Below are 55,001 nucleotides of genomic sequence, written 5' to 3' on the forward strand. Positions count from 1 at the left end.
TGTGCGCCGCGCTCGAAGCGCTCTCGGACCAACTCGTCAGCCATCTGGCCACCGAGGACGCCGATATCTATCCGCAACTGATGCTGAGCGCCGACGAGGGCGCCGCGGCTGCGGCGCGCGAGGCGATCGCTGCCTTCGAGACGCTGGCGGCGGATTGGCGCGACTATGCCGCGCACTGGACGTCGGGCGCGATCGAAGCGGATTGCGAAGGCTTTGCCGAAGCGACGGCAGCGATCCTCGATCGACTCGATGCACGCGTGCGCAGCGAGAACGAACTGCTGTACCCGATGGCGCTGCGCGCCGCGCATATCCGGCTGCGCGACGCCGCCTGACGATCAGCGCGTCGGCACCGGCGTCTCGCCCGAATAGTCGTAGAAGCCGCGCTTGGTCTTGCGGCCGAGCCAGCCGGCCTCGACATATTTGACGAGCAGCGGCGCGGGGCGGAACTTGGGATCGCCGGTGCCGTCGTGCAGCACGCGCGTGATCTCGAGACAGGTATCGAGGCCGATGAAATCGGCGAGCGTCAGCGGCCCCATCGGGTGATTGAGACCGAGGCGGCAGGCGGTGTCGATATCGGCGACAGTCGCCACGCCTTCACCGAGCGCGAAACAGGCCTCGTTGAGCATCGGCATCAGCACGCGATTGACGATGAACCCCGGCGCGTCGTTGGCGTGGACGATCTCCTTGCCCAGCCGGCGGCCATAAGCGGTGACGGCATCGACCGTGACATCGGCAGTGGCGAGGCCACGAATGAGTTCGATCAGTCCCATCACCGGCACGGGATTGAAGAAATGCACGCCCATGAAACGCGCGGGATCATGCGCCGTCTGCGCCAGCCGCGTGATGGGGATCGACGAGGTGTTGGTCGCGAGGATGGCGCTGTCGGACAGATGCCGAGCGACGCTCTCGAAGATCGCGCGCTTGACCGTCTCGCGCTCGGTCGCGGCCTCGATCACCAGATCGGCAGGCGCGACGGCGGCGTGATCGCCGATGCAGGAGATACGATCGAGCGCGGCATCGCGATCGGCGGGCGCGATCTTCTCCTTCGTCACGAGCCGCTCGAGCGCCTTGGCGATGCCAGCCTTGCCCGCCTCGGCGCGCGCCAGATCGACATCGGCGAGCAGCACGCGATAGCCGGCCTGCGCCGATACCTGCGCGATGCCCGCGCCCATTTGCCCCGCGCCGATGACTCCGATGACGTCCATGTTCTTCTCCCGATCGCTTGCGCGCCTGCTATCGCGTTGCGCGGTCGCGCGCTATGCCGGCGGCATGAAACTGTTCGCGCCGCTGCTACTGACGCTCGCCGCCTGTTCGCCGGCGCCCGATGCGACGACCAACCTTGCCGAGAAAGCGCCCGATACGACGCCCGGCAGCCCTCTGCCGTCGCAGGACGACGCAGCGACCGCCGCCGCCGCGCCGCGCATCGGCGAGCTACGCACCTTTCGCGACTGGACGGTGGGTTGCGACAATATCGGCAACTGCAAGGCGGTAGCGCTGGCGCCCGAGGACGATGCAGGCAACTGGCCGGCGTTCCTGCCTTCGATCGAGCGCGATGCGGGCACGCCGGGGGCGATGCGGATCGCCTTTGCCGGCGAAAGCGAGATCGCCGCGCCTATCGTGCTGCGCATCGACGGCGCCGAAGTGGCGCGCGGCGGCACGCGCGAGGGGCAGTTCGAAGGCAGCGAGGCGCGCCGCATCGCCGAGGCGATGGCCAATGCGCAGGCCGCCGAGATCGAGAGCGCCGGGCAGCGCGCACAGGTATCGCTTGCGGGCGTGTCGGCAGCGCTGCGCTATATCGACGCGCAGCAGGGCCGCGCGGGGACCGGCGGCGCGATCGTGGCGAAGGGCGGGCGGATCGACAATGCCGCCGCCTCGCCGATGCCGGTCATCCGCGCGCTCGCGCCCTCGGGGACTGCGGAGACGCTCGACGCGGCGGCGATCACGCGGCTGCAGGAGGAAGCGGGTTGCGAGATATTCGAAGGCGCGTACCAGCCCGATCCGCAATTCCACGCGCTGGGCGGGGGCGTGACGCTCGCGCTCGTGCCGTGCGGGGCAGGGGCTTATAACGCCATTCATGCCGCCTTCGTAATCGAGCGCGGCGCAACGCGCGCGGCACCGTTTGACGCGGTGCCCAACGGCTTCGGCGAAGATGGCGCGCCGACGCTCATCAACGCCGGCTTCGAGGATGGCGAGCTCGCCGCCTTCGCCAAAGGCCGCGGGCTGGGCGATTGCGGCGTCATCCAGCGCTATGTGTGGGACGGCACGCGGTTCCGCATCGTCGAGCAGTCCGAAATGGGCGAGTGTCGCGGCAGCACCGACTATATCACGACGTACCGCGCCCGCATCGAACGCTAGGGGCTGTTTAAGCAAAGCTGAAACAGCGCGGCACCGGCCCGCTCCCCCACCCGGCCACCCATGAGGATAGCCTGGCTGGGTGGCCGGGTGGGGGAGCGGGCCGGTACCGCTTCAGCGTGGCTAAAAAGCAGCCTAGGGGGCGGCGGGCCGCGACTGCGCTTCGGCGAGGATGAGCGCGAACCAGTCGTCGGGATCGGTCCATTCAGCGATCGGCGTCCAGCCGCCCGCGCGCAGCAGCACGCGAGCATCGCGCGGCCCGTATTTGTGGCTGTTCTCGGTATGGATCGTCTCGCCGGCACGCATCGCGAAATCGCGGCCATCGACTCCGAACGCGACGTCGCGCTGGGCTTCCAGATGCATCTCGATGCGCGCGGCCGCGTCATTCCAGATCGCGCGGTGCGCGAACGCCTCGACGGGGATGGTGCCCGCCAGCTCGCGATTGATGCGCTCAAGCAGATTGAGGTTGAATGCGGCGGTGACGCCGGCGGCATCGTCATAGGCAGGCACGAGCACCGCTTCGTCCTTGATGCGATCGATGCCGATCAAGAGCATCGCGCCTTCGCCGAGCGACTCGCGCATCGTGCGCAGCAAATCGGTCGCGGCGAGCGGCGTCAGGTTGCCGACGGTCGATCCGGGGAAGAAGCCGAGCTTGGGCGCTCCCGCCACGGCATCGGGCAGGGGCACGGGCCGCATGAAATTGGCCTCGACGGGATGGATCGCAAGGTCGGGAAAATCGTCGACCAGAGCTGCCGCCGAATGCCGCAGGAATTCGCCCGAAATGTCGATCGGCACATAGGCGGCGGGTGCGATGCTGCGCAGCAGGCGCGGCGTCTTCATCGAAGAGCCCGAGCCGAACTCGATGACCGCACGCCCGGTGCCGACCGCCGCCCCGATTTGCTCGCCCGCCATATCGAGCAGCGAGACTTCGGTGCGGGTGGGATAATATTCGGGAAGATCGGTGATCGCCTCGAACAGCTCGGAGCCGCGACGATCGTAGAACCAGCGCGCGGGGATCGCGCGAGGCCGCGTCGCCAGACCGGCCAGCACGTCCGCACGGAACTCGGGGTCGGCCAGGCTGACCTCGCCATCCTCGACTTCGGGCTTGAGCATCAGACGTCCTTTGCGAGCCGCACGCCGGTGAACTGCCAGCGCTGGTGCGGGTAGAAGAAGTTGCGATAGCTGGCGCGCACATGGCCGCGCGGCGTGGCGCACGAGCCGCCGCGCAGCACGAACTGCCCGCTCATGAACTTGCCGTTATATTCGCCGACCGCGCCTTCGGCGGCGCGGAAGCCCGGATGCGGGCGATAGGCGCTGCCCGTCCATTCCCACACATCGCCGAAAAAGGCGGGGCCGCCGGTCGAGGGTCGCGGCTCGACCGGACCGGCAGCGTCGAGGAAGTTGCCGGCGGCCGGATCATGCGCGGCGGCGGCGCATTCCCATTCGCTTTCGGTCGGCAGCCGCGCGCCTGCCCAGCTGGCATAGGCGTCGGCCTCGTAGAAGCTGACATGCGTGACGGGAGCGGCGGGATCGATCGCGCGGCGCCCGTCGAGCCCGAAGCGCGTCCACCCCGCCTCGCCGCGCTGCCAGTAGAGTGGGGCTTCGATCGCTTCGGCCTTCACCCAGGCCCAGCCATCGGCGAGCCAGTGGCGCGGATCGGTATAGCCGCCATCGGCGATGAACTGCATCCACTCGCCATTGGTCACGGTGCGATCGGCGATCGCGTGCGGATGGAGCAGCGCCGCGTGGCGTGGCGACTCGCAGTCGAAAGCAAATCCGTCGCCCTCATGGCCGATCTCGCAGACCTCCGCCGTGCCTTCGATCCACGCGACGGGGCCGGGCATCGGCACAGGCATCTTGCGCGCGCCGGGCCATATCGCGGGTTCGACCGGATTCTGCGCGAACAGGTGCAGGATGTCGGTAAGCAGTAGCTCCTGATGCTGCTGCTCGTGATGGCAGCCCAGTTCGATCAGCGCGCGCGCATCGCGCGGCAGGTCGTCGAAGGCGTCGTCCACGGCGGCGTCGACATACGCGCGATAGGCCAGCACCTCCTCGAGTGAGGGGCGCGTAATCATCCCGCGCCGGTCACGCGCATGCCGCGCGCCCTCGGCTTCGTAATAGCTGTTGAACAGAAAGGGGAAGCGCTCGTCGTGCAGCGTGTAGCCGGGCACATTGTCGCGCAGCACGAACGTCTCGAAGAACCAGCTGGTATGCGCCAGATGCCATTTGGCGGGCGACGCATCGGGCATCGATTGAACGGTCGCGTCGGCATCGCCGAGCGGCGCGACGAGCGCGACGCTCAGATCGCGCACCTGATGGAAATGAAGCAGCGCGGGCGTGCTGCTTGATATCGGATTGGGCCGCATGTCGTCTCTCCACTCGCCGATGGCAGAACGCCACGCGCGCCCGATCGAAGATCAGCGCGATGCCCCCGGTTTCCACAGAACGTCGCCCGGCCCGTTTTTGTTCACATATCGAGCAAGAATAAAAAGCAGGTCAGACAGGCGGTTGATATAGGTTAGCGCGGCGGGATTGAGCGTGTTGCCGGCACCGGCCGAAACCATCGCCCGCTCGGCGCGTCGGACGATCGCGCGCGCAAGGTGCATCGACGCCGCTACGGGCGATCCGCCGGGGAGAATGAAGCTCGACAGCGGCTCGAGTTCGCCATTCAACCGATCGATATCGGCTTCGAGCGCCGCGACTTGATGCGGGGTGACGCGCAACGCAGCGTCGGGATGAGCGTCGGGGTTCCAGGGTGTGGCGAGATCGGCACCGAGATCGAACATCTCGTTCTGGATGCGGCCGAGCATTACGCCGATCGCGGCATCGTCGATGCCGGCGAGCGCCACGCCGATCGCCGAATTGGCCTCGTCAACGTCGCCGATCGCGGCGATCAGCGGATCGGCTTTCGAAACGCGCGAACCGTCGACCAGGCCGGTCGTGCCGGTATCGCCGGTGCGCGTGTAGATGCGGTTGAGCTTGACCAGCGGCTCAGCCCCGCCCGGCAGCGAGCATGATGACGACGGCAATCAGCACCGCGATCGCCTGGAAGAAGATGCGCGCCTGCATCATCTTGTTCGATTTGACCGCAGCCGCGCTGGCACCGTCGCCTTTGAGATCGGCTTCGGTGACCTTGATGAAGGTGACGATGCCGCGAATCAGCGCCACCAGCGTGGCGATCATGGCGGCGACGAGCAGGATGACCAGGAATGTCGTCATGCGCTCAATCTAGGCGCTTGCCCGCGCAAAACCAAGCGGCAGCGCACCCGACCTTAGGGCGGTAGCGAGTGCGACGCCGTCTTCGCCTGCCAAGCGCATGTCGGCGAGCGCCGGCGCGCCGTGCCGCTTGGCGAGGCGCGTGCCGTCGGCGCCGAGCAGCAGCGCGTGGTGATGGTAGCGCGGCGTCGGCAGGCCGAGCAGCGCCTGCAACAGCCGATGCACGTGCGTGGCGGCGAACAGGTCGGCCCCGCGCACGATATCGGTCACGCGCTGCGCGGCATCATCGACGGTGACGGCGAGGTGATAGCTGGCGGGCGCATCCTTGCGTGCGAGCACCACGTCGCCGAGCGAAAGCGGGTCGGCGGCGATGCTGCCGGCGGTGGCGTCATGCCATGCGAGCGGCCCGGTACGCCGCACGGCCGCGGCCATGTCGATCCGCCAGGCATGCGGCTGCGCGGGATCGCCAGCGCGACCGCGACAGGTGCCGGGATACAGCGCGCCCTCGGGTCCGTGCGGCGCCGATGCGCTGGCGGCGATATCGGCGCGCGTGCACCAGCAGCGATAGACGAGGCCCGCGGCGCGCAGCCGGTCGAGCGCGGCCTCGTACAGCGGCAGGCGCTGCGACTGGAAGACGACGGGGCCGTCCCATTCGAGGCCGAGCCAGCGCAGATCATCGAGGATCGTCGCGACATGTTCGGGCCGGCTGCGCGTCCCGTCGATATCCTCGATGCGCAGCAGGAAACGCCCGCCAGCCGCCCGCGCGAGATCGTGCGCAAGGATCGCCGACATGGCATGGCCGGCGTGCAGACGACCAGTGGGGCTGGGGGCGAAGCGCGTGGTAGGGGCCATCGCCATGCTTGACCCGGCCTTCGCGCCCATGCTGTCATTCACCGGTTGTCATTCGGATGTCATCGTCCTTGGCGAGAGGCAGGCAGGTGAACGGGGAGCTGCGAGCTGCATGTACCATCCCGATCTGATCCGGCACCCCGATAGTTGCCCGGCGCTGGTATTGAACGCCGACTTCAAGCCGTTGAGCTATTATCCGCTGAGCGTGTGGCCGTGGCAGACGGCGATCAAGGCGGTGTTTCTCGATCGGGTGAACATCGTTTCGCATTATGAGCGCGAGATCTGCAGCCCGAGCGCGCGAATCAAGCTGCCTTCGGTCATCGCGCTCAGGCAATATGTGCGGCCTTCGCAATTCCCGGCGTTCACGCGTTTCAACCTGTTCCTGCGCGACCGCTTCACCTGCCAATATTGCGGATCGCCGAGCGACCTGACGTTCGATCATGTGATTCCGCGCGCGCAGGGCGGGCGGACGACGTGGGAAAATGTGTGCACTGCGTGCGCACCCTGCAACCTGAAGAAGGGCGGGCGGACGCCGCGCGAGGCGGGCATGCCGCTATACGTGCAGCCGATCCGGCCGACGAGCTGGCATCTGCAGGAGAATGGCCGGCGCTTTCCGCCCAACTACCTGCACGAGACGTGGCACGACTGGCTCTATTGGGACGTCGAGCTCGAAGCCTGACGCGCTTTGGCGCTGCTGATCCGGAAGTGCAGGCGCGGCGGCTGGCGCACGGGCAACGCGCATCGCACTCCCGGAAACCCGGATATCAGGCGGCGCGCGCCTGCGTGGTCGAAAGCCAGGCGCGTGCGGCCTTTTGCGCTTCGGCGATCTCGCGTGCGGTCATGTCCTCGGCGATGTCGGCGCGGCACTGCTGCGCGTCGCGACGGCCGGTCATCGCGGCGATGTTGAACCATTTGTGCGCTTCGATCAGGTCGACCGACATGCCCTCGGCCCCGCTCGAGAACACCATGCCGAGATCATATGCGGCATTGGCATCGCCGCGCACGGCATCCATCAATCGGCTCTCGACGAGGAAACGCGCGCTTTTCAGACTGCTTCCCATGAAACCAAACCCCCATTTGCCCTTTTGGCATGACTGGGTTCTGCCGGCTTGGTTTCAACAAATGGTTAACGCGATTAACCCTGTTGGTCGGGTGCTACCGCGACATTGTCGATCAGCCGCGTCTGCCCGATTCGTGCGGCTGCGAGCAGGCGGCGCGGGCGGCCGGGCAGCGGATCGCCCAGCGTCTCGGCATCGACCAGCGCGACATAGTCGACGCTGAAGCCGGCGTTGGCTAGCGCCTCGCGCGCGGTGGCCAGCGCTTCCTCGACAGTTATGCCCGATTCGATGCTGCGCGTGGCGACGCCCAGCGCGCGCGGCAGGGCGACCGCCGCGGCGCGTTCGGCAGGGTTGAGATAGATGTTGCGCGACGACAGTGCGAGGCCATCGTCGTCGCGCTGTGTCGGCACGCTAACAATCTCGATCGCAAGATCGAGATCGGTGACGAGTCGGCGGATGACGGCGAGCTGCTGGAAATCCTTCTCGCCGAACAGCGCGACGTGCGGTCGCACCTGGCCGAACAGCTTGGTGACGACGGTGGCTACGCCATCGAAATGCCCCGGCCGCGCCGCACCGTCGAACCGTTCGCTTACTCCCGATACCGAGATCACGCTGGCGAACCCCGGCGGATACATCGCCTCGGGCGAGGGCAGCCAGAGAATGTCGACACCCGCGTCGGCGAGCATCCGCGAATCGGCCTGCTCGCGCCGCGGATAGCGCGCCAGATCCTCGCCCGCGCCGAACTGCATGGGATTGACGAAGATCGACACGACGACGCGGTCGGCATGGCGGCGTGCCGCCTCGACCAGCGCCATGTGCCCGTCGTGCAGCGCGCCCATCGTCGGCACAAGCGCAACGCGCTCTCCCGCTGCCGTGAACGTGCCGATGGCAGCACGCAGCGATGCGATGTCCCGGATGGTTTGCACGACGAACACCTTGATAGACGGGCCGCTGCGGCGATACAGACCGGCATGGCGGGGGCGCTCCTATGAGCGCGCTGCTCCGCGTTCGACAAGGGAAAAGCGCATCTTGGCCAGCATCGCCGACGGTCTGCACGTCATCGTCTTCGCCAACGAGAAGGGCGGGACGGGCAAGTCCACGACCGCGGTGCACACTGCGATCGCGCTGGCGGCGCGCGGGGCGCGCGTCGCGTGCCTCGATCTCGATCATCGCCAGCGCACGCTGGGCCGCTATCTCGACAATCGCGCGCAAACGGTGCGGCGCACGGGGCGTGAGCTGCCGATGCCGCGCCACGAAACGCATGACGGCGAGAGCATGGAGCGATTTGCGCAGCTCATGGCGAGCCTCGCCAAGGGCAGCGACTATCTGGTGATCGACACGCCGGGCCGCGACGATCCGTTCGCGCGGATCGCGGTGCAGCAGGCCGATACGCTGGTGACGCCGATGAACGACAGCTTCGTCGATTTTGACCTGATCGGCCAGGTCGACCCCGACAGCTTCAAGGTAACGCGCCCGAGCTTCTATTCCGAACTGATCTGGGAATCGCGCAAGCGCCGCGCACGCGAGGACGGCTCGACGATCGACTGGGTGGTGCTGCGCAATCGGCTCCAGCATATCGAGGCCAAGAACATGCGGCGCGTCGCCGAGGCGATGACGCAGCTTGCCAAGCGCGTGGGCTTCCGTGTGATTCCGGGACTTTCCGAGCGCGTCATCTACCGCGAGCTGTTTCCGCAGGGGCTGACGATGCTCGATTCGCGCGAATTCGGCGAAATGGGGCTGAGCCACGTCGCCGCGCGTCAGGAGCTGCGCGAGATGATGGCGGGGCTGCAACTGCCCGAGCGCAGCGCACAGCCCGCGTTCGCCTGATGGGCAAGCTCATTTTTGCGCTGGTGCTGATGGCGCTGGTCGCATGGTTCGTGTTCGGCAAGAAGCGCCGTCCTGGGCTTTCGGAGCGCGAGGCGCGCGACGTACTGGGCGTCGGCGCCGACGCCGATGCAGACGCCATCCGTGCCGCGCATCGCCGGCTGGCGAACGCGGTGCACCCCGACAAGGGCGGATCGGGCGACCTCACGCGCCGCATCAACGCCGCGCGCGACGTTTTGTTGAAGCGGGTCCGCTGACGACGGGGTTGCATCGCCCGGCCCGCCATTGAACTTTTCTGGCGCCCGAACGATGGAGCGCCGACATCACTTCCGGGAGGGAACCACATGACGCACCGTTTCGACCCCACTTCGCTGCGCGAATACGACATCCGCGGGATCGTGGGGAAGACGCTGGGGGCCGACGATGCCCGCGCGATCGGTCGCGGGTTCGGCAGCCGGGTGCGCCGCGCGGGCGGCACGCGCGTGGCGGTGGGGCGTGACGGGCGCCATTCGTCGCGCGAGATGGAAGCCGCGCTGGTCGAAGGACTGACGGCGAGCGGCATCGACGTAGTGCGGATCGGCCTCGGGCCGACGCCGATGCTCTATTATGCCGAGGCGACGCTAGAGGTGGACGGCGGCATCCAGATAACCGGCAGCCACAATCCCGCCGAGTATAACGGCTTCAAGATGGTGCTTCAGCACAAGCCCTTCTTCGGCGAGGACATTCGCGATCTGGGCCGGCTGGCCGAGAATGGCGACTGGGAGGAAGGCGAGGGGACCGTTTCGGACCACGACATCGTCGACGATTATGTCGGGCGTCTGATGGCGGGCTATGCGGGCGGCGCCTATCGCATCGGCTGGGACGCCGGCAACGGCGCCGCCGGCCCGGTGATCGAGAAGCTCGTCAAGCTGCTGCCGGGTGAGCATCATCTGCTCTTCACCGACGTGGACGGCGATTTTCCCAACCATCATCCCGATCCTACCGAGGAGAAGAACCTCACCGATCTGAAGCGCCTCGTCGCCGAGAAGCAGCTCGATTTCGGACTGGCCTTCGATGGCGACGGCGACCGGATCGGCGCGATCGACGGCGAGGGCCGCGTGATCTGGGGCGACCAGCTTCTGTCCATATTGGCCGAGCCCGTGCTGCGGGAGGAGCCGGGCGCCACGATCATCGCCGATGTGAAGGCGAGCCAGGCGCTCTACGACCGGATCGCCGAGCTGGGCGGCGAGCCGCTGATGTGGAAGACCGGCCACAGCCTCATCAAGACCAAGATGAAGGAAACGGGCGCGCCGCTTGCCGGCGAGATGAGCGGCCACATCTTCTTCGCGCACGACTATTACGGGTTCGACGACGCGCAATATGCCGCCGTCCGGCTGATCCGCGCGGTCCACATGATCGGCAAGTCGATGACCGAATTGCGCAGCGCGATGCCCGCGATGGTCAACACGCCCGAAATGCGCTTCCAGGTCGACGAAAGCCGCAAGTTCGCGGTGATCGATGAGGTGCTCGATCGGCTCGAGGCCGAGGGCGCCGACGTCAACCGCACCGATGGTGCGCGCGTCAACACGCCCGACGGCTGGTGGCTGCTGCGCGCATCGAACACGCAGGACGTGCTGGTGGCGCGCGCCGAAGCCAAGGATCAGGCTTCGCTCGATCGGCTGCTGGCGATGATCGACGCGCAGCTGGCGGCGAGTGGTCTGGAGCGGGGGCCGCAGGCGGCGCATTAACATCGGCTCGCAATCGGGCGCCGGAATTGCCATGTACCGGTCAATGGCTTCCGAACGCGACCTGCAGATCATCCGTGTCATCGATCTAGAGACGACGGGCAATGCGCCACCGGCGCATGCCGTGTGCGAAATCGGCTGGCAGGACGTGGCACTGGGCCCCGACGGGCGGTGGGACCTGCATGGCGAGGGCGGCGCGCGGCTGGTCAACCCCGGCCGGCCGATCCCGCCGATCACCCAGGCAGTGCACCACATCCTCGACGAGCAAGTGGCCGATGCGCCGTGGTTCCATGATGTTGCCCGGCCGATCCTCGATCCATGGCCGCGCCGGGTGGCGCTGGCGGCGCATCGCGCGACCTTCGAGCAACAGTTCTGCACGCCGGCGATGACACGTGGGGCGGAGTGGATCTGCACCTGGAAATGCGCCCTGCGGCTATGGCCCGACAGCCCGAGCTTTTCGAACCAGGTGCTGCGCTACTGGCGCAAGCCCGCGGGGCTCGACCATGCGCGCGGCCTGCCGATCCATCGCGCATTCCCCGATTCCTACGTTACCGCGCATCACCTGCGCGACATGTTGAACGAAGCGAGCGTCGCGCAGCTCATCGCTTGGTCGAACGAGCCGGGGCTGCTCCCGCGCGTGCGCTACGGCCCCGATCGCGGCAAGGAATGGCGCGAAATCGACAATGAATCGCTCGCGCGCTTCCTGGGCGATCGCGACGAGGACGTGCGCCACACCGCGCGTACCGAGCTCAAGCGGCGGCAGGGCGGCGGCGCGGTGGGCCATGACACCGCCGACTGGCTGCTGCTCTAGTCATTTCGCCGGGGCTGACCTAGAGCGCGCGCCATGTCCGAACGCTACACCATCACCACCGCGATCCATTATCCCAATGGTCGCCCGCATATCGGCCACGCCTATGAGATGATCGCGGCCGACGCGATCGCGCGCTTCCAGCGGCAGGCGGGGCGCGAGGTGTTCTTCCAGACGGGAACCGACGAGCATGGGCTGAAGATGGTGCAGACCGCGCGCGACAAGGGCGTATCGGTACGCGCGCTGGCCGACGAGATGTCTAGCTATTTCAGCCAGATGGCCGACGGCCTGAACATCTCGTGCGATCGTTTCATTCGCACCGTCGAGCCTCAGCACTATCGCGCGAGCCAGGCGATCTGGGAAGCGATGGCGGCGGCGGGCGACCTCTATCTCGATCGCTACGAAGGCTGGTATTCGGTCCGCGACGAAGCATTCTACGAAGAAAAGGAACTGACCGAGGGGGAAGGGGGCGCCAGGCTTTCGCCGCAAGGCACGCCCGTTACCTGGACCGCCGAGGAAACCTGGTTCTTCCGCCTGTCTAAATACCAGCAGCCGCTGCTCGATCATTATGCCGCCAACCCCGATTTCATACGTCCTGAAAGCCGGCGCAACGAAGTGCTGCGCTTCGTCGAGGGCGGGCTGGTCGATCTGTCGGTCAGCCGCACCAGTTTCGACTGGGGCGTGCCGGTGCCGGGCAGCGACGGGCATGTTATGTATGTGTGGGTCGACGCGCTCACCAATTACCTGACCGGCGCGGGCTATCCCGACGATCACGAGCGGATGGCGCGCTACTGGCCCGCCGATTGCCATGTGATCGGCAAGGATATCGTGCGCTTCCACGCGGTCTACTGGCCGGCATTCCTGATGTCGGCGGGCATCGAATTGCCGCGGCAGGTGTTCGGCCACGGCTTCGTGCTCAATCGCGGCGAGAAGATGTCGAAGTCGGTGGGCAATGTCGTTGATCCGATGGATCTGGCGAATGCCTTCGGTGTCGATGCGCTGCGCTATTTCCTGCTGCGCGACATCAACTGGGGGCAGGACGGCAGCTACAGCCCGCGCGCAATCGCGCTCCGGGCCAATGCAGATCTGTCGAACAGCTTCGGCAATCTGGCGCAGCGCACGCTGGCGTTCATCGCGAAGAATCTGGAGGGCGCGCTGCCCGAGGCGGGGCGCACCGAGCCCGCTGATGCGGCGCTGCTCGCGATGGTCGAAGCCGCTAACGCCGAGTTTCGCGCGCTGTTCGCCGATCAGGCGCTGACGCCGGCGATTGAGGCGTGGATGCGCGGCGTGTTCGCGTGCAACCAGTATATCGACGCGCAGGCACCTTGGGGGCTGCGCAAGACCGATCCCGAGCGAATGCACGCCGTGCTCGGCACGCTGGTGCGCGCGATACGGCTGCTGGCGATCACGATCCTGCCGGTCATCCCCGAGGCCGCAGGGCGCCTGCTCGATCAGATAGGCGCCGAAGCGCGCGACCATGCCGCACTGGCGGATGACGGCTGGTATGCGCGGCTGGCCGAGCAGGGCTTTCGCATCGCCGCGCCCGTACCCATCTTCCCGCGCATCGAAGTGCCTGACGAGGAGGACGCCGCCTGATGCTGGCCGACAGCCATTGTCACCTGAATTACAAGGGGTTGGCCGAGGATCAGCAGGCCGTGCTCGAACGCGCGCGCGCGCGCGGCGTCACCGCGATGCTCAACATCGCGACGCGCGAGAGCGAGTGGGACGCGGTGCTCGCCACTGCCGAGCGCGAGGCCGATGTGTGGGCGACGGTGGGCATCCACCCGCACGAGGCCGATCAGCACGCACATATCGATACCGCGAAGCTCGTCGAGCGCGCGGCGCATCCGCGCGTGGTCGGGCTCGGCGAATGCGGGCTCGACTATCATTACGACCATTCGGATCGCGACGCGCAGGCGCGCAGTTTTCGCGCGCATTGCGCAGCGGCGCGCGAGACCGGGCTGCCGATCATCGTGCATACGCGTGATGCCGAGGACGATACTGCCGCGATACTGGCAGACGAACTGGGGAAGGGGGCGTTCGGCGGGGTGATTCACTGCTTCACCGGTACGCGGGCCTTTGCCGAACAAGCACTTGCGATGGGTTTCTACATCTCGATCTCGGGGATCGTCACGTTCAAGAACGCGCGCGACCTTCAGGCGATCGCCGCGAACCTGCCGGCCGAGCGCCTGCTGATCGAAACCGACGCGCCGTTCCTCGCGCCGGTGCCGCATCGCGGAAAGACGGGCGAGCCCGCCTTCGTGGCGGACACCTGCGCATTCGTCGCGGGGCTGCGCGGCGAGGAGCCAGAAGTGCTCGCCGCCAAAACCGCCGACAACTTCCATCGCCTCTTCGCGAAAACAGGCAGGTGAAACTGCGCATCCTGGGCTGCGGCACGTCAAGCGGCGTGCCTCGGATCGGCAATGACTGGGGATCGTGCGATCCGGCCGATCCGCGCAATCGGCGGCTGCGCGCATCGGCGCTGATCGAGACCGCGCGCACGCGCATCCTGATTGATACCGGACCCGACATGCGCGAGCAGCTGCTGGCCGCCGGCGTCGGCGATGTCGATGCCATAATCTGGACGCACGATCATGGCGACCATACGCACGGCATCGACGATGTGCGCCAGCTGATGCAGAATCGGCGCGCGCCGGTCACGGGCTTTGCGCGACCCCTGACGCGCGCCGCGCTCGAAGCGCGGTTCGGCTATGTCTTCGCGGGCACCGAGTTCTATCGGCCGACGATACGCATCGCCGATCTGCCCGACCGGCTGACGATCGGCGACTTGTCGATCAGTGTGGTCGATCAGCCGCATGGCGCGATCACGAGCGCGGGACTCCGTTTCGGCCAAGGGAGCCGTTCGATCGTCTATTCGACCGATTTCCACGACTTGTCCGATGAAATGGCCAGCATGTTCGAAGGCACCGATATATGGGTACTCGATGCGTTACGGCGTGAGCCGCACCCGTCGCATGCGCATCTTTCGGCCGCGCTGGCGTTCATCGAGCGTGTCGCGCCGCGGCGGGCGGTCCTGACGCACATGGACAACAGCATGGATTACCGCACGCTGTGCGACACGCTGCCGCCAGTCGTTGAGCCGGGATATGACGGCATGGAGCTGACGCCATGAGCGGCGACGACATGGTGCGCCTGTTGATGGGTGTTGGCGTGCTCGTGCTGGCGCTGAGCGCGCTCAGCCTGCGGCGCATGTCGTTCGGCATGATCGTCCGATCGGTACTCGGCTGGGTGGCGATCATCGCCATCGTCTATGCGGCGGTGCTGCACCGCGACGCGATCGAAGCCGTGCTGACCGATCTGGGCGATCGTGCGGGCCTGTCGGATCAGGAAATGGTCGGCGATACGGTGCGGATCCGCCAGTCGCCCAACGGGCATTTCTACGCGCGCGTCACGATCAACGGCGTCGAGCAGCGCATGTTGGTCGACAGCGGCGCGACGATCACCGCCTTGTCCGAGGCGACGGCCCGGGCGGCGGGGATCGACACCAGCGGCGGCTTTCCGGTGTTGCTGACGACGGCGAACGGGACGATCGCAGCGCAACGCGGCATCGCCGAGCGCGTGACCGTGGGGTCGCTGGCGACCGAGGACTTGCCAGTGGTGGTGTCGGCCAATTTTGGCGACGTGAACGTGATCGGCATGAACTTCCTGTCGCGGCTGGGGTCGTGGCGGGTCGAGGGGCGAACGCTCATCCTTGAACCGCCTACCGCGAGATAACGCGTCATTTAACATAATATATATTATCGACTTGGAGTTTGTCAGGATGGTGGATCGGCTGGTGGCGATCATGGCGAGGCTGCGCGACCCCGAACATGGCTGCGAATGGGATCGCGCGCAGGATTTCGCCTCGATCGCGCCGTACACGATCGAGGAAGCCTATGAGGTCGCAGACGCGATCGATCGTGGCGACCTGGACGACCTGAAGGACGAACTTGGCGACCTTCTGCTGCAGGTCGTGTTCCACAGCCGGATCGCCGAGGAAGCCGGCGCCTTCGCGTTCAGCGATGTGGTGGCGGCGATCAGCGATAAGATGGAACGGCGCCACCCGCATATCTTCGGCGATGCCGCCGCCTCTCCCGGTTGGGAACAAATCAAGGCCGCCGAGCGGGGCGCCATGGCGAAGCGCGGCGCGCTCGACGGCGTTGCGCTGGGATTGCCGGCGCTGCTGCGCGCCGAAAAGCTCCAGAAGCGTGCGGCGCGCACGGGGTTCGACTGGCCCGATGCCGATGGTCCGCGTGCCAAGATCAACGAGGAACTGGCCGAAGTCGAGCATGCCGGGCCCGATGCGATCGAGGAGGAGATCGGCGACCTGCTGTTCTCGGTGGTCAACTGGGCGCGCCACCTTGGCGTCGATGCCGAGGCCGCTCTGCGCGGCGCCAACGCCAAGTTCGAACGCCGCTTCAGCGTGATGGAGCAAATGGCGGGCAGTGCGTTCGAGGCGCTCTCGCTCGACGACAAGGAGAGCCTGTGGGCCGCCGCCAAGCGATCAGGCTGATCGCGTGACGAAGCGCTCATAGTCGCGCGGCGCCATGCGCGCGTCGTAGTGCGCGACGCCGTCCTCGACCCAGTGATCGAGCACTTCGCCATGCTGGTGGAGCCACGCGGCGCCCGCGCCATCGGCGGGATCGAGCGCGACATGGTAGCGGCGATGGCCCGAAGTGAGCAGCCGCGAGGCTGCGCCGATCAGGTCTGCGACCCCCTCCCAGCGCAACGCCGATACGAGTACGACATCGTCGCGCACCGCGACTTCCTCGGCCAGCACCGCGCGCGCATCGTCGTCGAGCAGATCGAGCTTGTTCCATGCCTCGATGCGCGGCGTCGCCTCGTCGACGCCGATCTCGGCGAGCACGGCCTCGACATCGTCGCGCTGCGCCTCGCTATCGGGGTGCGCGACATCGCGGACGTGGATGAGCAGATCGGCCGAGATGACTTCCTCAAGCGTCGCCTTGAACGCAGCAACGAGTTGCGTCGGCAGTTCGGAGACGAAACCCACGGTGTCCGACAGGATCGCCTTGTCGATGCCCGGTAGCGACACCTGACGGAGCGTGGGGTCGAGCGTGGCAAACAGCAGATTCTCCGCCATGACGTCAGCACCCGTCAGGCGGTTGAACAGCGTCGACTTGCCGGCATTGGTATAGCCGACCAGGGCGATGACCGGCCATGGCGCGCGCTGCCGCCGATCGCGGTGCAGCGTGCGCGTGCGGCTCACCTGATCGAGCTCGCGCCGCAGCCGCGCCATGCGATCGCGGATCATCCGCCGATCGGCCTCGATCTGCGTCTCGCCGGGGCCGCCGAGAAAGCCGAAGCCGCCGCGCTGGCGCTCGAGATGCGTCCAGCTGCGCACCAGCCGGCCCGCCTGATAATCGAGATGCGCGAGTTCGACCTGCAACCGGCCCTCGGCGGTGCGCGCGCGCTCGCCGAAGATCTCGAGGATCAGCCCGGTACGGTCGATCACCTTGCAGCCGAGCGCAGTCTCGAGATTGCGCTGCTGTACGGGCGTGAGGGCTGCGTCGAACACCGCAAGCCCGGCCTCCTCGGCGGCGACACGCTCGGCGATCGCCTCCACCTGCCCGCCGCCGATGAGCGTCGCCGGGCGCGGGGTGCGCACGCGCACCGCGATGCGATCGCGCACCTCGACGCCGATCGCGGCGGCAAGGCCGGCGGTTTCCTCAAGCCGAGCATCGGCGTCACGCGAAGCGCCGCCCTGATCGGGCAGCACGATCACCGCGCGCGCGCCGCGTGCGAACTCCTCGGCGTCGCGATCGAAGCCGGTGCTCAATCGGCGTCGCTCTGTGCCTGCTCGTCGGCGAGGTTGAGCGGGTTGGCGGGCTGGATCGTCGAGACGGCGTGCTTGTAGACGAGCTGCGACATGCCGTCGCGCTGGAGCAGCATGCAGAACAGGTCGAACGCCGCGATCTGGCCTTGCAGCATCACGCCGTTGACGAGGAACATCGTCACATGCTCATGCTGGCGACGCACGGCGCTGAGGAATATCTCCTGCAATCCCGGTGACTTCGACGCGCTTTCGGAAACGCTTTCGATGATCGGCGCGAGATCGATCTGTCCCGATGGCATGATCGTCGAGATCGCGTGCTTGTAGATCAGCTGCGACTGGCCGTCGCGGCGCAGCAGCACCGAGAAATTGTCGAACCAGGTGACGATTCCCTGGAGCTTGACACCTTTGACGAGGAACATCGTAACCGGCGTCTTCGAGCGTCGGAGCGCATTCAGGAACTGGTCCTGAAGCGATGTCTGCTTGTCGGCCATGCGTGCCTTTCCATATTCTTGGCGGCTTGCTGGCCGCGATGCGCCGGTCCCGGCGTCGGTCGCACCCCGAGGGATGCTTTCCGCAAGATAGGAAGCGGGCCGGCGCCCGTCCAGCCGCGCGGATCAGTCGTCGCGCGTTTCGGTGATGCCGAGGAGCTTGAGCTTGCGGTGCAGCGCCGAGCGTTCCATGCCGATGAAGCTGGCGGTACGGCTGATATTGCCCGAGAAGCGTCGGATCTGGACGCGCAGATATTCGCGCTCGAAGGTCTCGCGCGCTTCGCGAAGCGGCGTGCCCATGATCGCCCCCGCCCCCATCGCGCCGTCACTGCCGCCGCCGGTGCCGAGTACCTCGCGCGGCAGCAGGTCGATGTCGATGCGGCCGATGCGGTTGCCCGGCGTCAGGATGACGGTACGTTCGACGACGTTGCGCAGCTGGCGGACGTTGCCCGGCCAGTCATAGCTTTGCAGCGCGACCATCGCATCGCCGGCGATCTCGGGCGTCGGCACGCGGCGTTCGGCGGCGTAATGCGCGACATAATGTTCGACTAGCGGAGGGATGTCCTCGCGCCGCTCGGTAAGCGCGGGGATCGCGACGGGCACCACGTTGAGGCGATAATAGAGATCCTCGCGGAAGCGGCCCTCGGCAATCTCCTCGTTCAGGTCACGCGCGGTCGCCGAAACGACGCGCACATCGACTTTGACGGTGCGCGTGCCGCCGATGCGGCTGAAGCTCTGGTCGGTGAGCACGCGCAGGATGCGGGCCTGCGTCGCGATCGGCATGTCGGCGATCTCGTCGAGGAACAGCGTACCGCCATGCGCCTGCTCGAGGAGGCCGGGCCGCACGAGATCGCCGCCTTCCTCGACGCCGAACAGCTCCTCCTCGACGCGCTCGGGCGTCATCCGCGCGGCGCTGACGACGACGAACGGCGCCTCCGCCCGCTGGCTCCAGCCATGCAGCAGGCGCGCGGCGACTTCCTTGCCCACCCCTGCCCCGCCCGAGATGAGCACGCGGCTGCCGGTCGAGGCGACGCGCTTCAGCGTCGCGCGAACGGTGTTGATCGCACCCGAATTGCCCGTGAGGTCGGTATCGCGCCCGGCCGAGGCACGCAGTGCCGCGACTTCGCGCTTGAGACGCTCGGTCTCGGTCGCGCGCTGGACCATCAGCAGCAGGCGTTCGGCCTCGAACGGCTTTTCGATGAAATCGGCAGCCCCGCGGCGGATGGCGGCGACGGCGGTATCGATATTGCCATGGCCCGAAATCACCAGCACGGGCACCGAAGGATCACGGCGTTTGATCTCCTCAAGCAGTTCGAGCCCGTCGAGCCTCGATCCGTGCAGCCAGACGTCGAGCAGCACGAGGCTGGGGCGGCGCTGGGCGATCGCCTCGAGCGCCGAATCGCTGTCGGCAGCGGCGCGCGTGGCATAGCCCTCGTCCTCGAGGACGCCGGCGACCAGTTCGCGAATATCCTGCTCGTCGTCGACGACGAGAATGTCGAGGCTCATGCGGTTGGTGTCCGATTGCGAGTGAGAATGGGTGCGCGGTCTTCGGCGAGTGCGGCGCCGCCTTCGTCCTGCTGTCGCAGCGTCGAAAGGAGCTGCGCGTCGAAGCGCATAGTCACGCGCGTGCCGCCATCGGGACGGTCGGCGAAGGCGATGGTGCCGAAATGCTCCTCTACGATCTTCTTGACGATCGCGAGGCCCAGGCCAGTGCCGCGGCTGCGTGTCGTCATATAGGGCTCGACGATGCGATCGCGCTCGACGGGCAGGCCGATGCCGTTGTCCTCGATGCAGAGCGCCACATGGCGTTCGTCCTCGGCGTCGAGCGTCAGGATCACGCGCCCCTTGGTCAGAGCTTCGCCGCTACGCGCCTCGATCGCCTCGATCGCGTTCTTGAGCACGTTGGTAAGCGCCTGTCCCAGCTGGCGTCGATCGCACACCAGCGTCGGCACGTCCTCGCCGAACGCCAGCTCGAAGCCGATCTCGGGATGCGCGACTTCCTGAAGGAACAGCGCCTGCCGTGCGAGATCGACCAGCGACTCATTGCGGAACACGGGCTTGGGCATGCGCGCAAACGACGAGAATTCGTCGACCATGCGGCGCAGGTCGCCGACCTGCCGCACGATCGTTTCGGTCAGCCGCGCGAAGGTGCCGTCGGCGGGATCGACGGTCTTGCCGTAGCGGCGTTGCAGGCGCTCGGCGGCGAGCTGGATCGGCGTCAGCGGGTTCTTGATCTCGTGTGCGATGCGGCGCGCGACGTCGGACCAGGCGGCGCGGCGCTGGTCGATCAACTGCTGCGTGATGTCGTCGAAGGTGAGGATGTGCCCGCTATCGTCGCGCGCGATCTTCACCGCCAGCGTCTTGGCCTCGCCGCCGGGCGTGACCTGGACGATCGCCTCGCGCTCCTGCCCGTCGAGCAACGCATCGAGCTCGGGCGCGACGCTGGCGAGCGGGCGGCCGACGGGGCTCTGCTCTCCGGTCTTGAGCAGCTGGCCGGCACTGGCGTTGACCAGCCGCACCGAGCGGTCGCCACCGACCGAGATCACGCCCGCCGACACGCCCGACATCACTGCCTCGATCAGTGCGCGGCGGCTCTCGATCTGCGCGTTGGCGGTGACGAGCGCGTTGGTCTGTTCGGAAAGCTGCTCGGTCATGCGGTTGAACGCGCTGGCGAGCGTGCCGACCTCGTCCTCGGACTTGGGCTTCGCGACGCGCACGTCGAGGTCGCCGCCCGCTACGCGGCGCGCGGCATCGACCAGCTCGCCCACCGGCCGCACCAGCCGATCGGCCACCGCGAGCGCGACGAACACCGCAAGTGCCACGATCGCGAGTGAAATGCCGAGCAGCGCGAGGTTGAAGCGCAATTGCAGCGAACGCGACCGCTCGCGCAACGCGCGATAATCGGCGACGACCGACTGCGCGCGCTGCAACCGCTGCACCAGTTCGCGCGTGCCGACCACGCGGCTCGACGCGACGAAATACTCGGTGCCGGGCACCGCCGCGATCGACTGCACGCGATCGCCGCTGACGCTCACGATGCTGCGCTGCCCGGCACGCAGCTTGCGCACGTCGTCGAGGTTGATGTCGTCGACCAAGCCCGTCTCGTACGGATCGATCAGCGCGAAGGTGAGGATCTCCCCGTCAGGCGCGAGCTTGAAGACGATCGATTCCGCAAGGCTGCGGATGAGAATGCTTTCGGAATAGATGCTGATGAACTCGGGCGAGTCGAAATCATAGCCCGCCTCGAGCACGTTCGCGACGTCCTGCCCCACGGCTACATTGGACGAATCGATCCACTCGGTCGTCGCGGTGTAGGATTCATTGGCCAGCGTCGCCGCTCGCTCGATCATGTCGCGCGCGCGATCGGAGTACCAGAATTCGACGCCGTACTGGAACAGGAGAGAGGCCACGATGGTGACGAGGATCAGCGGCACGCTGGCGAGCACCGAGAAGATCGCCACCAGCCGAACGTGCAGCTGACCGTTGCCGCCGATCGGCGACTTGGCCGCGCGCGCGCGCGCGACCCGCCTGCCGATGAGCACCAGCAGCGCCATCGCCGGCACGAGGTTGGCGACGAGCAGCGTCGCGATCAGCGGCGGGCTTAGCGGCTGTACCTCGCCCGGATTGCTGGTGATGACGAAATAGGTGACGATGCCGATCGCGATCGCCGCGCCGAGCACCAGCAGCTCGATCAGCGCGCCCGGCGCCGGCAGCCGCCAGCGTCGCGGCGGCGTCTCGACCTCGGGCATGGACGTCACGCGGACCTGCATCGTTGCAGCGATACAACATCGGCGTTGCCCGCCAAACACATAATCGGGTGCGACCTGCCGCTACGGCAGCTCGCTCCGCCGCGCGGGATCGATCGCCAGCGTGTCGAGCCGCTTGCGCAGCGTGTTGCGGTTGATGCCGAGCACCGCCGCGGCGCGCAGCTGGTTGCCGCCGCAGCGTGCCAGCACCGCCTCGATCAGCGGGCGCTCGACCTCGGCGATGATGCGTTCGTAGAGGCTGCCATCGTCGAACGCGGCGGGCATCTCGCGTTCGAGGCGTTCGAGCCGGCGCAGCACCGCGGCGGCGAGATCGGGGTCGGGTTCGGGCGCGGTGCTGGCGGCGTGCCCGAGATTGGCGCGCACCTCGGCGGCGCCGATCGTCTCGTCGCGGCCGAGTGCGGCAAGGCGACGCATGAGGTTCTCGAGCTCGCGCACATTGCCGGGCCAGTCATGCGCCTCGAGCACCGCCACCGCAGCCTTGTCGAGCCCCTTGCGCGGCAGCCCGCGCTCGGCGGCGCGATCGAGGAAGTGGCGCGCAAGCAGCGCCACGTCCTGCCGGCGTTCGCGCAAGGGGGGAAGCGCGATCGGCACCACGTCGAGACGATAATAGAGATCTTCGCGGAACTGGCCCGCGGCTACCAGCGCCGTAAGCTCCTTGTTGGTGGCGGCGACGATGCGGACGTCGGCCCGGATGGTGCGCGCGCCGCCGACGGTGGTGAACTCGCCCGATTGCAGCACGCGCAGCAGCCGCGTCTGTGCGTCGAGCGGCATGTCGCCGATCTCGTCGAGGAACAGCGTGCCGCCTGCCGCCTGCTCGAACTTGCCCGCCATGCGCGCCTGTGCGCCGGTGAATGCACCACGTTCGTGACCGAACAGCTCGGCCTCGATCAGCTCGCGCGGGATCGCCGCCATGTTGAGCGCGATGAACGGCGCGTGGCGACGCGGCCCGAGATCGTGGATCGCGCGCGCCACAAGCTCCTTGCCCGTGCCCGATTCGCCCGAGATCAGCACCGTCAGGTCGTTGGCGACGACGCGCGCGATGACGCGGTACACGTCCTGCATCGCGGGCGAGCGGCCGATCAGCGGCACGCCTGCGTCCTCGACGTCGATCGTCGCGGCCGGGCCGGCACGACCGCGCATCAGCGCCGAGCGGACGCTGGCGGTGAGCGCATCGAGATCGAAGGGCTTGGGCAGATAGTCGAAGGCCCCCGCCTCGGTCGCGCGCACTGCGGTGGTGAGCGTGTTCTGCGCCGACAGCACGATCATCGGCAGGCGCGGGAAGTCGGCGGTGAGCGCGGTCGCCATGTCGAGGCCGTTGCCGTCGGGCAGGATGACGTCGGTCACGACGCAATCGGGCATGCCTTCGGACAGCTCGGTATGCAGCTGCGCCAGCGTCGACACCGCGATGACGCGGTGCCCGGCGCGCCGGAGCGCCTGCACGATGACGGTACGGATCGCGCTGTCGTCCTCGCAGACGAGGATCGTGCCGGCGGGGTTCATCCGCGCGCTCGCGGCAACATCAGGCGCAGCACGGTCCATGGCGGTTCCCCCTCACGCGAATAGCCGACGAGGCCGCCCATGTCGGTCATTAGCTTCTCGACGAGCGGCAGGCCGAGCCCCTGCCCTTCGGGCTTGCCTGAGACGAAGGGCTCGAAAAGATGCTGCGCGATATCCGCCGGCGCGCCGGGACCGTTGTCGAGCACGCAGATCTCGATCGGCAGCGGCTGGCGTGGGCGGCCGGGCGCGCTCGATGCCGACATGCCGTGGCGATAGGCGGTGGTGACGACGATGCGCGCATCGGCCCGGTCGCGCACCGCCTCGGCGGCGTTCTTTAGCAGGTTGACCACGATCTGGAGGAAGCGACCGCCGTCGATCAGCGCGGGCGGCAGCGAGGGATCGAAGCGTTCCTCGATCGGCAGCCCGCGCGCGAAGCCCGCCTCGGCAACGCGGCGGGCATGGCCGAGCAAGGGGTAGATGTTGGCGGGCGCGAGCGTGGCGGCGCGCGTATCGGTGAAGTCCTGCATCCGGTCGATCAACGCGGCGACGCGATCGACTTCGGTGGTGATGAGCGCGGTGAGCTCGCCATCGGCGCCGCTGTCACCCAAGAGCTGCGCGGCACCGCGGATGCCCGACAGCGGGTTCTTGATTTCGTGCGCGAGCATCGCCGCGGCGCCCATCGCTGCCCGCGCGCCGCCGCCGCGATCGCCGCCGCCATGCCGCCGTGCGCGATCGTGCAGCGCCACCACGCGCCAGCCGGGATGATCGACGAGCGTCGCCTCGCTCAGATCGACGCGCACGCGATGGCCGCGCTGCGTTGCAAGCTCGGTATCGAATAGCGTGACTCCGCCGCGCTCGCGCCGCTCGGCATAGTCGGCGGGCAGCTTGAAGACCTGATGGAAGCCCAGCCCGCGCATCGATCGCTCGGACTGGTTGAGCAGCAGTTCGCAAGCGCCATTGGCGAACACGATGCCGTCGCCGTCATCGAGCACGAGCACCGCCGCCGGCAGGGCGGCGAACAGCTCGGCCCAGCCGGGTACGCGCGCGTCGCCGGTGGCGGGGCCGTTCAGGCCGCCGCGCGGCTGCGCCACGGCGCGTAGAACTCGGCGAGCATGGCTTTCACCACGCGCGGATCGGCCTGCTGGTTCACCTTGTTGCGAAAATCGGCCGAGCCGTGCAGGCCGCGCGTGTACCAGCCGATATGCTTGCGCGCGAGGTTGACGCCGGTGACGGTGCCGTAGTGCGAAAGCATGGCGTCATATTGCTCGACCAGCATCTCGTACTGCGCCTCGACGCTTGGGTCGGGCACGCGGCCGCGCCCGGCGAAATGCGCCATCACCTGCCCCAGCAGCCACGGCCGGCCATAGGCGCCGCGGCCGATCATCACGCCGTCGGCACCCGATTGCGCCAGCGCCGCCTCGGCATCCTCGATCGAGCAGATGTCGCCATTGGCGATCACCGGGATCGACACGGCATCCTTGACCCTGCGGATGAACGCCCAGTCAGCGCTGCCCTTGTACATCTGGTTGCGCGTGCGGCCGTGAACGGTAATGAGCCGCGCGCCGAGATCCTCGGCGATGCGCGCAAGTTCGGGCGCGTTGAGGCTGGCATGATCCCAGCCCATGCGCATCTTGACGGTGACGGGCACGTCGACCGCCTTGACCGTTGCGGCGATGAGGCTCGCGGCCAGCGGCAGGTCGCGCATCAGCGCAGACCCGGCATCACCGTTGACGATCTTCTTGACCGGGCAGCCCATGTTGATGTCGATGATCGCAGCACCACGATCGGCGTTGAGCTTGGCGGCCTCCGCCATCTCGTGCGGCGTGCAGCCGGCGAGCTGCATCGACACCGGCTCCTCGCTCGGGTGCCACGCCGCCTTCTGCTCGGATTGGCGCGTCTCTCGGATCATCGCCTGGCTGGCGATCATCTCGGTGACGTTGAGCCCCGAGCCGAAGCGGCGCACCAGCGTGCGGAACGGCATGTCGGTCACGCCGGTCATCGGTGCGAGCAGCACCGGGCTTTCGATCCGCACGGGACCGATCTGGATGGGAGCGAGCGTCTGCATGGGTCTGCCTGAAAAACAGGCAGCGCCTAGCCGAATCGACCGCGGCTGACAAGGCGGGCTGGCGGGCGCACGCACCATGCGCTAGGCGCTCGCGCAATGTCGCAGCATCGAACCGCCGCCCTCATCGTCGCCGCCGGACAGGGTGCGCGCTTTGGCGATGCGCTGCCCAAGCAATTCCTGCCGCTCGCCGGCCGGCCGCTGGTAGCGCATGCGCATGCCGCGTTCGCCGGGCACCCCGATATCGATGCCGTGCTGGTCGTTACCGCGCCCGAGCAGGCGGCGATGCTCGAACAGGCGGTGCCTGGCGCGCGGCGATGCGATGGCGGCGTGACGCGGCGCGAATCGGTCGCCAACGGGCTGGCGGTGCTCGCAGCCGAGGGTTTTGATCGCGTGCTCGTGCACGACGCGGCGCGCCCGCTCGTGCCTTCGGCCGTCATCGACGCGCTGGTCGCCGCGCTCGACACCTGTCCGGGCGCGGTGCCGGTGCTGCGCGTCGCCGACACCCTGGCGCGCGCCGATGGCCGGCTGGGCGAGGTCGTGCCGCGCGATGCGCTGGTGCGCGTGCAGACGCCGCAGGCGTTCCGCCTCGCCGATCTGGTGGCGGCGCATCGTGGTTGGCCGGCCGATGCCGAGGCGACCGACGACGCGCAGATGCTGCGCGCCGCGGGCGCTACGGTCGCGACGATCGAAGGAAGCACGATGCTCGACAAGATCACCTATCCCGCCGATCTGGCGACGGCCGAGGCGCTGCTCGCCGGCCGCATGGTCAGTCGCTCGGCAACCGGCTTCGACGTCCACCGGCTCGAAGCCGGCGAGGAATTGTGGCTGGGCGGCGTGCTGGTGCCGCACGATCGCGGGCTGTCGGGCCACAGCGACGCCGATGTCGCGCTGCATGCGATTACCGACGCGCTGCTCGGCACGATTGCGGCGGGCGATATCGGCCAGCATTTCCCGCCGAGCGATCCGCAATGGAAGGGCGCGGCGTCGGCACAGTTCCTCGAACATGCCGTGGAACTTGTGAAGGGCGCGGGAGGCGTCATCGATTTCGTCGACCTCACGCTCATCTGCGAGGCGCCAAAGATCGGCCCGCATCGCGATGCGATGCGCGAGCGCATCGCGGCGTTGTTGCAGGTCGCGCCCGCCAAAGTTAGCGTCAAGGCGACGACGACCGAGCGCCTGGGCTTTGCCGGGCGCGGCGAAGGCATCGCCGCACAGGCGATCGCCACGATACGGATACCGGATTGGAACCCATGACCGAGTTGCGTTCGATCGCCCGCAAGGGTGCCCTGTTTCTCGCCGCGCTGGCGTTGCCTGCCACGGCGTCGGCGCAGACCTGCGTCAGCCAGCGCGAGGCCGAAGCGCTGTTCCTCTATGTCGCGCCCGAGCTGATCCGCGAGGCGGGGCGCGTATGCGCGCCGTCGCTGCCGGCGGCATCGCCGCTGCGCCAGCCTTCGGGCGCGCTGATCGCGAAATACCGGGCCGAGGCCGACGGCGCTTGGCCGCTGGCGAAATCGGCCTTCGCCAAGCTGTCGGGCGCGGGCGCCAGCGAGCTGGGCGGGCTGGCGCAATTGCTCGATTCGCAGTTCGCGCGCCCGGCGGCAGCGCCGATGATGGCGCAGATGATCGCCGCGGGCATACGCGCCGACGACTGCCCGCTCATCGACCGCGCGATGACGCTGATCGAGCCGTTGCCGGCGCGCAACGCCGCCGGGCTGGCCGCGATCGCCTTCGATCTGGCGGGCCGCGAGGATCGCGGGCGGGCGATGGCGGTGCGCATCTGTCCGGCGCCGCGAGCCGCGCGATGAGCGAGATTCGCGACACGCTGCTGCCGCAGATTCTGGTCGACAAGGCGATCGAGGTGATCGAGGCCAATCGCCGCGCCGGTCGCCGCATTGCCACGGCCGAGAGCTGCACCGCCGGGCTCGTCACGACCGCGCTGACCGAGATCGCCGGATCGTCGGACGTGGTCGAAGCGGGGTTCGTGACCTATTCAAACGAAGCCAAGCGCGCGATCCTCGGCGTGAGCGGCGACGTGCTCGAAACCTTCGGCGCGGTATCGGTGGCGGTGGCGTGGCAGATGGCGCAGGCGGCGCTCGCGAAATCGGGTGCCGATGTCGCGGTCGCGATCACCGGCATCGCCGGCCCTGGCGGTGGGAGCGAGAAGAAACCCGTGGGCCGCGTGGTGTTCGCGCTCGCCGAGCGCGGTGCCGACCCCAAGCGCGTCATCGCCGACGCGCGCGACTTCGAGAATAACGGCCGTGGCGGGGTGCGGCTTCAGGCGGCGCTGTGTGCGCTCGAACTGCTGCTCCCGTCGTCCGAGTTGCCGGCTGCCGTTCCCGCGCCGGCGCCGTAGAGGGCGGCCGCACGCGTCTCGAACGCGCCGATCATCTTGCGCAACGCGCGATCGAACACCTGGCCCGCCAGCATCTCGAACATGCGGCTCTTGAACTGGAAGTCGACGCAAAAATCGACATGGCAGCCGCCCTTGCCGTCGGGCCGGAAGCGCCAGTCGTTGTTGAGATACTTGAGCGGGCCGTCGAGATAGTCGACGCGGATATGGTCGGGCCGCTCCTTCTGCACCTTCGAGGTGAAGGTCTCGCGCAGCCCCTTGAAACCGACGATCATGTCGGCGACCATCTCGCTCTGGCTGTTCGATCGCACGCGTATCGCACTGACCCAGGGGAGGAATTCGGGATAGCGCGCGACATCGGCAACCAGATCGAACATCTGCTCGGGCGAATAGGGCAGATCGCGCGTTTCGGTATGCTTGGGCATGGCGGGCCTTAACGCGCGGCGGCGAGCCGCGTTTCGCGGGCGGTACGCAGGCGGGCGAAATCCTCGCCGGCATGATAGCTCGAGCGCGTGAGCGGCGAGGACGCGACGAGCAGAAAGCCCTTGGCGCGCGCAATCGCGGCATAGGCATCGAATGCCTGCGGCGTCACGAAATCCTCGACCTTCGCGTGGCGCGGCGTGGGTTGCAGATACTGGCCCATGGTGAGGAAATCGACATCGGCCGAGCGCATGTCGTCCATCACCTGATGCACTTCGAGCCGCTGCTCGCCCAGCCCCATCATCACGCCCGACTTGGTAAAGATCGACGGGTCGTGGCGCTTGACGCTCTCGAGCAGGCGCAGCGACGCGTAATAGCGCGCGCCCGGACGGATGGTGGGATAAAGGCGCGGCACCGTTTCGAGATTGTGGTTGTACACATCGGGTCGCGCCGCGACAATCGCCTCGATCGCGGCCTGCGCCTTGTTGCGGAAATCGGGCGTCAGGATCTCGATCGTGGTAGCGGGCGTGGTACGGCGCAGCGCCTCGATCACTTTGACGAACTGGCTCGCACCGCCATCGGGCAGATCGTCGCGGTCGACCGAAGTGATGACGATATGCTCGAGCCCGAGCTCGGCGGCCGCGTCGGCGGTATGCTGCGGTTCGAGCGGATCGACCTTGCGCGGCATGCCCGTCTTGACGTTGCAGAAGGCGCAGGCTCGGGTGCAGACGTCGCCCAGGATCATCACCGTCGCGTGCTTCTTGGTCCAGCACTCGCCGATATTGGGACAGGCCGCTTCCTCGCATACGGTCGCAAGGTTGAGCCGGCGCATCAGCGCCTTCGTTTCGGCAAAGCCCGTCGATGTCGGGGCCTTCACCCGGATCCAGTCAGGCTTGCGGGTACGTGGAGGGCGGGCGAGCGCATCGGTCATGGCTGGCAGATAGCTGCGCGGGTGCCGCGAAACAACCGGGGGGAACCAAAGCGCTTGATCTGGGTTAGCAACGCTGGCGAGGCGCGACGTGCGCGCCGGCGCCCTGACCTTAATCACAGGAGAGATCGTGACCTATTTCAGCGACCTTGTCGACGGATACCACCGGTTCCGCACCGCCGACCTGCGCCGCCAGCGCGAACGTTGGGAGCAGCTTCGCGAGGGGCAGAGCCCCAAGGTGATGGTCATCGCCTGCTCGGACAGCCGCGTCGAGCCCGCACAGATATTCGACACGCTGCCGGGCGAAATCTTCGTCGTGCGCAACGTCGCCAACCTTGTCCCGCCGTTCGATGCGGGCGGTGGTCTGCATGGTGTGTCGGCGGCGCTCGAATTCGCGGTGACCAAGCTCAACGTCGAAGAGATCGTCGTGATGGGCCATGGCAAGTGCGGCGGCGCCCATGCGGCACTTACCGAAATGTTCCACGACGCGCCGCACGGCGAAGGCGGCTTCGTGCACGACTGGGTGAGCATCCTCGACGAAGCGCGCGATCGCGTGAAGGCCAAGTGCGGCGACGGCCCCGAGGCGAGCCGCGAGATGGAGCTCGAAACCGTGCGCACCTCGATCGCCAATCTGCGCACTTTCCCGTTCATCCCGCCGCGCGAGAGCAGCGGTGCGCTCAAGCTGCACGGCGCCTACTTCTCGATCGCCGAAGGCGTGCTCGAGGTAATGGGCGAGGACGGCGAGTTCGCGCCCGCGCAGCCTGCAATGGCCGAGGCCTGATCCTTTCGCGGCGGCGAGCCATTCGGCCTGCCGCCGCGTTTCGCCCATTGTCGCGGCGCCGCGCGGGCGGGTAGATGCAGGGCATGACCGGTTTGCCCGCACTGCTGCAACAGGCCCGCTCCGAAGGCGATCGCCTGCATTTCGATATTCCCGCCGACTGGATGCAGGGCCGTACCGCATTCGGCGGCCTCTCTAGCGCGCTCGCATTGCGCGCAGCGCTTGCCGCTTCTCCCGAGCTCCCACCGCTGCGATCGGCGCAGATCGCCTTCGTCGGTCCGCTCGCGGGGGCGGTGACGGTAGAGGCACGGCTGCTGCGGCGGGGGCGCAACGTGGCGTTCGTCGAGGCCGACCTTAGCGGCGAAGCGGGGCTGGGGCTGCGGGCGACGTTCGTGTTTATGGCGCCGCTCGCCTCGTCGATCATGCATGACAGCGCCCCGCAGGCGCCGCGCTCCGTACCGCCGACCGACGCGTCGCTCTATGTCGGTCCACCGGGCTTCTTCACGCATAATTTCGAGTTTCATGACGACAAGGCGGTTCTGGAGCCTGCCGAATGGCTGCGCTGGGCTCGGTTGCGCGAGCGTGAGGACCTTGATCCGCCGATGGAGTTGCTCGCAGTGGGCGATGCGCTGCCGCCTGCGGCATTCCGCCTGCTGCCCGAACCGCGGCCGTTGAGCTCGCTCACCTGGCAGTTGAACCTGCTGACGGCAGCGCCTAGCACGCGCGATGGCTGGTGGCTGCTCCACGCGCACGCCGATCATGCGCGCGACGGTCATTCGAGCCAGCGGATGCGCATCTGGAATGCTGATGGCGTGCTCGTCGCCGAGGCGATGCAGAGTGTGGCGATCTTCGGCTGATACATGTTGCGACAAGTTCGTGCCGGCATGACAAACCGGCGCGACAGGTGGCGTGCAGACAGGATGTCGAAGCCGGGATAGGCCCGGTCCAACCGACAGGAACGCCCCCCATGAAGAAGCTCATTCTCTCCGCAACGCTTGCCGCCACCGCGCTCACCGGCGCAGCCTTCGCCGCGCAGACCGCGTCGGCAGGCACGCCGCAGGCGCAGAAGCAGCGCCCCGCCCCGCCCGCGACGCGCGCCGAAGTGATCGCGCGGGCCGACGCGCGGTTCGCGCGTATCGACGCCGACGGCAACGGCCAGATCACGACCGCCGAGCGTAGCGCGATGCGCGAAAAGCGCGCCGAGCGCCGTGAAGCGCGCGGCAAGGCGATGCGTCGCGGCGGCGAACGCATGATGCAGCGCATGATGGCGCGCATCGACACCAATGGCGACGGCCAGATCAGCCGCGAGGAGCATCGCCAGGCAGCGTTGACGCGCTTCGCGCGGATCGATACCGATGGTGACGGCACCGTCAGCGCCGCCGAGCGCGAGACGATCAAGGTCAAGCGCGCCGAGCGCCGCGAGCGCTGGGCCGAGCGCCGCGCTGCACGTCAGGCGCAGCAGCAGCCCGCCCAGTCGAACTAAGCCGTCAAGTGGTGCCGGGCGGGTCCCCTTCCCGCCCGGCGCATTTGACGCTGGCGCTGCCAAACAAGGTATAGTCTATGGCCGACATGGCCGACATTCCCCATCTGTTGCTGGTCGATGACGAACGCTCGATCCGCGAGCCGCTGGCGCAGTATCTGACCAAGCAGGGCTTTCGCGTGACGCAGGCCGGCGACGCCGAAGGCGCGCGTGCGCGCCTTGCCGCCTATGCGATCGACCTCGCCATTCTCGACATCATGATGCCCGGCGAAGACGGCCTCAGCCTGTGCCGCCACATCCGCGAGACGGGCGATACGCCGGTGATTCTGCTGACGGCGCGCAGCGAGGAGACCGACCGGATCGTGGGCCTCGAGATGGGCGCCGACGACTATGTCGTGAAGCCCTTCTCGCCGCGCGAGCTGCTGGCACGCATCAAGGTGATCCTGCGGCGCGTCGCCGCCGGCGGCGTGCGGCAGCATGCGCCCGATGCCGGCGCCTATGCCTTTGCCGGCTGGGTGCTCAAGACGGGCGAGCGCGCGCTGGTCGATCGCGAAGGCGTATCGGTGCCGCTGTCGACGGGTGAATACAACCTGCTCCACGCGCTCGTCACGCGCCCGCGCCAGGTGCTGACGCGCGACCAGCTGCTCGATCTCACGCAAGGCCGCGAAGCCGCCGCCTTCGATCGCGCGATCGACAACCAGGTGAGCCGGCTGCGCAAGAAGATCGAGGCCGATCCGCGCAATCCCGCGCTCATCAAGACGGTGTGGGGCGGCGGCTACACCTTGGCGAGCGAAGTCACTCGGCTGTGACGTCGGCGGCGGCAGCGCGGCGGGGCGGCTGGCCGCGCAGCCTTTCGGGGCAGATCGCGCTGCTCGTCGCGCTCGCGTTGCTTGTCGCGCAGCTCATCAATTTCGGACTGTTGTGGCGAGAGCGACGCGAAGCGCGCTTCGCGCAGGTCACGGTGCCTGCGATTACGCGGATAGTCGACGCCGCCGAGCGGCTTGCGGCGGGCCGTGGCGCGATGCTCGAGCGGCAGCGGCCGCGCGGGCGCGTGCGGCTGATCTCCGTCAACCCGGTGCCGACGGGCTTGCCGCGCGCCGCCGACGTCGAGACGGGCATCGCTGCGGGACTTGCCGAAGCGGGTGTCGAGCATGGTGCCATCGTGAGCGGTATTCGCCGTTTTGATCCTGACGATCCGCGGCTTACGGCGATGCGCCCGCGCCGTGCCGAGCGACTGGCGAACCTTGGCGGCGAGCTTGTCGTCGCGGTAGAGCTTCCCGGGCGTGGCTGGCTCACCCTGCGCGCGCCGTGGCCGCGCAGCGAGCGCGCGTTGATCGCCCGGCTGATCGCGCAGACGCTGATCCTCTATGCCGTGGTGCTGCTCCCCGTCCTTTGGATCGGCAGGCGGGTGACGCGCCCGCTGGCCGAGCTGACCGAGCGCGCGAGGAGCTTCGCCCCCGGCAGCACGCCCGAACCGATGCCCGAACGCGGCCCTCCCGACGTGCGCGCGCTCATCGGCGCATACAACGGACTGTCCGAGCGCGTGACCGCGATGCTCGACGAGAAGGACCGGATGCTCGGCGCGATCGGCCATGATCTGCGCACGCCGCTGGCGGCGCTGCGCGTCCGCATCGAATCGGTCGACGACGACACCGATCGCACGCGCATGGCCGACATCATCGAAGACATGAACCGCATGCTCGAGGACATCCTGTCCTTGGCACGGCTCGGACGGCCAAGCGAAGCCGCCACCGAGACCGATCTGGGCGCGCTGGTCGACGCCGTGGTCGAGGATTTCCGCGATCTGGGCCATGACGTGCGCTTCGACGAGCCGCCGCGCATCGCGATGCGCGTGCGCCCCACGCTGATGCGGCGCGCGGTTCGCAACCTCATCGAGAATGCGGTGAAATATGCCGGTGCCGCCGAGGTTGAGATAATTGCGGCCGCCGGTCGCGTCGCGATCGAGATAGGCGATCGGGGTCCGGGCCTGCCCGATGACCGGCTAGAGGCGATGTTCGACCCGTTCGTCCGCCACGAAGGCTCGCGCAACCGCGATACCGGCGGCATCGGACTGGGGCTGGCGCTGACGCGCGCGATCGTGCGCGATGCGGGCGGCGGCGTAACGCTCGCCAATCGCGACGGCGGTGGGCTGGTGGCGCGGATCGAGCTGCCGCGCGGATGACGGAACCCGCCGGGCGCGCGACGCATTGCATCACCCTACCCTCTCCGGATGCCGTCGCTCCCCGCATGCTCAAGGTCGCCAGCTACAATATGCGCAAGGCCGTTGGCACCGATCGGCGGCGTCGCCCCGAGCGAACGCTCGAAGTGCTGCGCGAGATCGATGCCGATATCGTCGCCTTGCAGGAGGCCGATCGCCGGTTCGGCGCGCGCGCCGCAGTGCTGAGCACGCATCTGCTTGCCGAGCACAGCGACTATATGGCCGCGCCCGTCGCGATGCGGGCAGCGAGCATGGGCTGGCACGGCAATGTGCTGCTCGTGCGCCGCGATGCCGAGATCGTCGATTGCGAAGCGATCCATCTCCCCGCGCTCGAGCCGCGCGGCGCCATCTCGGCCGATATACGGATCGGCACGCGGATGCTGCGCGTCGTCGGCATGCACCTCGACCTTTCGGGATTGTGGCGGCGGCGGCAGGCCAACGCCATTCTTGCGCATCTGGAAGCGAACGCGCACCCGATGCCGACGGTCCTGATGGGCGACCTCAACGAATGGCGACCGACGGCGGGGTGCCTCCAGGACTTCTGTCGCAGCTTCACGCTCGCCGAGACGGGGCCGAGCTTCCATGCGCGCCGGCCGGTGGGCAGGCTCGACCGCATCCTCGTCAGTCGCGAGCTGCGCGTGGTGGCGAGCGGCGTGCACAGCAGTGCGGCGGCACGCACCGCATCGGATCACCTGCCGATCTGGGCCGAGCTCGCTTCCTGATGCGCGACAAGGAACTGCGGCTCGCGCTCATCTGCTATGGCGGCATCAGCCTTGCCGTGTACATGCACGGTATTTCCAAGGAAATCTGGCGGCTGACGCGCGCCAGCCGCGCGTTCGGCGACGGCGATCCGCCGGCCGAAGGCAGCCAGGGCGTGTACCGCCGGCTGTTCGAGGAAATCGCCGAGGCGACGGGGATTCGCCTGCGCGTGCTCGTCGACATCATCGCAGGCGCGAGCGCGGGCGGGATCAACGGCGTGTTCATGGCGCAGGCGATCAGCAGCGGGCAGAGTCTCGATCCGCTAACCGACCTGTGGCTCGAAATGGCCGATGTCGAACAGCTCATCGCGCCCGACCAGGGGCCGGCATCGGCGCTCACCAAATTCTGGGCACGCCCGCTCGCATGGATGGTGGGCGGCGGCAAGACCGTCGACGAAAGCGTCGAGGCCGCGGCACGCGAGGAAGTGCGTGCGCGGCTCGACCTGTTTGTCCGTTCGCGCTGGTTCGAGCCGCCCTTCGGCGGCGAGCGGATGCTCGGGATGCTGCTCGACGCGTTCGATGCGATGGCGAAGGCGCCCAAGGGCCCGCGGCTGCTGCCGCCGGGGCAGCCGCTCGACCTGTTCGTGACCGTCACCGATTTTGCCGGCCATCCGGAGCGGCTGCGGCTCAATTCGCCGCCCGAGGTGGTCGAAACCGAGCACCGGCTCGTGCTGTCGTTCAGCGACGGCGGCGCGGCCGGCGACTCGCTGGGCGCAGCGTCGGAACTGAGTTTCGCCGCGCGGGCGACATCGAGCTTTCCCGGCGCGTTCCCGCCCTTCACGGTGGGCGAGCTCGATCGCGTGCTTGCCGATCGCGGCGTCGAATGGCCGGGTCGCGACGCCTTCCTGCGTCGCGTGCTGCCGCGCCAGATGGCGGTGAATGCGGCCGAGAAGGCGGCGCTGATCGACGGCTCGGTACTTGCCAACGCCCCCTTCCGCCCCGCGATCGAGGCATTGCGCAACCGGCCCGCGCGCCGGCAGATCGACCGGCGCTTCGTGTTCATCGACCCCTGGCCCGGCCTCAAGTTCGGGATCGGCGGCAAGGGCGACGGGCCGCCGGGCTTCTTCCACACGCTGATCGGCGCGCTTTCGGAGATTCCGCGACAGCAACCGATCCGCGACAATCTGGAAGCGATCGCCGATCGATCGGACACGATCGAGCGGATGGTGTCGATCCTCGATCGGCTGCGCGGCGAAGTCGAGCAGCAGGTCGAAGCGCTGTTCGGCTACACGCTGTTCCTCGACTACCCGACGGCCAAGCGACTGGCGGCATGGCGCCGGCGCGCGCAGGCCGCCGCGGCGGACAAGGCGGGCTATGGTCATGCGGGGTACGCGCTGCTCAAGATCGAGGGCATCCTGGATCGCATCGCGACCCTGCTGCATGCCGTGGGCGACCAACCGGGCCAGGAGCGGTGGCGGCGCATCCGCGAGTCGATCGCGCGCGCGGTGGACGCGCGCGGCGCGATGGCGGTGGGCGCGGGACATGCGACCGGCGCCAGCGCCGCTGCCATCGATTTTCTTCGCGGTTTCGACATCGCTTTTCGCATCCGGCGGCTGCGCCTCCTTATCCGCCGCATCGTCGAGATGGACCATGACGCCGGCGATTCGACGCTCAACGAGATGCGCGAGGCGGCCTATGGCGCGCTGGCGGCCTATCTCGAGTGCCAACGCAGCGACCGGCACGCCGATCTGCGTGATGCGGTGCGCGCGCTGCCGCAGGATGCCGATACCGTGCTCGACCGGTTGGCAGCCACGCTCGCACTACCGCTGCTCGATGCGCGGACCGACGCGGCCATCGCGACGGCGCTCAGCCGGCTGGCGCGCGAGCAGCGTCGTCCGTTGCTGCTCGCCTATCTGGGCTTCCCCTTCTTCGACCTCGCGACCTTGCCGCTGCTGCAAGGCGAAGGGCTTGATGAGTTCGACCCGATCCGCGTCGATCGCATCGCGCCCGACGATGCCACCGCTATCCGCGCAGGCGGCGCTGGCGCCTGCCTGAAAGGCATACAGTTCAACAGCTTCGGCGCGTTTTTCAGCAGGGCCTATCGCGAGAACGACTATCTGTGGGGGCGGCTGCACGGCGCCGATCGGCTGGTCGACATCATCCTCTCGACATTGCCGGCAGAGGCGCGGCTGGGGCCGGGCCGCGCGACTGCGACCAAGCGCGCGCTGTTCCACGCGATCCTCGACGAAGAGGCCGAGCGCCTCAAGGCGGTTCCCGGCCTCATCGACGAATTGCGCGCCGAAATCGGCTGATCGCATGCCGCGGCGTTGATGCGTTAACCATTTGCGGTTACGAACCGGGCGGCTTCAAACGCGACGGATGACTGCCGAATGCTTGATATCGCACTGTTTCTTTACGGACTGATCGCCGGCTGCGTGCTGTTGATGGCCGAGCGCAACCAGCGTGCCGCGCGCCCGCACCCCGCGCTGGTGCAGGCGGTTGGCTGGGGCGTGATGTCGATGTCCTCGATCCTGTCGGTGCTGTTCCTTGCGCTCGCCGTTGCGATGGCGATGGGCGCCACGGGTCCGTTGATCGAGGCTGCGACCACGACCTTCTGACCCGCTGGACAGCCATATCCGTTGCGCTATGAAACGGAGCATGGCCCTTCCCCCGCTCTTCGATCGCCTGGCGCTGCCGATCATCGGATCGCCGCTGTTCATCATCTCGGTGCCCGATCTGGTCATCGCGCAATGCAAGGCGGGGATCGTCGGCTCGTTTCCCGCGCTCAATGCGCGACCGCAGACGCTGCTCGACGAATGGCTGCATCGCATCACCGAGGAACTGGCGGCGCACGACCGCGATCACCCCGATCGCCCCTCGGCGCCGTTCGCGGTCAACCAAATCGTCCACAAATCGAACGACCGGCTCGAGGCCGATCTGGCGACATGCGCGAAGTGGAAGGTGCCGATCGTCATCACGTCACTGGGTGCGCGCGAGGAACTGAATACCGCCGTGCACGGCTGGGGCGGCATCACGCTGCACGACGTGATCGACGACCGTTTCGCGCACAAGGCGGTGGAAAAGGGCGCCGACGGGCTCATCCTGGTGTGCGCGGGTGCGGGCGGCCATGCCGGAACGCTCAACCCGATGGCGTTCACGCAGGAAGTGCGAAGCTGGTTCGACGGCCCAGTCGCGCTCTCGGGTGCCATCGCCAATGGCGGGGCGGTGCTGGCGGCGCAGGCGATGGGCGCCGATCTCGCCTATATCGGCTCACCTTTCATCGCGACTGCCGAAGCGGGCGCGCCCGAGGAATACAAGGCGGCGATCGTCGCCGGGCGCGCACGCGACATCGTGTACACCAACCTCTTCACCGGCGTGCACGGCAACTATCTGCGCGGATCGATCGAGGCGGCCGGGTTAGACCCCGACGACCTGCCGGTCAGCGATCCGTCGAAGATGAACTTCGGCTCGGGCGGTGGCGCCAAGTCGAAGGCGTGGCGCGACATCTGGGGATCGGGCCAGGGCATCGGCGCGGTCGACACGGTCGAGCCCGTCGCGGCGCGCGTCGAGCGGCTGGCACGCGAATATGCTGCCGCACGCGCGCGCCTGCTGGGCTGAGGGCGGCGGTCAGTCGCCCGTCAGGATGCGGTCGACTAGCTGCTTCACCGTCGGCACGAAGCCGTTCGAATAGAAGGGATCACGCTTGAAATTATAGGCGTTGTGCCCGGCGAACATCAGGTTCTGGTCGACGGGGCCGCCATGCGCGATGTCCTGCAACGTCTTCTGGATACAGAAGCTGCGCGGATCGGCGAGCCGGCCGGTCGAATTGGTCTCGCTGTCCTTCCACGACGAAAACGCGCAGTGGCTGAGGCAGCCCATGCAATCGGCTTGGTCCTTGCGGATTTCGGCCTTCTCAGCGGGCGTGACGAACACCAGCGTATTGTCGGGCGTCTTGAGCGCATCGGTATAGCCGAGGCCGAACCATTCGCGCGCGCGCAGCAGATCGTTGCGCGTAACCCAGAAATTGCGCCCCTTCACGCCGACGTCGAGCTGATGCGTATGGTCGCCTGCCGTCTGCGCCGAAAAGGCGATCTGCCGTTCGGACCGCGCCTCGAGCGCGCGCAGGAAGGGATTGCGCACCGCCGACGAATAGAAGCCCGTCGGCGAGAAGCGGTGCAGCAGCACGTCGCCTTGCTCGAGCTCGGTCAGCCGGTTCTTCCATTCGTCGGGAATCGGGCTTTCGCGCGTCAGCAGCGGGCGCGTGCCGTACTGGAAGGCGATCGAGCCGAGCTCGTCATTGTCGATCCAGTCGTCCCAGTCGCGCAGATACCAGACGCCGCCCGCCATCACGATCGGCGTGCTGTCGGGAATGCCGCCGGCGCGCATCACGTCGCGCAGCGCCTTGACGCGCGGATAGGGATTCTGGGGCGCCAGCGGGTCCTCGGCGTTCGAGAGGCCGTTATGGCCACCGGCGAGCCACGGGTCCTCGTACACCACGGCTGCAAGCCATTCCGCCGCCTTCGAATAGGCGCGCTTCCACAGCGCGTTGAACGCGCGGCCCGAGCTGACGATCGGCAGATAATGGACATTGTACGACGCCGCGATCTCGGAGAGCTTGTACGGCATGCCCGCGCCGCAGGTGACGCCCGCCACCAGCCCGCGCGTACGTTCGAGCACGCCATGCAGGATGCGCTGCGCGCCACCCATTTCCCACAGCACGTTGATGTTGATCGCGCCATTGCCGCCGGCGATGTCCCACGCACGCTGGACCTGCTGCACCGCGCCTTCGATGGCGTATTCGATCAGCTCCTCGTGGCGCTCGCGTCGCGTCAGCGCGCGATAGACCTGCGGGATGATGCGGCCTTCGGGATCGTAGCTGTCGGCGTTGACTGCGCTGACCGTGCCGATACCGCCCGCTGCGGCCCACGCCCCGGCCGAGGCATGGTTGGTCGCCGCGACTCCCTTGCCGCCTTCGACCAGCGGCCAGACTTCACGGCCATTATAGGTGATGGGCGACAGGCCTTTGAACAACGCATCCTCCGGGATCGAAAAACTGCGCTCGCGCTAGCGGCAATCGCGTGGCGGTGCGAGCGAAAGTTAGTCCTGTAGCACGCCTGGCCGCCCCATCGCACCCTCGTACAAGGTACGATAGCGCTCGATCATCGCCGATTCGTCGAACAGCGCGGCCGCGCGCGCGCGATTGGCAGCACCGATCGCCGCGCGCAGGTCAGGGCGTTCGATCAGCCCCGTCAGGCGGTCGCGCAGATGCACTTCGTGGCGATCGGGGCAGATGAAGGGCAGGTTCTCGGGCGCGACCATCGCCTTCACATCGCCGACATCGGGCGCGACGACGGGGAGCCCCGCGGCCATCGCCTCGATCACTGCAATCGGCTGCTGCTCGCTTTCGGACGTCAGCGCGAAGATGTCGAACAGGCCCATCACGCGATGCGGCTCGGGCAGGAAGCCGGGTAGGTGCACGCGATCGGACACGAACATGCGCGCTGCCGCCGCCTCGATCGCGGCGCGCTCGGGCCCCTCGCCGACGATGACGAGATCGGTGTCGCGCGGGATGCCGCCCACCGCGCGCACGAGCAGCGGCAGGTCCTTGACCGCGCGCAGCCCCGCGATGGTGCCGACCACGGGCCGCTTGCCGCGGCGGAAGCCGGGGATGGCGTTGGGCTTGGGCTTGGCCGCGTAACGATCGACCGCGATGCCGTTGGCGATGCGGTGCACGCGTGAAACCGGCTGTTTCCAGACAGTTCTGGCGATATCCTCGAGCCGGTGCGACGGTACGACGAGCGCGTGCGCCGCGCCCAGGGCCATGCGGCGATAGGCGTTGCGCAACGGATTGAGGCGCACCGCCTCGTCGCTGTTGAACCCGTCTTCGTGATGGATGACCGGCGGCGCATCCTTGCCGAAAACGCGGCGCGCCATCACCCCGTCGATCGCGCCCCAGTTATAGGTGAGCACCAGATCGAAGCCGCGCATGAAGCGCGCGATCGCCTCGTAGCGCGCGACCGAGGGCTTGCCGGTGAGCGGCGGCGGATCCTGCGCGATCTCATAGGCGATGCCGGGCGCGATCGCCGCACGCGCGCCCAGCGCATCGTGAACCCCCGATACGATGACGTGGCGCGCGGCCTTGCCGAACGCGTTCATCAGCCGCACCGCGCGCGCCTCCTTTCCGCCAAGCGAAAAGGACGAATGCAGGTGCAGGATGCGGACGGGCTTCACGCCGCCGCGGCAACGCGTGCGAGCAGCCGATCGATGGCGGCCGCCGCTTTGGGCTCGTCGAGCGTCGGGGCATGGCCGGTGGCCGGCACGACCACCAGCTCGGCACCGGGCAGTTCGGCCTGCATCCGCTCGGCGGTGCGCGGCGAGAGAATGTCCGACTGCTCGCCACGCACGATCAGCGTCGGGATACCGGCCAGCGCCTGCAACGCGCGCCACATGTCCGGCCCCGCCTCGTTGCCGGGCAGGCGGAAAGGCTCGGCGATGCGCATGTCGTAATCGGCGACGATGCGGCCAGTCGAACTCAGCTTGTAGAGGCGCTTCGCCATGGCGAGCCAGTCTTCGACCCCGTAGCCCGGATAGACGTCGGCATTCGTATCGGCGAGCGCGCGCGCGGCGTGCATCCACGTCGGATACTGAACCGCCTTGCCGACATAACCGCGAATCCGCGCCAGACCCGTCGGGTCGAGATCGGGCCCCACGTCGTTGAGCAGCGCGCCGGCGATCCGGTGTCGCCCCGTCGACCCCAGCAGCATCGCCAGAATGCCGCCGAGCGAAGTGCCGAACAGCACCGCCGATTCGATCGACAGGTCGTCGAGCAGTCGTTCGACATCCTGCAGATAGGTGAGCGGCACGTAACTCATCGGATCGCGCGCATAGCCGCTTTCGCCGCGCCCGCGGAGCTCGACCACCACCACGCGCCAGGTGCCGGCGAGCCGCTCGGCGGTCTGCGCGAAGTCGCGCGCGTTGCGCGTGAGGCCCGGCAGGCAGACGATGGGCGGGCGGGTGCGATCGCCGGCATAGTCGCGGTAATGCAGGCGCAGCCCGTCATTGGACCACCAATAGCCGTCGGAAAAGGCCGTCGGGTTGCGCTGCGTCGCCATCGCGACCCATATCGCTGCATGGCCGACAACGTGCAAGCACCCGCCCTCGCCGCCTTCAAGGGCGAAACCGCGATCCTCGAACTGCCCGACAGCCTCTATGACGAGGTGACGCCGGCGCAGTTTCCGCAATCGGTGCTGCGCTGGCGCAACGACCGCGCCGCGCACCAGATCGGCCTCGCGAACCTCGATGACGCGCGATGGATCGCGCATTTCGCGCGGTTCGAGCCGCTGCCGGGCAGCCTCGCGACCCCGCTGGCGCTGCGCTATCACGGCCACCAGTTCCGCACCTACAACCCCGATATCGGCGATGGCCGTGGATTTCTGTACGCGCAGATGCGCGACGGGGCCGGACGGCTGATGGATTTCGGCACCAAGGGCTCGGGCCGAACGCCGTGGAGCCGCTTCGGCGATGGTCGGCTGACGCTGAAGGGCGCGGTTCGCGAGATCCTTGCCACCGAGATGCTCGAGGCGCTCGGCGTCGAAACCTCACGCAGCTTGTCGGTCATCGAGACGGGCGAGGCGCTCGAACGCGGCGACGAGCCCTCGCCCACGCGCAGCGCCGTGCTGGTGCGGCTCAGCCACGGTCATATCCGCATCGGCACCTTCCAGCGCCTTGCCTATCTGCGCGATTCCGAGACGATGCAGGCGGTCGTCGCCTATGTGCTCAGGCACTTCTATGGCGAGGATGCCGGCGACGATGCACCTGCGCGGCTGCTCGATCACGTCGTGGCGCGCACCGCGCGGCTGGCGGCATCGTACATGGCCGCGGGCTTCGTGCACGGCGTGCTCAATACCGACAACATCAACGTGACGGGCGAAAGCTTCGACTATGGCCCATGGCGCTTCACGCCGCGCTGGGACCCGGCCTTCACTGCCGCCTATTTCGACCATGGCGGGCTGTACGCCTTTGGTCGACAGCCCGAGGCGATGCACTGGAACTGCATGCAACTCGCAGTGGCGCTGCGCACCGTCAGCGAGGCACCGCCGCTGATCGAGGTGCTAGATCGCTTCGCCGAACGCTATCAGGCCGAGGTTACGCAAGCGCTGTTGTGGCGGCTTGGCGTCATCCCGCTGGGAGGCGAGCAGGACCGCGGCGTGATCGAGGCGATCGAGCGCGGCTTGGGGACGACGGCGATGCCGATCGATCGCTTCTTCCACGAGGCGTTCGGCGGAAGCGCGCCTGCGGGCTTCGACGATCTGCGCGCGCTGCTTGCGGCGTACCGTCCCCGCCGCGCGCGCGACCATGCGCACTGGAACGGTCCGGTGTGCGGCATGGCGATCGATGAAGTCGAGGCGATATGGTCCCCCATTGCCGAGCGCGACGACTGGGCGCCGTTCCACGCCAAGATCGCGGCCGTTCGCGCGTTGGGCGAGGCGCTGGGGCCGCGGACCGAGCCGGCTGGAATCGCCTGAGGAAATCGGGCACAAGCCAGGTCCGGGGCTTCACGCAGAAAGAGATTTGTGAGCGGACACGACCTGATTTCGCATGAGCCGGCAACCGGCGCCGAGCTGTGGCGCGGGACGTCTGGCGATGCCGATGCCGAAGTGGCGGCCGCGCGCGAAGGGTGGAGCGAATGGGCGGCGCGCCCGCTTGCGGTGCGTATCGAGACGTTGCGCCGCTTCGCCAATGTCGTGCGATCGAAGGCCGATGCCTTTGCCGATCTGATCGCGCGCGAGACGGGCAAGCCATTATGGGAAGCGCGCTCCGAGGTCGACACCGTGATCGGCAAGGTCGACATTTCGGTGACGGCGTTTTCCGAGCGCACCGGCCAGCGTCGCATCGAGGCACCGATGGGCGCACGGCTGGCGCTGCGGCACAAGCCGCACGGCGTGCTGGCGGTGCTTGGGCCGTACAACTTTCCGGCGCACCTTCCCAACGGGCATATCGTCCCGGCGCTGCTGGCGGGCAATGCGGTGGTGTTCAAGCCCTCGGAGAAAACGCCGGCAACCGGCGCGTTTCTGGTCGAATGCTACCATGCCGCCGGCGTGCCGCCCGCCTCAGTGCGGCTGCTGCTCGGCGGACCCGATGAAGGGCGGGCGCTCGCGGGGCATGCCGATATCGACGGACTGCTGTTCACCGGATCGGCGCATACCGGCCTCGCGCTCAACCGCGCGTTCGCCGACAAGCCCGAGAAGATTCTCGCGCTCGAAATGGGGGGCAACAACCCGATCGTGGTGTGGTCGACGCCCGATATCTATTCGGCGGCGGTCGTCGTCGTCCAGTCGGCGTTCACCAGCGCCGGCCAGCGTTGCACCGCGGCGCGGCGCCTGATCGTAGAGGAACGGCTGTACGAGCCGCTGGTCGAGCAAGTGGCGAAACTCGCGGGCCGGCTCATCATCGGCGACCCGCACGCCGATCCCGCGCCGTTCATGGGTCCGGTGATCGACAACGAGACCGCCGACATGCTCACCGAGAGCTTCCTTGAACTCTCGACGCGCGGCGGCCGGCCGATCCGCTATCTCGAAAGACCGATCGAGGGCCGTCCCTTCCTGACCCCCGGCATCATCGACATGACCGGCGTGCACGACCGGCCCGATGTCGAACTGTTCGGCCCAATCCTCCAGGTTTCCAAGGCGGCGAGCTTCGAGGATGCGATCGCGCAGGCGAACGACACGCGATACGGACTGTCGGCCAGCCTCATCAGCCAGGAACCGCGGCTGTACGACCAGTTCTGGGCGAATATCCGCGCCGGGATCGTCAATTGGAACCGCCCGACCAACGGCGCAAGCTCGGCGGCTCCCTTCGGCGGGATCGGCTGGTCGGGCAATCACCGCCCGAGCGCCTATTACGCGGCCGATTATTGCGCGTTTCCCGTCGTCTCCAGCGAGGCCGAGCAGGCGCGTGCTAGCATCGGCATCGGCCTGCGCGAGCAATAGCCGTACCGTCAGCGCAGCAGCTTGGGCGCCTCGCGCTGCAACTTGGCCCGCAATTTATCAGCGAACAGCGCCAGAAACGGCGGCAGGTCGATCGTGGCGCGCGCCCTGCCCTCGAGCAGCTCGATCCGCGCGGCCACGCGCTGCCCGAGCGCGGCGACTGTGAATTCGAACACATCGTCGCTCGCCCACCGATGCTCGGTGATGCTGCCGCCGGGAAACATCTCCGCCAGCTTGCCCGTGCCGCCGTCGATCCGACGGCGAACCTCGGCATTGTCGAGATTGTGGGGAATGTCGACGGTGATCGGATCGGTCATGTCGCGAACAGCATCGAATCGTCGGCGAACGCCTTGAACTCCAACGCGTTGCCCGATGGATCCTGGAAGAACATCGTAGCCTGCTCGCCCGGCTGGCCTTCGAATCGGATATGCGGCGCGATGCCGAAGGCGATGCCCGCCGACTTCACACGTTGTGCGAGCTCCTGCCACGCGTCCATCGTCAGCACGATGCCGAAATGCGGCACCGGCACGTCATGCCCGTCGACGGCATTGTGATGCGCCGCCGGCCGCATCGCGGGATCGAGATGCGCGACGATCTGGTGGCCCTGGAAATCGAAATCGATCCAGTGCGCGCTGCTGCGTCCCTCGGCACACCCCAGCACGTCGCGGTAGAAGTGCCTCGCAGCCTCCAGATCATGCACCGGAAACGCGAGGTGGAAAGGCCGCAGTCCGGCCATCAATGCGCCTCCGACGCCATTGGCGGATGCAGCCGCAGCCGCGATACGCGGCGGGTATCGGCCTCGAGTATCTCGAGCGTCCAGCCGCTGTCATGTTCGAGCCGCTCGCCCACTTCGGGCACATGCCCGGCGAGCACGAAGGCCAGACCGCCGAGCGTCTCGACATCCTCCTCTACGTTCGCCAGCCGTGCATCGATCCGCTCGGCGACGTCCTCGAGTTCGGCGCGCGCGTCGGCCTCCCAGACGCCGCCATCGACGGGCGACATCAGCACATTGGGCGCGTCGTCATGCTCGTCCTCGATCGCGCCGACGATCTCCTCGATGAGGTCCTCGATGGTGATGAGCCCTTCGGTGCCGGTATATTCGTCGAGCACCACGGCCAGATGCGTGCGGCTCGTCTGCATCTGGAGCAGCAGGTCGATGGCACCCATCGATTGCGGCACGAACAGCGGCTGGCGGATGAGCTCGCTCACGCTGGCAGGCGGTGGCGCGCCGGCGGCTAGGATGTTGAACACGTCCTTGATGTGCACCATGCCGATCACGTCGTCGAGGCTCTCGCGATAGACGAGCAGGCGGCTATGGCCTTCGGTCGCGAAGCACTGGACGAGATCGGCGAAGGCGATCTTTTCCTCGACCGCGACGATATCGGCGCGCGGTACGCCGAGGTCGCCCGCATCGCGCTCGCCGAAATGCAGCAGGTTGCGGACCATCTGTCGCTCGACGGGCGCCAGATCGCCCGCAATCGGGCGCTCAGCCTCGTCCTCATGCGTGGCGATGACTTCCTCGAGCCGCTCGCGCAGCGTCTCGTGCGCCTCCTCGCCGAACAGAAAGGCGCGCAGGCCGCGCCATATTCCACCCGAATCGCCGCTGCTGTTGCCGGCAGCGGCGCTGCTACTGGAGCCTTCTTGCATTGGGGGTCGTCAGTCCTCTGTCACGGGATAGGGGTCGTGCAGGCCGAGTGCCGCGAGCGCATCGCGCTCGATCGCCTCCATCGCCTCCGCTTCCGCGTCTCCCTGATGGTCATATCCTAGCAGATGGAGGCAGCCATGGACAATCAGGTGCGCGGCATGATCGGCGAGCGGAATGTCGCGATCGGCGGCTTCGGCCGCGCACACGCCATGCGCCAGCACGATATCGCCCAGCAGCACCTCGCCGTCGTCGCTGTTCTGCGTCACGGTATCGAGCAGGTCGGGCTGGATCATCGGAAACGAGAGCACGTTGGTGGGCTTGTCCTTTGCGCGATACTGGCCGTTCAGCTGCTGCACCTCCGCGTCGGACGTCAGGCGCACGGCGACTTCGACATGCACCGGCGCGCTTGCCCAGCCGGCCTGTGCGGTGCGCGCCAGTGCCGCCTGCATCGCGCGTTCGGCGAGCGCTTCCCATTCGTCATCGGGCCACGGCGCCTCAACGAGGACCGCGACATCAAGCATTGCCGCCCTCATAGGCGTCGACGATCCGGCCGACGATCGGGTGTCGCACGACATCGGCCGTGGTGAAGCGGACGATCGACAGGCCGGGAATGGCCTCGAGCCGCGTCACCGCATCGTTGAGGCCCGACGCGCCGACGCCGCCCGGCAGATCGACCTGTTTCGGGTCGCCGCACACCACCATGCGACTGTTCTGGCCGAAGCGCGTAAGAAACATCTTCATCTGCATCGGCGTGGTATTCTGCGCCTCGTCGAGGATGACGAACGCGTCGGCCAGCGTGCGCCCGCGCATGAAGGCGATCGGCGCGATCTCGATCTCGCCCGAGGCGATGCGCCGTTCGACCTGCTCGGCGGGGAGGCAATCGTACAGCGCGTCGTACAGCGGACGCAGATAGGGATCGACCTTGTCCTTCATGTCGCCGGGCAGGAAGCCCAGCCGCTCGCCCGCCTCGACGGCAGGGCGCGAGAGGATGAGTCGCTGCACCGAGCCGGTGATGAGCTGCGCCACCGCCTGCGCGACCGCGAGATAGGTCTTGCCCGTGCCCGCCGGCCCCAGCGCGAAGATGATGTCGTTCGAGATCAGCTCGCGCATATAGTGCGCCTGCGCCGCCGAGCGCGGCACGATCGTCTTCTTGCGCGTGCGGATCATGATCGGCGGCGGCGCCGAAGGATCTCGCGCGATGATGCCGTCGAGCGTAGGTTCGGAGGCCATCGCGATCACCGCATCAACGAGGCCGGGATCGATCTGCTGCCCCTGAAGCAGTCGCGCATTGAGATCGCGCAGCGCATCGCGCGCCAGTGCCACTGCTTCGGCCGAACCCTCGATGGCGACCCGATCGCCGCGCGCGGTGATGTATACGCCGAGCCGGTTCTCAAGCGCGACGAGGTTGGTATCGTATTCGCCGAACAGCTGCGGCAGCAGTTCGGGACGATCGAAGTTGAGTTCGGCGCGCGATCGTTCGCCCGCACGCGCGGGTACCGGCTTGCGGCTCATGCAGTCCCTTCGGGCAAATATGCCGCTGCCGCAGCGATGTCGGCATCTCGGCCGAGCCGGACGACATCACGCATGCGAAGCGGGCATTTCATGCATGTCACCTTGCCAGACGCCAGCTGACGCGCACAGCCCTAATCGCCGTGATGCGGATCAACCGCGGCCAGTGAACTGGCCCATCGCCGAACGGCCGAAGCCGGCGATGATCTCGCCGATCTCGCGCGCCTGCGACACCGATCGCGAACCCTGGTCGCGCATATAGTCGGTCTGGATACGCATCACTTCGCTCAAGTCGCTGGCCTGTGCGGCGGCGCGCATCGCGGCGAAGGCCTCGCGCGTATTGAGCTCGGCTTGTTCGAGCATCGTCAGCCCGAGCTTCGCGCCCTGATCCTGCATGGCCTCGCCAGCAGCGCCCATGCGATCGGCGGTCTCGCGCATCTCGTCGCCCGCCTGCGACGCTGCCTTCGCGGCGCCCTCGACGGTTTCACGCGCTGCATCCTGCGGGTTCCTGGCCATGCGATATCCTTAGCTGACTGGTTGCGCGATGGACGCGCGAGCAGGCGGCAGGTTCCGTCAGCTATCGTCGCCCATGCGCAGCGCCGCGATGAACGCCTCCTGCGGGATCTGCACGCTGCCATATTCGCGCATCCGCTTCTTGCCTTCCTTCTGCTTGTCGAGCAGCTTGCGCTTGCGGCTGATGTCGCCGCCATAGCATTTGGCGGTGACGTCCTTGCGCATCGCGGCGATCGTCTCGCGCGCGATCACCTTGCCGCCGATCGCCGCCTGGATGGGAATCTTGAACAGGTGGCGCGGGATCAGGTCCTTCAGCCGCTCGCACATGCCGCGCCCGCGGCTCTCGGCGGTCGAGCGGTGGACGATCATGCTCAGCGCATCGACGGGCTCGGCATTGACCAGCACGCTCATCTTGACGAGGTCGCCCTCGCGATAGCCGATCTGGTGATAGTCGAAGCTCGCATAGCCGCGGCTGATCGACTTCAGCCGGTCGTAGAAGTCGAACACCACTTCGTTGAGCGGCAGCTCGTACGTGGCCTGCGCGCGCCCGCTCACATAGGTGAGGTTCTTCTGAATGCCGCGCCGATCCTGGCAGAGCTTGAGGATACTGCCCAGATACTCGTCGGGCACATAGATCGTCGCCTCGATCCACGGCTCGGCGATGCTTTCGATCTTGTTGGGGTCGGGCATGTCGGCGGGATTGTGCAGCTCGATATGGCCGCCGCCATGCGTCAGCTCGATCTGATAGACCACCGAGGGCGCGGTGGTGATGAGATCGAGGTCATATTCGCGCGTCAGCCGCTCCTGAATGATCTCGAGATGCAGCAGCCCCAGAAAGCCGCAGCGATAGCCGAAGCCGAGCGCGGCCGAGGTTTCCATCTCGAAGCTGAACGATGCGTCGTTGAGCCGCAGCTTGCTGATCGATTCGCGCAGCTTCTCGAAGTCGTTGGCGTCGACCGGGAACAGGCCGCAGAACACCACGGGCTGCACTTCTTTGAAGCCTTCGAGCGGTTCGGCGGCGGAGCGCTTGGCGTCGGTCAGCGTATCGCCGACGCGCGCCTGCGCGATTTCCTTGATCTGCGCGGTGATGAAGCCGATCTCGCCGGGGCCGAGGTCGGGCAATTGCTCGATCTTGGGCCGGAAGCAGCCGACACGGTCGATGAGATGCGTCGTGCCCGCCTGCATGAACTTGATCTGCTGACCGCGCTTGAGCGTCCCCTCCATCACGCGCACGAGAATGACGACGCCCAGATACGGGTCGTACCAGCTGTCGACCAGCATCGCCTTGAGCGGCGCGTCGGCATCGCCCTTGGGTGCGGGAATGCGCTCGACGATGGCGTCGAGGATCTCGTCGATACCGATGCCCGATTTCGCGCTTGCGAGCACGGCGTTCGACGCATCAAGGCCGATCACGTCCTCGATTTCGGCGCGGACCTTTTCGGGTTCGGCGGCGGGCAGATCGATCTTGTTGATGACGGGCACGATCTCGTGGTCATGCTCGATCGACTGGTAGACATTGGCGAGCGTCTGCGCCTCGACGCCCTGCGCGGCATCGACCACCAACAGCGCACCTTCGCACGCCGCCAGGCTGCGCGAGACTTCATAGGCGAAGTCGACATGCCCCGGCGTGTCCATGAGATTGAGCACATGGCCCTTCCATTCGAGGCGGACGGTCTGCGCCTTGATGGTGATGCCGCGTTCCTTCTCGATCTCCATGTTGTCGAGGACCTGCGCCGACATCTCGCGTTCGGTCAGGCCGCCGGTGCGCTGGATGAGGCGATCGGCCAGCGTCGACTTGCCGTGGTCGATATGCGCGATGATCGAGAAGTTGCGGATCTTGGAGATATCGGTGCTCATGATGCGCGGCGCGTTAGCACCGAACCCGGCACTTGCCAAAGCGCCGTTGGACCGGGGGTGCGCGCTGTGCAGGCGTGCGCCGCGTTCGCCGGAAAACTTACCGGATTCGTCACAATCTGACGCTGTTCGTCATTATTCGCATGGCCGTGCCGCCGTTACGCTCTCGCCCATCAACCAAGGGGAGCGACCATGGCACGGAAAGCAGGCGGAACGATCGGATTGGTGGCGGCAGCGGCGTTGCTGGCGAGCGCGGCGACGCCGGCCCATGCGCAGAAAAAGGGCAAGAAGGACGCCGAAGTCGCGCTGGCGACCTGCCCGGCGAGCCTCGGCACCATCGCTGTCGTCGATGGCGACACGCAAGGGTGGACCAAATACGGGCTCGGCAGCCCGCGCGGGCTGATCGTGGCGATGGCGCAGCAATCGGGCTGCTTCACGCTCCACGATGCGGCATCGGGCAAGCCAGCCGACTTTCTCGTCAACGCGATCGCGGGCGACAAGGAGGAGATTGACGAGGCCGTCAACATGGCCAAATCGGCGGTGATGCAGGGCGCATTGCAATCGGGCGCGCTCAGCGCAGTGAGCCGCGTTCCGATGCTCGGCAGCGTGATGGGAATGTTTGGCGGGTTCGGCGGCAAGAAGAAGACGGTGGCCGCCGGCCTGCGCGTCCTCAATCCTGCCACGGGGCAGACGGTGGTTGCCGGCAGCGGCACCGCATCCAAATCGACGTTCAGCTTCGGCAATGCCGGGCTTCCGGTGGGCGTGATGGCGAACAACGCCTATGCCGCCGCCGCACGGCAGCAGATCGCGGCGAACGGCTATGGTGAATATGTCGGCTACACCGAATCGAAGGACGGCAAGCTGCTCGCCTCGGCCTTCGCGATGGCCTTCAATGAAATCGTCGGGCAATCCGCGGCGCTGGCGGCGGTGCGGCCGCAGCCGGCCGCGGCACCGGCGACGGCTGCCACGCCAGCGGGCAAATAGGGCGAGCGGGTAACACGGCTTGGCATATGGCCGGCCGGCGAGCATGGTGTGGCGATGATATCGCGCACGCTGCTCGCCGGCCTTGCCGCCATGGCCTTCTCGACGCCCGCCGCCGCCCAGACGCTGCTGGTCGGCAACAAGGGCGAGAACTCGCTCAGCCTGATCGATCTCGGCAACGGGCGAGAGTTGCGGCGGCTCGAAACCGGGCCCGCGCCGCACGAGATCGCGATTTCGCCCGACGGGCGCACCGCCGCGATCGTCCATTATGGCGGCAGCGGCATCGATCTGTTCGATGTGGCCAGCGCGACACTGATCGAGCGGATCGACATCGCGCCCAATCAGCGGCCGCACGGGCTGGTCTGGCTGCCCGACGGACGGCTGGTCGCCACTGCCGAAGGCAGCGACAGTCTGGCCATCGTCCGCGTCGCGCACACGGGCGACGGGCCGCGCGTTCGCCAGGTGCCGACGGGGCAGCAGGGCAGCCACATGGTCGCCGTCTCGCGTGACGGCGCGCGCGCCTATGTGGTCAACATGCGCTCGGCCAGCGTCAGCGTGATCGATCTGGCACGCGGCGCCAAGCTGCGCGACATTCGCGTCGGGCGCGAGCCCGAGGGGATAGCGCTTTCGCCCAAGGGCGACCGGCTGTGGATCGCCGACCGGGGCGGTGCTCGGCTGCATGTGTTCGATACCGCGACGATGCGCGAGGTCGGCTCGGTCGGCGTAGGCGCAGTACCGATCCGCGTCGCGATCAGCCCGGATGGCCGCCATGCCGTCACGTCCAATTTCGGGGACGGCACGCTGACGGTGGTCGACACGCAGACGCTTCAACCCGCGCGCACGATCCGCGTCAGCGGCGACAAGGCGTTCGAGCAGGTGACGATCCTGTTCGATGCGAATGGAGAGCGACTATATGTCGCCGAGACGGGCATCGATCGGATTGCCGAAGTCGATTTCGCGAGCGGCCGCGTGCTCGGCCGCCTGCCCGCTGGCAGACAGGGCGACGGGCTGGCGATCTCGCCCGTTTCCGTGCGGCGCTAGAACTGCCCACCGCGCAAGGCAGACGCTAGCCCTACCGTGCCAGGCGCGTGACGATAGTCGCGAGCTCGAACGTGGCGGTGCCTGCATCCTGTGACAGTCGGAGCGCCGCACCGCCCGCCTCGCGCGCCGCGGCATAGGCATCGAGCGCGCTGCGCAGCCGCTCGCCGCTGCGCGAGGCAGCATGCGCGGCGATGAAGCTCGGCACGCGCTCGACAAAGGCAGCGAAGCGCGGCTGCGCCGTCTTGGCCGCCATCGCCTTGGCGAGCCGGCTGCGGACGCTGTTGTCGGGATCGCCCTTTTCGGCGAGCGATTCGAGATCGGCCTCGATCGCCGCCAGATCGAGGCCGGCGAAGCGCAGTGCACGTCCCGGCGCCCCTGCCCCGGCCCGCAGCATCGCCGCGAGGTCGGCTTCCGACGCATCGGGCGTTGCCGCCCGCAACGCCGCTGCCATATCGGCATCGTCGAGCGCGGCGAACCGGAGCACGCGACAGCGCGAGCGGATCGTCGGCAGCAGTCGCCCGGGCGCGTGACTGACGAGCAGGAACACCGCACCCGCCGGCGGCTCCTCGAGATTCTTGAGCAGCGCATTTGCGGCGGGCGCTTCCAGATCGTCGGCGCTGTCGATCACGATCACGCGACGCTCGCCAGGCTCGACGGTGCGCGCGAGCAGCGTCTGAAGCCCCCTCACCTGATCGACGCTGATGTTGCGGCGCTGGCCCTGTTCGGGCTTCTCGGGATCCTTGGGCAGTCGCTCGAGCACGCGCAGACGGGGGTGCGAACCCGCCGCCACCTGTTGCGCGGTCATTTCGTCGGCACACGCATGGTCGGCGAGCAGCCGCACCGCCACCTCGCGCGCGAAGCTGGCCTTGCCCACGCCTTCGGGCCCCGCAAGCAGCCAGGCGTGATGCAGCGTACCCGACGCGAGCGCCGCTTCGAGCGCGCCGCGTGCCGCGGCGTTGCCGCGGACCGGCGTCATGGCAGCAGGTCGCGCAGTTCGGCGATGAGCGTCGCGGTCACTGCTTCGGGCGCCCGCTCGGCGTCGATGCGCCGGACCCGATCGGGTTCGGTATCGGCGATGCGATCGAATATGGCGGCGACCGAGCCGTGGAACGTGCCGTCCCGCGTCTCGAAACGATCATTGGCGGCACCACGCGCAGCGAGCCGCGCCTCGCCGACATTTCGCGGCAAAGTGAGCAGAAAGGTGCGGTCGGGCAGCAGGCCCTTCGAACCGAAACCATGCAGCGCCAGGATCGCGGCATCGTCGATCCCCTGTGCGCCCTGATAGGCGCGCGTCGAATCGATGAATCGGTCGCAGATCACCCAGCTGCCGCTCTCGAGCGCGGGGCGGATGCGCTTCTCGACATGATCGGCGCGCGCGGCGGCGAACAGTAGCGCCTCGCCATGCGCCGACCAGCGCGCGACATCGCCCTGCATCAGCAGCGCGCGGATCGCCTCGGCGCCTTCGCTGCCGCCGGGTTCGCGCGTCACGACGACAGGCACGCCGCGCGCTTCGATCGCCTCGGCGAGCCGTGCCGCCTGTGTCGACTTGCCCGCGCCCTCGCCGCCCTCGATCGAGAGGAAGCGGCCGCGCATCAAGCGCCGAACAGCGCCATCAGCCCCGCCCAGGCGCGACCGAAGAAGCCGGCTTCCTCGACCGCCGCCTCGGCGACGAGCGGCACGCGCTGCTCGCCGACGCCGGGCGTCGTCACCACCAGATCGGCGACATGCTGGCCCGCGGCGATTGGCGCCTTGAGCGGCCCCTGATACACAACCTTGGCCGTCAGATTGCCGATGGTGCCGGCAGGCAACGTGACCGAAAGGTCGCGCGGTGCGATCAGCCCGACGCTGTCCTCGCTGCCGAGCTGCACCTCGGCGCTCTCGACGCGCTTGCCCTTCTTGACGATCGGCTGCGCGCGCCACGCGCGGAAGCCCCAGTCCATGAAGCGCACCGATTCGGTGACGCGCTGGTTGAAGCTGTCGAGCCCCGCGACGACCATCACCAGCCGGCGGCCATTCTGCTCGGCCGAGCCGGTGAAGCCATAGCCGGCCTCCTCGGTATGGCCTGTCTTGAGCCCGTCGGCACCGTCGACGCGGCCAAGCAGCGGATCGCGATTGGCTTGCGTGATCGCGGCGCCGCCCATCGTCTGGCCCCAGGTGAACTCTCGGCGGGTGTAGAATTTGCGATAGAGCTGCGGATGCTCCTCGATCGTCGCCTTGGCGAGCGTCGCGAGGTCGCGTGCCGTCACATAGGTGCGCCCTTCGTCGGGCCAGCCGTTCGAATTGCCGAAGCGGCTGTTGCGCAGCCCGAGCGCCGCCGCGCGCTGATTCATGAGATTGGCGAAGGCTTCCTCGGTGCCCGCGATATGCTCGGCGAGCACCACGCAGGCATCGTTGCCCGAGAGCACGACGATGCCGTAAAGCAGATTCTCGACGCTCACCTGCTCGCCTGGTGAGAGAAACATCGTCGATCCGGCCTGCGGGCCGTGCCAGCGTTCCCATGTCTCGGGCCGCACCGTCACCATCGTGTCGAGCTTGAGCTCGCCTTTGCGGATGAGGTCGAACGCCACATAGGCGGTCATCATCTTGGCCATCGACGCCGGCGGCATCCGCCGACCGGCATCCTTGGCATAGAGCACCGCACCCGAGGACAGATCCTCGAGATAGGCGACGGGCGCGGGCGTCTCGTAGGGCGGGCGCTGCGCCGATGCGGGGGCGATCAGCGCGATCAGGGCGGGGACGACAAGCAGCTTCTTCATGACGCGAACAAGTTCCGGTAGTTCGAGGTGAGGATTATTTGACCTGATAGGCCCGCGCGTCGCGATAGCCGCGCTTCGCGGCATTTGCACGCGCCGCATCGGCGCCCGCGCGATCGCCATATGGCCCCATGCGCACGCGCCAGAAGCGACCCGCGGCGACGCTGCTGCCGCCCAGATCGGCCGCGAGCGCCTTGGCGCGCGCGGCATCGGACAGCGTGGCGACCTGCACGAACCAGCCCTTGTCGGGATCGACGCCGGCGCGCGGCGGCGTGCGGCCGATGCTCTCGGGCGGGTCGATCAGACGGTTGGTCGCTTGCGAAGGCGCCGCCGGCGCTGCCGCCGGCATGGGCTTGGGCACAGCTGGAGGGGCTGAGACGGGCTTTGGCGCGACAGCGGCGGGTG

At 67.7% G+C, this 55,001-nt stretch carries 59 protein-coding genes (2 of these 59 only partly in view); 28 read left to right on the forward strand and 31 right to left on the reverse strand.

Translation table 11 applies throughout. The features are described 5' to 3' along the window. Positions 1 to 332, forward strand: the 3' portion of a protein-coding gene (locus tag FBR43_RS06395) for a hemerythrin domain-containing protein (RefSeq protein WP_136942375.1). 112 nt of this gene lie to the left of the window's left edge; the window shows 332 of its 444 coding nt (coding positions 113-444); the start codon falls outside the window, past its left edge; its stop codon occupies positions 330 to 332. A 3-nt stretch (positions 333 to 335) separates the two neighbouring features. On the opposite strand, the gene FBR43_RS06400 is transcribed toward FBR43_RS06395, so the two are convergent. Further along, complete coding sequence (locus FBR43_RS06400; RefSeq protein WP_136942376.1) at positions 336 to 1,205, reverse strand: 3-hydroxybutyryl-CoA dehydrogenase; 870 nt, start codon at positions 1,203 to 1,205, stop codon at positions 336 to 338. On the opposite strand from FBR43_RS06400, the gene FBR43_RS06405 reads away from it, so the two are divergent. Beyond that, the gene (locus FBR43_RS06405; protein WP_212611900.1) at positions 1,195 to 2,355 is read left to right on the forward strand and encodes a DUF1176 domain-containing protein; all 1,161 of its coding nucleotides are present in this window, start codon (positions 1,195 to 1,197) and stop codon (positions 2,353 to 2,355) included. The genes FBR43_RS06400 and FBR43_RS06405 overlap by 11 nt on opposite strands. A gap of 132 nt (positions 2,356 to 2,487) precedes the next feature. Here FBR43_RS06405 and egtD read toward each other — a convergent pair whose 3' ends face one another. The 5 genes from egtD to gluQRS are packed head-to-tail and all read right to left on the reverse strand — an operon-like array spanning position 2,488 to position 6,426. After that, on the reverse strand, positions 2,488 to 3,465 hold the full coding sequence (gene egtD / locus FBR43_RS06410) for an L-histidine N(alpha)-methyltransferase (protein ID WP_136942378.1): 978 nt from the start codon (positions 3,463 to 3,465) through the stop codon (positions 2,488 to 2,490). Next, positions 3,465 to 4,718, reverse strand: a complete 1,254-nt coding sequence (egtB, locus tag FBR43_RS06415) for an ergothioneine biosynthesis protein EgtB (RefSeq protein ID WP_169542520.1) — start codon at positions 4,716 to 4,718, stop codon at positions 3,465 to 3,467. The genes egtD and egtB overlap by 1 nt, the downstream gene beginning before the upstream one ends. A gap of 51 nt (positions 4,719 to 4,769) precedes the next feature. After that, positions 4,770 to 5,339 carry a cob(I)yrinic acid a,c-diamide adenosyltransferase gene (locus FBR43_RS06420; protein WP_136944068.1) on the reverse strand — a complete coding sequence of 190 codons (570 nt, stop codon included), beginning with the start codon at positions 5,337 to 5,339 and terminating at the stop codon, positions 4,770 to 4,772. Positions 5,340 to 5,343: 4 nt separating this feature from the next. Further along, positions 5,344 to 5,571, reverse strand: a complete 228-nt coding sequence (locus FBR43_RS06425; protein WP_136942379.1) for a twin transmembrane helix small protein — start codon at positions 5,569 to 5,571, stop codon at positions 5,344 to 5,346. A gap of 9 nt (positions 5,572 to 5,580) precedes the next feature. Then, positions 5,581 to 6,426: a tRNA glutamyl-Q(34) synthetase GluQRS gene (gene gluQRS, locus FBR43_RS06430; protein ID WP_394344012.1), complete on the reverse strand. Its 846-nt coding sequence runs from the start codon at positions 6,424 to 6,426 to the stop codon at positions 5,581 to 5,583. Positions 6,427 to 6,529: 103 nt separating this feature from the next. Here gluQRS and FBR43_RS06435 point away from each other — a divergent pair, with 103 nt between their 5' ends. Then, positions 6,530 to 7,096 carry an HNH endonuclease gene (locus FBR43_RS06435; protein ID WP_136942380.1) on the forward strand — a complete coding sequence of 189 codons (567 nt, stop codon included), beginning with the start codon at positions 6,530 to 6,532 and terminating at the stop codon, positions 7,094 to 7,096. Between the two features lie 85 nt (positions 7,097 to 7,181). Here the strand turns inward: FBR43_RS06435 and FBR43_RS06440 are convergent, their stop codons facing one another. Beyond that, positions 7,182 to 7,478, reverse strand: a complete 297-nt coding sequence (locus tag FBR43_RS06440; protein WP_136942381.1) for an SEL1-like repeat protein — start codon at positions 7,476 to 7,478, stop codon at positions 7,182 to 7,184. Positions 7,479 to 7,552: 74 nt separating this feature from the next. Further along, on the reverse strand, positions 7,553 to 8,401 hold the full coding sequence (gene panC, locus FBR43_RS06445; protein ID WP_136942382.1) for a pantoate--beta-alanine ligase: 849 nt from the start codon (positions 8,399 to 8,401) through the stop codon (positions 7,553 to 7,555). Positions 8,402 to 8,513: 112 nt separating this feature from the next. On the opposite strand from panC, the gene FBR43_RS06450 reads away from it, so the two are divergent. The 9 genes from FBR43_RS06450 (at position 8,514) to mazG (ending at position 16,344) form a co-directional block, all read left to right on the forward strand. Then, positions 8,514 to 9,302 carry a division plane positioning ATPase MipZ gene (locus FBR43_RS06450; protein WP_136944070.1) on the forward strand — a complete coding sequence of 263 codons (789 nt, stop codon included), beginning with the start codon at positions 8,514 to 8,516 and terminating at the stop codon, positions 9,300 to 9,302. Beyond that, positions 9,302 to 9,556, forward strand: coding sequence for a DnaJ domain-containing protein (locus FBR43_RS06455; protein ID WP_136942383.1), 255 nt, complete (start codon positions 9,302 to 9,304; stop codon positions 9,554 to 9,556). The genes FBR43_RS06450 and FBR43_RS06455 overlap by 1 nt, the downstream gene beginning before the upstream one ends. Before the next feature lie 87 nt (positions 9,557 to 9,643). Continuing rightward, positions 9,644 to 11,026, forward strand: coding sequence for a phosphoglucomutase/phosphomannomutase PgmG (pgmG, locus tag FBR43_RS06460; protein ID WP_136942384.1), 1,383 nt, complete (start codon positions 9,644 to 9,646; stop codon positions 11,024 to 11,026). A gap of 43 nt (positions 11,027 to 11,069) precedes the next feature. Beyond that, on the forward strand, positions 11,070 to 11,834 hold the full coding sequence (locus tag FBR43_RS06465) for an exonuclease domain-containing protein (RefSeq protein ID WP_136942385.1): 765 nt from the start codon (positions 11,070 to 11,072) through the stop codon (positions 11,832 to 11,834). Between the two features lie 33 nt (positions 11,835 to 11,867). Further along, the gene (gene metG / locus FBR43_RS06470) at positions 11,868 to 13,427 is read left to right on the forward strand and encodes a methionine--tRNA ligase (protein WP_136942386.1); all 1,560 of its coding nucleotides are present in this window, start codon (positions 11,868 to 11,870) and stop codon (positions 13,425 to 13,427) included. Further along, positions 13,427 to 14,203, forward strand: a complete 777-nt coding sequence (locus tag FBR43_RS06475) for a TatD family hydrolase (RefSeq protein ID WP_136942387.1) — start codon at positions 13,427 to 13,429, stop codon at positions 14,201 to 14,203. Before metG ends, FBR43_RS06475 begins: the two co-directional genes overlap by 1 nt. Beyond that, entirely contained in the window at positions 14,200 to 14,964 is a 765-nt protein-coding gene (locus FBR43_RS06480) for an MBL fold metallo-hydrolase (protein WP_136942388.1), read from the forward strand. Before FBR43_RS06475 ends, FBR43_RS06480 begins: the two co-directional genes overlap by 4 nt. After that, complete coding sequence (locus tag FBR43_RS06485; RefSeq protein WP_136942389.1) at positions 14,961 to 15,566, forward strand: retropepsin-like aspartic protease family protein; 606 nt, start codon at positions 14,961 to 14,963, stop codon at positions 15,564 to 15,566. Before FBR43_RS06480 ends, FBR43_RS06485 begins: the two co-directional genes overlap by 4 nt. Before the next feature lie 46 nt (positions 15,567 to 15,612). Continuing rightward, the gene (gene mazG / locus FBR43_RS06490) at positions 15,613 to 16,344 is read left to right on the forward strand and encodes a nucleoside triphosphate pyrophosphohydrolase (RefSeq protein ID WP_136942390.1); all 732 of its coding nucleotides are present in this window, start codon (positions 15,613 to 15,615) and stop codon (positions 16,342 to 16,344) included. On the opposite strand, the gene hflX is transcribed toward mazG, so the two are convergent. From hflX to dusB, 7 genes are all read right to left on the reverse strand, one after another. Continuing rightward, on the reverse strand, positions 16,336 to 17,628 hold the full coding sequence (gene hflX / locus FBR43_RS06495) for a GTPase HflX (RefSeq protein WP_136942391.1): 1,293 nt from the start codon (positions 17,626 to 17,628) through the stop codon (positions 16,336 to 16,338). The genes mazG and hflX overlap by 9 nt on opposite strands. Beyond that, the gene (gene hfq, locus FBR43_RS06500; protein ID WP_317128335.1) at positions 17,625 to 18,230 is read right to left on the reverse strand and encodes an RNA chaperone Hfq; all 606 of its coding nucleotides are present in this window, start codon (positions 18,228 to 18,230) and stop codon (positions 17,625 to 17,627) included. The genes hflX and hfq overlap by 4 nt, the downstream gene beginning before the upstream one ends. Positions 18,231 to 18,239: 9 nt before the next feature. Further along, a complete protein-coding gene (gene ntrX, locus FBR43_RS06505; RefSeq protein ID WP_136942393.1) occupies positions 18,240 to 19,619 on the reverse strand; it encodes a nitrogen assimilation response regulator NtrX in 1,380 nt (459 codons plus the stop codon). Then, on the reverse strand, positions 19,616 to 21,862 hold the full coding sequence (locus FBR43_RS06510; RefSeq protein ID WP_249276650.1) for a sensor histidine kinase: 2,247 nt from the start codon (positions 21,860 to 21,862) through the stop codon (positions 19,616 to 19,618). The genes ntrX and FBR43_RS06510 overlap by 4 nt, the downstream gene beginning before the upstream one ends. Before the next feature lie 81 nt (positions 21,863 to 21,943). Beyond that, positions 21,944 to 23,380, reverse strand: coding sequence for a nitrogen regulation protein NR(I) (gene ntrC / locus FBR43_RS06515; protein ID WP_136944071.1), 1,437 nt, complete (start codon positions 23,378 to 23,380; stop codon positions 21,944 to 21,946). Next, complete coding sequence (locus FBR43_RS06520) at positions 23,377 to 24,468, reverse strand: two-component system sensor histidine kinase NtrB (protein WP_249276483.1); 1,092 nt, start codon at positions 24,466 to 24,468, stop codon at positions 23,377 to 23,379. The genes ntrC and FBR43_RS06520 overlap by 4 nt, the downstream gene beginning before the upstream one ends. Continuing rightward, positions 24,444 to 25,442 carry a tRNA dihydrouridine synthase DusB gene (dusB, locus tag FBR43_RS06525; RefSeq protein ID WP_136942395.1) on the reverse strand — a complete coding sequence of 333 codons (999 nt, stop codon included), beginning with the start codon at positions 25,440 to 25,442 and terminating at the stop codon, positions 24,444 to 24,446. The genes FBR43_RS06520 and dusB overlap by 25 nt, the downstream gene beginning before the upstream one ends. Positions 25,443 to 25,538: 96 nt before the next feature. Between dusB and FBR43_RS06530 the strand changes: the two genes are divergently transcribed. Genes FBR43_RS06530 through FBR43_RS06540 form a run of 3 tightly spaced genes read left to right on the forward strand, consistent with a single transcriptional unit; the run spans position 25,539 to position 27,795 of the window. Beyond that, entirely contained in the window at positions 25,539 to 26,696 is a 1,158-nt protein-coding gene (locus FBR43_RS06530; protein ID WP_136942396.1) for a bifunctional 2-C-methyl-D-erythritol 4-phosphate cytidylyltransferase/2-C-methyl-D-erythritol 2,4-cyclodiphosphate synthase, read from the forward strand. After that, on the forward strand, positions 26,693 to 27,247 hold the full coding sequence (locus tag FBR43_RS06535; protein WP_136942397.1) for a hypothetical protein: 555 nt from the start codon (positions 26,693 to 26,695) through the stop codon (positions 27,245 to 27,247). The genes FBR43_RS06530 and FBR43_RS06535 overlap by 4 nt, the downstream gene beginning before the upstream one ends. A gap of 5 nt (positions 27,248 to 27,252) precedes the next feature. Then, positions 27,253 to 27,795: a CinA family protein gene (locus FBR43_RS06540; RefSeq protein ID WP_136944073.1), complete on the forward strand. Its 543-nt coding sequence runs from the start codon at positions 27,253 to 27,255 to the stop codon at positions 27,793 to 27,795. On the opposite strand, the gene FBR43_RS06545 is transcribed toward FBR43_RS06540, so the two are convergent. After that, positions 27,717 to 28,217 (reverse strand): type II toxin-antitoxin system RatA family toxin, encoded by a 501-nt coding sequence (locus FBR43_RS06545; protein WP_136942398.1) that lies wholly within the window; start codon positions 28,215 to 28,217, stop codon positions 27,717 to 27,719. The two genes, FBR43_RS06540 and FBR43_RS06545, sit on opposite strands and share 79 nt — an antisense overlap. Before the next feature lie 8 nt (positions 28,218 to 28,225). Further along, entirely contained in the window at positions 28,226 to 29,143 is a 918-nt protein-coding gene (gene lipA, locus FBR43_RS06550) for a lipoyl synthase (RefSeq protein ID WP_136942399.1), read from the reverse strand. Between the two features lie 127 nt (positions 29,144 to 29,270). Between lipA and FBR43_RS06555 the strand changes: the two genes are divergently transcribed. The 9 genes from FBR43_RS06555 to FBR43_RS06595 all read left to right on the forward strand — a co-directional run bounded on the left by FBR43_RS06555 (position 29,271) and on the right by FBR43_RS06595 (position 37,932). Continuing rightward, positions 29,271 to 29,921 carry a carbonic anhydrase gene (locus tag FBR43_RS06555; protein WP_136942400.1) on the forward strand — a complete coding sequence of 217 codons (651 nt, stop codon included), beginning with the start codon at positions 29,271 to 29,273 and terminating at the stop codon, positions 29,919 to 29,921. Between the two features lie 83 nt (positions 29,922 to 30,004). Continuing rightward, positions 30,005 to 30,775 (forward strand): thioesterase family protein, encoded by a 771-nt coding sequence (locus FBR43_RS06560; RefSeq protein WP_136942401.1) that lies wholly within the window; start codon positions 30,005 to 30,007, stop codon positions 30,773 to 30,775. A 110-nt stretch (positions 30,776 to 30,885) separates the two neighbouring features. Next, a complete protein-coding gene (locus FBR43_RS06565) occupies positions 30,886 to 31,401 on the forward strand; it encodes an EF-hand domain-containing protein (RefSeq protein ID WP_136942402.1) in 516 nt (171 codons plus the stop codon). An 86-nt stretch (positions 31,402 to 31,487) separates the two neighbouring features. Beyond that, positions 31,488 to 32,207: a response regulator gene (locus FBR43_RS06570; protein ID WP_136942403.1), complete on the forward strand. Its 720-nt coding sequence runs from the start codon at positions 31,488 to 31,490 to the stop codon at positions 32,205 to 32,207. After that, on the forward strand, positions 32,204 to 33,580 hold the full coding sequence (locus tag FBR43_RS06575; protein ID WP_249276484.1) for a sensor histidine kinase: 1,377 nt from the start codon (positions 32,204 to 32,206) through the stop codon (positions 33,578 to 33,580). Before FBR43_RS06570 ends, FBR43_RS06575 begins: the two co-directional genes overlap by 4 nt. A gap of 65 nt (positions 33,581 to 33,645) precedes the next feature. Beyond that, positions 33,646 to 34,338: an endonuclease/exonuclease/phosphatase family protein gene (locus tag FBR43_RS06580; protein WP_136944075.1), complete on the forward strand. Its 693-nt coding sequence runs from the start codon at positions 33,646 to 33,648 to the stop codon at positions 34,336 to 34,338. Then, complete coding sequence (locus FBR43_RS06585) at positions 34,338 to 36,626, forward strand: patatin-like protein (RefSeq protein ID WP_136942404.1); 2,289 nt, start codon at positions 34,338 to 34,340, stop codon at positions 36,624 to 36,626. Before FBR43_RS06580 ends, FBR43_RS06585 begins: the two co-directional genes overlap by 1 nt. 78 nt (positions 36,627 to 36,704) lie before the next feature. Beyond that, positions 36,705 to 36,932 carry a hypothetical protein gene (locus FBR43_RS06590; protein WP_136942405.1) on the forward strand — a complete coding sequence of 76 codons (228 nt, stop codon included), beginning with the start codon at positions 36,705 to 36,707 and terminating at the stop codon, positions 36,930 to 36,932. Positions 36,933 to 36,972: 40 nt separating this feature from the next. Continuing rightward, complete coding sequence (locus FBR43_RS06595; protein WP_136942406.1) at positions 36,973 to 37,932, forward strand: NAD(P)H-dependent flavin oxidoreductase; 960 nt, start codon at positions 36,973 to 36,975, stop codon at positions 37,930 to 37,932. Between the two features lie 9 nt (positions 37,933 to 37,941). On the opposite strand, the gene FBR43_RS06600 is transcribed toward FBR43_RS06595, so the two are convergent. The 3 genes from FBR43_RS06600 to FBR43_RS06610 all read right to left on the reverse strand — a co-directional run bounded on the left by FBR43_RS06600 (position 37,942) and on the right by FBR43_RS06610 (position 41,426). Further along, positions 37,942 to 39,345, reverse strand: coding sequence for an NAD(P)H-dependent flavin oxidoreductase (locus FBR43_RS06600; RefSeq protein WP_136942407.1), 1,404 nt, complete (start codon positions 39,343 to 39,345; stop codon positions 37,942 to 37,944). 66 nt (positions 39,346 to 39,411) lie between these two features. Further along, a complete protein-coding gene (locus tag FBR43_RS06605) occupies positions 39,412 to 40,545 on the reverse strand; it encodes a glycosyltransferase (RefSeq protein ID WP_136942408.1) in 1,134 nt (377 codons plus the stop codon). Then, entirely contained in the window at positions 40,542 to 41,426 is an 885-nt protein-coding gene (locus tag FBR43_RS06610; protein ID WP_136942409.1) for an alpha/beta fold hydrolase, read from the reverse strand. The genes FBR43_RS06605 and FBR43_RS06610 overlap by 4 nt, the downstream gene beginning before the upstream one ends. Positions 41,427 to 41,444: 18 nt before the next feature. Here FBR43_RS06610 and FBR43_RS06615 point away from each other — a divergent pair, with 18 nt between their 5' ends. Beyond that, positions 41,445 to 42,839 (forward strand): protein adenylyltransferase SelO family protein, encoded by a 1,395-nt coding sequence (locus FBR43_RS06615; protein ID WP_136942410.1) that lies wholly within the window; start codon positions 41,445 to 41,447, stop codon positions 42,837 to 42,839. A gap of 48 nt (positions 42,840 to 42,887) precedes the next feature. Next, the gene (gene astD / locus FBR43_RS06620) at positions 42,888 to 44,303 is read left to right on the forward strand and encodes a succinylglutamate-semialdehyde dehydrogenase (protein ID WP_136942411.1); all 1,416 of its coding nucleotides are present in this window, start codon (positions 42,888 to 42,890) and stop codon (positions 44,301 to 44,303) included. A gap of 8 nt (positions 44,304 to 44,311) precedes the next feature. Here astD and FBR43_RS06625 read toward each other — a convergent pair whose 3' ends face one another. The 7 genes from FBR43_RS06625 to lepA all read right to left on the reverse strand — a co-directional run bounded on the left by FBR43_RS06625 (position 44,312) and on the right by lepA (position 49,824). Further along, the gene (locus FBR43_RS06625; RefSeq protein WP_136942412.1) at positions 44,312 to 44,617 is read right to left on the reverse strand and encodes a polyhydroxyalkanoic acid system family protein; all 306 of its coding nucleotides are present in this window, start codon (positions 44,615 to 44,617) and stop codon (positions 44,312 to 44,314) included. After that, on the reverse strand, positions 44,614 to 45,036 hold the full coding sequence (locus FBR43_RS06630) for a VOC family protein (protein WP_136942413.1): 423 nt from the start codon (positions 45,034 to 45,036) through the stop codon (positions 44,614 to 44,616). Before FBR43_RS06630 ends, FBR43_RS06625 begins: the two co-directional genes overlap by 4 nt. Continuing rightward, positions 45,036 to 45,947: a hemolysin family protein gene (locus tag FBR43_RS06635; protein ID WP_136942414.1), complete on the reverse strand. Its 912-nt coding sequence runs from the start codon at positions 45,945 to 45,947 to the stop codon at positions 45,036 to 45,038. The genes FBR43_RS06630 and FBR43_RS06635 overlap by 1 nt, the downstream gene beginning before the upstream one ends. A 9-nt stretch (positions 45,948 to 45,956) precedes the next feature. Beyond that, complete coding sequence (gene ybeY / locus FBR43_RS06640) at positions 45,957 to 46,466, reverse strand: rRNA maturation RNase YbeY (protein WP_136942415.1); 510 nt, start codon at positions 46,464 to 46,466, stop codon at positions 45,957 to 45,959. Beyond that, positions 46,459 to 47,457: a PhoH family protein gene (locus tag FBR43_RS06645; protein ID WP_136942416.1), complete on the reverse strand. Its 999-nt coding sequence runs from the start codon at positions 47,455 to 47,457 to the stop codon at positions 46,459 to 46,461. The genes ybeY and FBR43_RS06645 overlap by 8 nt, the downstream gene beginning before the upstream one ends. Positions 47,458 to 47,607: 150 nt before the next feature. Then, complete coding sequence (locus tag FBR43_RS06650) at positions 47,608 to 47,970, reverse strand: phasin family protein (protein WP_136942417.1); 363 nt, start codon at positions 47,968 to 47,970, stop codon at positions 47,608 to 47,610. Positions 47,971 to 48,027: 57 nt separating this feature from the next. Next, positions 48,028 to 49,824, reverse strand: a complete 1,797-nt coding sequence (lepA, locus tag FBR43_RS06655) for a translation elongation factor 4 (RefSeq protein ID WP_136942418.1) — start codon at positions 49,822 to 49,824, stop codon at positions 48,028 to 48,030. A gap of 189 nt (positions 49,825 to 50,013) precedes the next feature. Between lepA and FBR43_RS06660 the strand changes: the two genes are divergently transcribed. Both FBR43_RS06660 and FBR43_RS06665 read left to right on the forward strand, forming a co-directional pair. Continuing rightward, positions 50,014 to 50,805 carry an SH3 domain-containing protein gene (locus tag FBR43_RS06660; RefSeq protein WP_136942419.1) on the forward strand — a complete coding sequence of 264 codons (792 nt, stop codon included), beginning with the start codon at positions 50,014 to 50,016 and terminating at the stop codon, positions 50,803 to 50,805. A 54-nt stretch (positions 50,806 to 50,859) separates the two neighbouring features. Then, the gene (locus FBR43_RS06665; protein ID WP_136942420.1) at positions 50,860 to 51,843 is read left to right on the forward strand and encodes a cytochrome D1 domain-containing protein; all 984 of its coding nucleotides are present in this window, start codon (positions 50,860 to 50,862) and stop codon (positions 51,841 to 51,843) included. 31 nt (positions 51,844 to 51,874) lie between these two features. Here the strand turns inward: FBR43_RS06665 and FBR43_RS06670 are convergent, their stop codons facing one another. The 4 genes in view from FBR43_RS06670 to FBR43_RS06685 are tightly spaced (at most 34 nt apart) and all read right to left on the reverse strand, a layout consistent with a single transcriptional unit that may run on beyond the window. Then, entirely contained in the window at positions 51,875 to 52,819 is a 945-nt protein-coding gene (locus FBR43_RS06670; RefSeq protein ID WP_136942421.1) for an AAA family ATPase, read from the reverse strand. After that, complete coding sequence (gene tmk / locus FBR43_RS06675; RefSeq protein WP_136942422.1) at positions 52,816 to 53,436, reverse strand: dTMP kinase; 621 nt, start codon at positions 53,434 to 53,436, stop codon at positions 52,816 to 52,818. Before tmk ends, FBR43_RS06670 begins: the two co-directional genes overlap by 4 nt. Then, positions 53,436 to 54,599 carry a D-alanyl-D-alanine carboxypeptidase family protein gene (locus FBR43_RS06680; protein WP_136942423.1) on the reverse strand — a complete coding sequence of 388 codons (1,164 nt, stop codon included), beginning with the start codon at positions 54,597 to 54,599 and terminating at the stop codon, positions 53,436 to 53,438. Before FBR43_RS06680 ends, tmk begins: the two co-directional genes overlap by 1 nt. Positions 54,600 to 54,633: 34 nt before the next feature. Continuing rightward, on the reverse strand, positions 54,634 to 55,001 hold the final stretch of the coding sequence (locus FBR43_RS06685) for an SPOR domain-containing protein (RefSeq protein ID WP_136942424.1). 544 nt of this gene lie beyond the right edge of the window; only the last 368 of its 912 coding nucleotides appear in the window; its start codon lies beyond the right edge, outside the window; its stop codon occupies positions 54,634 to 54,636.

The organism is Sphingomonas baiyangensis, from assembly GCF_005144715.1.
Lineage (GTDB): Bacteria > Pseudomonadota > Alphaproteobacteria > Sphingomonadales > Sphingomonadaceae > Sphingomonas > Sphingomonas baiyangensis.

Coding starts and splice junctions, on each gene's coding strand:
- FBR43_RS06455 (WP_136942383.1), top strand. CDS start 9,302: ATGGGCAAGCTCATTTTTGCGCTGGTGCTGATGGCGCTGGTCGCATGG.
- dusB (WP_136942395.1), bottom strand. CDS start 25,442: ATGCAGACGCTCGCTCCCATCCAGATCGGTCCCGTGCGGATCGAAAGC.
- FBR43_RS06660 (WP_136942419.1), top strand. CDS start 50,014: ATGGCACGGAAAGCAGGCGGAACGATCGGATTGGTGGCGGCAGCGGCG.
- FBR43_RS06565 (WP_136942402.1), top strand. CDS start 30,886: ATGAAGAAGCTCATTCTCTCCGCAACGCTTGCCGCCACCGCGCTCACC.
- FBR43_RS06645 (WP_136942416.1), bottom strand. CDS start 47,457: ATGAGCCGCAAGCCGGTACCCGCGCGTGCGGGCGAACGATCGCGCGCC.
- FBR43_RS06545 (WP_136942398.1), bottom strand. CDS start 28,217: ATGCCCAAGCATACCGAAACGCGCGATCTGCCCTATTCGCCCGAGCAG.
- FBR43_RS06485 (WP_136942389.1), top strand. CDS start 14,961: ATGAGCGGCGACGACATGGTGCGCCTGTTGATGGGTGTTGGCGTGCTC.
- FBR43_RS06535 (WP_136942397.1), top strand. CDS start 26,693: ATGACCGAGTTGCGTTCGATCGCCCGCAAGGGTGCCCTGTTTCTCGCC.
- FBR43_RS06670 (WP_136942421.1), bottom strand. CDS start 52,819: ATGACGCCGGTCCGCGGCAACGCCGCGGCACGCGGCGCGCTCGAAGCG.
- FBR43_RS06650 (WP_136942417.1), bottom strand. CDS start 47,970: ATGGCCAGGAACCCGCAGGATGCAGCGCGTGAAACCGTCGAGGGCGCC.
- FBR43_RS06665 (WP_136942420.1), top strand. CDS start 50,860: ATGATATCGCGCACGCTGCTCGCCGGCCTTGCCGCCATGGCCTTCTCG.
- FBR43_RS06400 (WP_136942376.1), bottom strand. CDS start 1,205: ATGGACGTCATCGGAGTCATCGGCGCGGGGCAAATGGGCGCGGGCATC.
- FBR43_RS06635 (WP_136942414.1), bottom strand. CDS start 45,947: ATGCAAGAAGGCTCCAGTAGCAGCGCCGCTGCCGGCAACAGCAGCGGC.
- lipA (WP_136942399.1), bottom strand. CDS start 29,143: ATGACCGATGCGCTCGCCCGCCCTCCACGTACCCGCAAGCCTGACTGG.
- FBR43_RS06625 (WP_136942412.1), bottom strand. CDS start 44,617: ATGACCGATCCGATCACCGTCGACATTCCCCACAATCTCGACAATGCC.
- FBR43_RS06435 (WP_136942380.1), top strand. CDS start 6,530: ATGTACCATCCCGATCTGATCCGGCACCCCGATAGTTGCCCGGCGCTG.
- mazG (WP_136942390.1), top strand. CDS start 15,613: ATGGTGGATCGGCTGGTGGCGATCATGGCGAGGCTGCGCGACCCCGAA.
- ybeY (WP_136942415.1), bottom strand. CDS start 46,466: ATGCTTGATGTCGCGGTCCTCGTTGAGGCGCCGTGGCCCGATGACGAA.
- ntrC (WP_136944071.1), bottom strand. CDS start 23,380: ATGAACCCCGCCGGCACGATCCTCGTCTGCGAGGACGACAGCGCGATC.
- FBR43_RS06615 (WP_136942410.1), top strand. CDS start 41,445: ATGGCCGACAACGTGCAAGCACCCGCCCTCGCCGCCTTCAAGGGCGAA.
- FBR43_RS06570 (WP_136942403.1), top strand. CDS start 31,488: ATGGCCGACATTCCCCATCTGTTGCTGGTCGATGACGAACGCTCGATC.
- FBR43_RS06530 (WP_136942396.1), top strand. CDS start 25,539: ATGTCGCAGCATCGAACCGCCGCCCTCATCGTCGCCGCCGGACAGGGT.
- FBR43_RS06425 (WP_136942379.1), bottom strand. CDS start 5,571: ATGACGACATTCCTGGTCATCCTGCTCGTCGCCGCCATGATCGCCACG.
- pgmG (WP_136942384.1), top strand. CDS start 9,644: ATGACGCACCGTTTCGACCCCACTTCGCTGCGCGAATACGACATCCGC.
- FBR43_RS06440 (WP_136942381.1), bottom strand. CDS start 7,478: ATGGGAAGCAGTCTGAAAAGCGCGCGTTTCCTCGTCGAGAGCCGATTG.
- gluQRS (WP_394344012.1), bottom strand. CDS start 6,426: ATGGCGATGGCCCCTACCACGCGCTTCGCCCCCAGCCCCACTGGTCGT.
- metG (WP_136942386.1), top strand. CDS start 11,868: ATGTCCGAACGCTACACCATCACCACCGCGATCCATTATCCCAATGGT.
- FBR43_RS06475 (WP_136942387.1), top strand. CDS start 13,427: ATGCTGGCCGACAGCCATTGTCACCTGAATTACAAGGGGTTGGCCGAG.
- tmk (WP_136942422.1), bottom strand. CDS start 53,436: ATGCGCGGCCGCTTCCTCTCGATCGAGGGCGGCGAGGGCGCGGGCAAG.
- lepA (WP_136942418.1), bottom strand. CDS start 49,824: ATGAGCACCGATATCTCCAAGATCCGCAACTTCTCGATCATCGCGCAT.
- FBR43_RS06560 (WP_136942401.1), top strand. CDS start 30,005: ATGACCGGTTTGCCCGCACTGCTGCAACAGGCCCGCTCCGAAGGCGAT.
- FBR43_RS06510 (WP_249276650.1), bottom strand. CDS start 21,862: ATGCCCGAGGTCGAGACGCCGCCGCGACGCTGGCGGCTGCCGGCGCCG.
- FBR43_RS06580 (WP_136944075.1), top strand. CDS start 33,646: ATGCTCAAGGTCGCCAGCTACAATATGCGCAAGGCCGTTGGCACCGAT.
- FBR43_RS06405 (WP_212611900.1), top strand. CDS start 1,195: ATGACGTCCATGTTCTTCTCCCGATCGCTTGCGCGCCTGCTATCGCGT.
- FBR43_RS06595 (WP_136942406.1), top strand. CDS start 36,973: ATGGCCCTTCCCCCGCTCTTCGATCGCCTGGCGCTGCCGATCATCGGA.
- egtD (WP_136942378.1), bottom strand. CDS start 3,465: ATGCTCAAGCCCGAAGTCGAGGATGGCGAGGTCAGCCTGGCCGACCCC.
- ntrX (WP_136942393.1), bottom strand. CDS start 19,619: ATGAGCCTCGACATTCTCGTCGTCGACGACGAGCAGGATATTCGCGAA.
- egtB (WP_169542520.1), bottom strand. CDS start 4,718: ATGCGGCCCAATCCGATATCAAGCAGCACGCCCGCGCTGCTTCATTTC.
- FBR43_RS06680 (WP_136942423.1), bottom strand. CDS start 54,599: ATGAAGAAGCTGCTTGTCGTCCCCGCCCTGATCGCGCTGATCGCCCCC.
- FBR43_RS06630 (WP_136942413.1), bottom strand. CDS start 45,036: ATGGCCGGACTGCGGCCTTTCCACCTCGCGTTTCCGGTGCATGATCTG.
- FBR43_RS06585 (WP_136942404.1), top strand. CDS start 34,338: ATGCGCGACAAGGAACTGCGGCTCGCGCTCATCTGCTATGGCGGCATC.
- FBR43_RS06590 (WP_136942405.1), top strand. CDS start 36,705: ATGCTTGATATCGCACTGTTTCTTTACGGACTGATCGCCGGCTGCGTG.
- FBR43_RS06465 (WP_136942385.1), top strand. CDS start 11,070: ATGGCTTCCGAACGCGACCTGCAGATCATCCGTGTCATCGATCTAGAG.
- FBR43_RS06610 (WP_136942409.1), bottom strand. CDS start 41,426: ATGGCGACGCAGCGCAACCCGACGGCCTTTTCCGACGGCTATTGGTGG.